General features: G+C 69.0%; 49 protein-coding genes, 4 tRNA genes and 2 riboswitches (2 of these 55 only partly in view). Of the genes, 23 read left to right on the top strand and 30 right to left on the bottom strand.

Annotated elements, in window-relative coordinates; translation table 11 throughout:
* Window positions 1–879, top strand: the 3' portion of a protein-coding gene (locus tag B1818_RS13845) for a YhjD/YihY/BrkB family envelope integrity protein (RefSeq protein ID WP_078113078.1). 63 nt of this gene lie to the left of the window's left edge; only the last 879 of its 942 coding nucleotides appear in the window; its start codon lies beyond the left edge, outside the window; it ends in the stop codon at window positions 877–879.
* Here B1818_RS13845 and B1818_RS13840 read toward each other — a convergent pair.
* The 6 genes from B1818_RS13840 to B1818_RS13815 all read right to left on the bottom strand — a co-directional run bounded on the left by B1818_RS13840 (window position 876) and on the right by B1818_RS13815 (window position 4,237).
* Window positions 876–1,706 carry a DUF2786 domain-containing protein gene (locus B1818_RS13840; RefSeq protein WP_078113052.1) on the bottom strand — a complete coding sequence of 277 codons (831 nt, stop codon included), beginning with the start codon at window positions 1,704–1,706 and terminating at the stop codon, window positions 876–878. The genes B1818_RS13845 and B1818_RS13840 overlap by 4 nt on opposite strands.
* A 10-nt stretch (window positions 1,707–1,716) precedes the next feature.
* Complete coding sequence (locus tag B1818_RS13835; RefSeq protein ID WP_078113051.1) at window positions 1,717–2,418, bottom strand: YoaK family protein; 702 nt, start codon at window positions 2,416–2,418, stop codon at window positions 1,717–1,719.
* Between the two features lie 50 nt (window positions 2,419–2,468).
* Window positions 2,469–2,927 carry a VOC family protein gene (locus B1818_RS13830; protein WP_078113050.1) on the bottom strand — a complete coding sequence of 153 codons (459 nt, stop codon included), beginning with the start codon at window positions 2,925–2,927 and terminating at the stop codon, window positions 2,469–2,471.
* Window positions 2,924–3,400 (bottom strand): helix-turn-helix domain-containing protein, encoded by a 477-nt coding sequence (locus tag B1818_RS13825; protein WP_078113049.1) that lies wholly within the window; start codon window positions 3,398–3,400, stop codon window positions 2,924–2,926. The genes B1818_RS13830 and B1818_RS13825 overlap by 4 nt, the downstream gene beginning before the upstream one ends.
* Before the next feature lie 21 nt (window positions 3,401–3,421).
* Window positions 3,422–3,694: an excalibur calcium-binding domain-containing protein gene (locus B1818_RS13820; RefSeq protein WP_078113048.1), complete on the bottom strand. Its 273-nt coding sequence runs from the start codon at window positions 3,692–3,694 to the stop codon at window positions 3,422–3,424.
* Between the two features lie 150 nt (window positions 3,695–3,844).
* Window positions 3,845–4,237: a hypothetical protein gene (locus B1818_RS13815; RefSeq protein WP_068971791.1), complete on the bottom strand. Its 393-nt coding sequence runs from the start codon at window positions 4,235–4,237 to the stop codon at window positions 3,845–3,847.
* 126 nt (window positions 4,238–4,363) lie between these two features.
* On the opposite strand from B1818_RS13815, the gene B1818_RS13810 reads away from it, so the two are divergent.
* Window positions 4,364–5,248: an alpha/beta hydrolase gene (locus tag B1818_RS13810; RefSeq protein WP_078113047.1), complete on the top strand. Its 885-nt coding sequence runs from the start codon at window positions 4,364–4,366 to the stop codon at window positions 5,246–5,248.
* Window positions 5,249–5,250: 2 nt separating this feature from the next.
* On the opposite strand, the gene B1818_RS13805 is transcribed toward B1818_RS13810, so the two are convergent.
* Entirely contained in the window at window positions 5,251–6,204 is a 954-nt protein-coding gene (locus B1818_RS13805) for an L-lactate dehydrogenase (RefSeq protein WP_078113046.1), read from the bottom strand.
* A gap of 150 nt (window positions 6,205–6,354) precedes the next feature.
* A riboswitch (cobalamin riboswitch) is annotated at window positions 6,355–6,533 on the top strand.
* A 46-nt stretch (window positions 6,534–6,579) separates the two neighbouring features.
* Between B1818_RS13805 and B1818_RS13800 the strand changes: the two genes are divergently transcribed.
* From B1818_RS13800 to B1818_RS13785, 4 genes are all read left to right on the top strand, one after another.
* A complete protein-coding gene (locus B1818_RS13800) occupies window positions 6,580–7,659 on the top strand; it encodes an iron ABC transporter permease (RefSeq protein WP_065629253.1) in 1,080 nt (359 codons plus the stop codon).
* Window positions 7,660–7,682: 23 nt separating this feature from the next.
* On the top strand, window positions 7,683–8,489 hold the full coding sequence (locus B1818_RS13795; RefSeq protein ID WP_078113076.1) for an ABC transporter ATP-binding protein: 807 nt from the start codon (window positions 7,683–7,685) through the stop codon (window positions 8,487–8,489).
* Between the two features lie 53 nt (window positions 8,490–8,542).
* Window positions 8,543–9,580, top strand: a complete 1,038-nt coding sequence (locus tag B1818_RS13790) for an ABC transporter substrate-binding protein (protein WP_254859671.1) — start codon at window positions 8,543–8,545, stop codon at window positions 9,578–9,580.
* A gap of 204 nt (window positions 9,581–9,784) precedes the next feature.
* Window positions 9,785–11,428, top strand: coding sequence for an HNH endonuclease signature motif containing protein (locus B1818_RS13785; RefSeq protein WP_078113075.1), 1,644 nt, complete (start codon window positions 9,785–9,787; stop codon window positions 11,426–11,428).
* A gap of 70 nt (window positions 11,429–11,498) precedes the next feature.
* Here the strand turns inward: B1818_RS13785 and rplA are convergent, their stop codons facing one another.
* The 11 genes from rplA to B1818_RS13730 all read right to left on the bottom strand — a co-directional run bounded on the left by rplA (window position 11,499) and on the right by B1818_RS13730 (window position 18,259).
* Window positions 11,499–12,215: a 50S ribosomal protein L1 gene (gene rplA, locus B1818_RS13780; protein WP_065629251.1), complete on the bottom strand. Its 717-nt coding sequence runs from the start codon at window positions 12,213–12,215 to the stop codon at window positions 11,499–11,501.
* A gap of 82 nt (window positions 12,216–12,297) precedes the next feature.
* A complete protein-coding gene (gene rplK / locus B1818_RS13775; protein ID WP_004021736.1) occupies window positions 12,298–12,732 on the bottom strand; it encodes a 50S ribosomal protein L11 in 435 nt (144 codons plus the stop codon).
* Between the two features lie 74 nt (window positions 12,733–12,806).
* Window positions 12,807–13,685 carry a transcription termination/antitermination protein NusG gene (gene nusG, locus B1818_RS13770; RefSeq protein WP_078113044.1) on the bottom strand — a complete coding sequence of 293 codons (879 nt, stop codon included), beginning with the start codon at window positions 13,683–13,685 and terminating at the stop codon, window positions 12,807–12,809.
* Between the two features lie 70 nt (window positions 13,686–13,755).
* Window positions 13,756–14,229 (bottom strand): preprotein translocase subunit SecE, encoded by a 474-nt coding sequence (secE, locus tag B1818_RS13765; RefSeq protein ID WP_058253327.1) that lies wholly within the window; start codon window positions 14,227–14,229, stop codon window positions 13,756–13,758.
* Window positions 14,230–14,268: 39 nt separating this feature from the next.
* Window positions 14,269–14,341: transfer RNA gene (locus tag B1818_RS13760), tRNA-Trp, on the bottom strand.
* A gap of 222 nt (window positions 14,342–14,563) precedes the next feature.
* Window positions 14,564–16,216, bottom strand: coding sequence for an ATP-binding cassette domain-containing protein (locus B1818_RS13755; RefSeq protein WP_078113043.1), 1,653 nt, complete (start codon window positions 16,214–16,216; stop codon window positions 14,564–14,566).
* A gap of 223 nt (window positions 16,217–16,439) precedes the next feature.
* Window positions 16,440–17,537: a fused (3R)-hydroxyacyl-ACP dehydratase subunits HadA/HadB gene (locus B1818_RS13750; protein ID WP_065629247.1), complete on the bottom strand. Its 1,098-nt coding sequence runs from the start codon at window positions 17,535–17,537 to the stop codon at window positions 16,440–16,442.
* A gap of 94 nt (window positions 17,538–17,631) precedes the next feature.
* Window positions 17,632–17,799 carry a 50S ribosomal protein L33 gene (gene rpmG, locus B1818_RS13745; RefSeq protein WP_045823858.1) on the bottom strand — a complete coding sequence of 56 codons (168 nt, stop codon included), beginning with the start codon at window positions 17,797–17,799 and terminating at the stop codon, window positions 17,632–17,634.
* A gap of 93 nt (window positions 17,800–17,892) precedes the next feature.
* A tRNA-Met gene (locus tag B1818_RS13740) sits at window positions 17,893–17,966 on the bottom strand.
* Window positions 17,967–17,987: 21 nt separating this feature from the next.
* Window positions 17,988–18,060, bottom strand: a tRNA-Thr gene (locus B1818_RS13735).
* Window positions 18,061–18,178: 118 nt separating this feature from the next.
* Window positions 18,179–18,259: transfer RNA gene (locus B1818_RS13730), tRNA-Tyr, on the bottom strand.
* 155 nt (window positions 18,260–18,414) lie between these two features.
* Window positions 18,415–18,509: riboswitch (TPP riboswitch) on the top strand.
* Between B1818_RS13730 and B1818_RS13725 the strand changes: the two genes are divergently transcribed.
* From B1818_RS13725 to htpX, 6 genes are all read left to right on the top strand, one after another.
* The gene (locus B1818_RS13725; RefSeq protein WP_078113042.1) at window positions 18,497–19,222 is read left to right on the top strand and encodes a TenA family protein; all 726 of its coding nucleotides are present in this window, start codon (window positions 18,497–18,499) and stop codon (window positions 19,220–19,222) included. It overlaps the preceding riboswitch by 13 nt.
* Window positions 19,219–20,244 carry an ABC transporter substrate-binding protein gene (locus tag B1818_RS13720; RefSeq protein ID WP_058253355.1) on the top strand — a complete coding sequence of 342 codons (1,026 nt, stop codon included), beginning with the start codon at window positions 19,219–19,221 and terminating at the stop codon, window positions 20,242–20,244. The genes B1818_RS13725 and B1818_RS13720 overlap by 4 nt, the downstream gene beginning before the upstream one ends.
* Window positions 20,219–21,013: an ABC transporter permease gene (locus B1818_RS13715; RefSeq protein WP_078113040.1), complete on the top strand. Its 795-nt coding sequence runs from the start codon at window positions 20,219–20,221 to the stop codon at window positions 21,011–21,013. Before B1818_RS13720 ends, B1818_RS13715 begins: the two co-directional genes overlap by 26 nt.
* Window positions 21,006–21,833: an ABC transporter ATP-binding protein gene (locus tag B1818_RS13710; protein WP_078113039.1), complete on the top strand. Its 828-nt coding sequence runs from the start codon at window positions 21,006–21,008 to the stop codon at window positions 21,831–21,833. The genes B1818_RS13715 and B1818_RS13710 overlap by 8 nt, the downstream gene beginning before the upstream one ends.
* 51 nt (window positions 21,834–21,884) lie before the next feature.
* The gene (locus tag B1818_RS13705) at window positions 21,885–22,376 is read left to right on the top strand and encodes a YajQ family cyclic di-GMP-binding protein (RefSeq protein ID WP_058253332.1); all 492 of its coding nucleotides are present in this window, start codon (window positions 21,885–21,887) and stop codon (window positions 22,374–22,376) included.
* A gap of 166 nt (window positions 22,377–22,542) precedes the next feature.
* Window positions 22,543–23,400 carry a zinc metalloprotease HtpX gene (gene htpX / locus B1818_RS13700; protein WP_078113074.1) on the top strand — a complete coding sequence of 286 codons (858 nt, stop codon included), beginning with the start codon at window positions 22,543–22,545 and terminating at the stop codon, window positions 23,398–23,400.
* Window positions 23,401–23,433: 33 nt separating this feature from the next.
* Here htpX and B1818_RS13695 read toward each other — a convergent pair whose 3' ends face one another.
* The gene (locus B1818_RS13695; protein WP_068970024.1) at window positions 23,434–24,450 is read right to left on the bottom strand and encodes a polyprenyl synthetase family protein; all 1,017 of its coding nucleotides are present in this window, start codon (window positions 24,448–24,450) and stop codon (window positions 23,434–23,436) included.
* A gap of 117 nt (window positions 24,451–24,567) precedes the next feature.
* On the opposite strand from B1818_RS13695, the gene B1818_RS13690 reads away from it, so the two are divergent.
* A complete protein-coding gene (locus B1818_RS13690) occupies window positions 24,568–25,827 on the top strand; it encodes a geranylgeranyl reductase family protein (protein ID WP_078113038.1) in 1,260 nt (419 codons plus the stop codon).
* Between the two features lie 124 nt (window positions 25,828–25,951).
* Window positions 25,952–26,908 (top strand): oxygenase MpaB family protein, encoded by a 957-nt coding sequence (locus tag B1818_RS13685; protein WP_078113037.1) that lies wholly within the window; start codon window positions 25,952–25,954, stop codon window positions 26,906–26,908.
* On the opposite strand, the gene B1818_RS13680 is transcribed toward B1818_RS13685, so the two are convergent.
* Window positions 26,905–27,642, bottom strand: coding sequence for a demethylmenaquinone methyltransferase (locus tag B1818_RS13680; RefSeq protein ID WP_068970034.1), 738 nt, complete (start codon window positions 27,640–27,642; stop codon window positions 26,905–26,907). The genes B1818_RS13685 and B1818_RS13680 overlap by 4 nt on opposite strands.
* Window positions 27,643–27,717: 75 nt before the next feature.
* Window positions 27,718–28,872 carry a glycosyltransferase family 1 protein gene (locus B1818_RS13675; protein ID WP_068970035.1) on the bottom strand — a complete coding sequence of 385 codons (1,155 nt, stop codon included), beginning with the start codon at window positions 28,870–28,872 and terminating at the stop codon, window positions 27,718–27,720.
* Window positions 28,873–28,979: 107 nt separating this feature from the next.
* Here B1818_RS13675 and B1818_RS13670 point away from each other — a divergent pair, with 107 nt between their 5' ends.
* The gene (locus B1818_RS13670; RefSeq protein WP_078113036.1) at window positions 28,980–29,600 is read left to right on the top strand and encodes a Type 1 glutamine amidotransferase-like domain-containing protein; all 621 of its coding nucleotides are present in this window, start codon (window positions 28,980–28,982) and stop codon (window positions 29,598–29,600) included.
* On the opposite strand, the gene B1818_RS13665 is transcribed toward B1818_RS13670, so the two are convergent.
* Together B1818_RS13665 and menD are read right to left on the bottom strand one after the other, a co-directional pair.
* On the bottom strand, window positions 29,581–30,123 hold the full coding sequence (locus B1818_RS13665) for a hypothetical protein (protein WP_068970036.1): 543 nt from the start codon (window positions 30,121–30,123) through the stop codon (window positions 29,581–29,583). The two genes, B1818_RS13670 and B1818_RS13665, sit on opposite strands and share 20 nt — an antisense overlap.
* Window positions 30,124–30,200: 77 nt before the next feature.
* Complete coding sequence (menD, locus tag B1818_RS13660) at window positions 30,201–31,904, bottom strand: 2-succinyl-5-enolpyruvyl-6-hydroxy-3-cyclohexene-1-carboxylic-acid synthase (protein ID WP_058253338.1); 1,704 nt, start codon at window positions 31,902–31,904, stop codon at window positions 30,201–30,203.
* A 64-nt stretch (window positions 31,905–31,968) separates the two neighbouring features.
* On the opposite strand from menD, the gene B1818_RS13655 reads away from it, so the two are divergent.
* The 4 genes from B1818_RS13655 to B1818_RS13640 all read left to right on the top strand — a co-directional run bounded on the left by B1818_RS13655 (window position 31,969) and on the right by B1818_RS13640 (window position 35,764).
* Window positions 31,969–32,586 carry a class I SAM-dependent methyltransferase gene (locus tag B1818_RS13655; RefSeq protein WP_058253339.1) on the top strand — a complete coding sequence of 206 codons (618 nt, stop codon included), beginning with the start codon at window positions 31,969–31,971 and terminating at the stop codon, window positions 32,584–32,586.
* Window positions 32,587–32,631: 45 nt separating this feature from the next.
* The gene (locus tag B1818_RS13650; protein ID WP_068970029.1) at window positions 32,632–33,717 is read left to right on the top strand and encodes an AbrB family transcriptional regulator; all 1,086 of its coding nucleotides are present in this window, start codon (window positions 32,632–32,634) and stop codon (window positions 33,715–33,717) included.
* Between the two features lie 57 nt (window positions 33,718–33,774).
* Entirely contained in the window at window positions 33,775–35,067 is a 1,293-nt protein-coding gene (locus tag B1818_RS13645) for a trans-acting enoyl reductase family protein (protein ID WP_078113073.1), read from the top strand.
* A 250-nt stretch (window positions 35,068–35,317) separates the two neighbouring features.
* A complete protein-coding gene (locus tag B1818_RS13640; protein WP_058253341.1) occupies window positions 35,318–35,764 on the top strand; it encodes an Hsp20/alpha crystallin family protein in 447 nt (148 codons plus the stop codon).
* A 355-nt stretch (window positions 35,765–36,119) separates the two neighbouring features.
* Here the strand turns inward: B1818_RS13640 and B1818_RS13635 are convergent, their stop codons facing one another.
* On the bottom strand, window positions 36,120–37,325 hold the full coding sequence (locus B1818_RS13635; protein WP_078113035.1) for an EAL domain-containing protein: 1,206 nt from the start codon (window positions 37,323–37,325) through the stop codon (window positions 36,120–36,122).
* Between the two features lie 457 nt (window positions 37,326–37,782).
* Here B1818_RS13635 and B1818_RS13630 point away from each other — a divergent pair, with 457 nt between their 5' ends.
* On the top strand, window positions 37,783–38,988 hold the full coding sequence (locus tag B1818_RS13630; RefSeq protein WP_254859669.1) for a diguanylate cyclase: 1,206 nt from the start codon (window positions 37,783–37,785) through the stop codon (window positions 38,986–38,988).
* Here the strand turns inward: B1818_RS13630 and B1818_RS13625 are convergent.
* On the bottom strand, window positions 38,934–39,650 hold the full coding sequence (locus B1818_RS13625; RefSeq protein ID WP_078113033.1) for a hypothetical protein: 717 nt from the start codon (window positions 39,648–39,650) through the stop codon (window positions 38,934–38,936). The genes B1818_RS13630 and B1818_RS13625 overlap by 55 nt on opposite strands.
* A gap of 212 nt (window positions 39,651–39,862) precedes the next feature.
* On the opposite strand from B1818_RS13625, the gene B1818_RS13620 reads away from it, so the two are divergent.
* On the top strand, window positions 39,863–42,010 hold the full coding sequence (locus B1818_RS13620; protein WP_078113032.1) for an Rv1355c family protein: 2,148 nt from the start codon (window positions 39,863–39,865) through the stop codon (window positions 42,008–42,010).
* Here B1818_RS13620 and B1818_RS13615 read toward each other — a convergent pair.
* On the bottom strand, window positions 42,001–42,651 hold the full coding sequence (locus B1818_RS13615; protein ID WP_058253345.1) for a PaaI family thioesterase: 651 nt from the start codon (window positions 42,649–42,651) through the stop codon (window positions 42,001–42,003). The two genes, B1818_RS13620 and B1818_RS13615, sit on opposite strands and share 10 nt — an antisense overlap.
* 34 nt (window positions 42,652–42,685) lie before the next feature.
* Window positions 42,686–42,913 (bottom strand): hypothetical protein, encoded by a 228-nt coding sequence (locus tag B1818_RS13610; RefSeq protein WP_231742590.1) that lies wholly within the window; start codon window positions 42,911–42,913, stop codon window positions 42,686–42,688.
* Window positions 42,914–43,090: 177 nt separating this feature from the next.
* Between B1818_RS13610 and B1818_RS13605 the strand changes: the two genes are divergently transcribed.
* Together B1818_RS13605 and B1818_RS13600 are read left to right on the top strand one after the other, a co-directional pair.
* On the top strand, window positions 43,091–44,065 hold the full coding sequence (locus tag B1818_RS13605; RefSeq protein WP_058253346.1) for a 1,4-dihydroxy-2-naphthoyl-CoA synthase: 975 nt from the start codon (window positions 43,091–43,093) through the stop codon (window positions 44,063–44,065).
* Window positions 44,066–45,003: 938 nt separating this feature from the next.
* Window positions 45,004–46,263, top strand: a complete 1,260-nt coding sequence (locus tag B1818_RS13600; protein WP_078113031.1) for an HNH endonuclease signature motif containing protein — start codon at window positions 45,004–45,006, stop codon at window positions 46,261–46,263.
* A gap of 476 nt (window positions 46,264–46,739) precedes the next feature.
* On the opposite strand, the gene B1818_RS13595 is transcribed toward B1818_RS13600, so the two are convergent.
* The 3 genes in view from B1818_RS13595 to B1818_RS13585 are tightly spaced (each overlapping or abutting the next) and all read right to left on the bottom strand, a layout consistent with a single transcriptional unit that may run on beyond the window.
* Window positions 46,740–48,500, bottom strand: coding sequence for a DUF4012 domain-containing protein (locus B1818_RS13595; protein WP_058252676.1), 1,761 nt, complete (start codon window positions 48,498–48,500; stop codon window positions 46,740–46,742).
* A complete protein-coding gene (locus B1818_RS13590; RefSeq protein WP_231742510.1) occupies window positions 48,497–49,120 on the bottom strand; it encodes a low molecular weight phosphotyrosine protein phosphatase in 624 nt (207 codons plus the stop codon). Before B1818_RS13590 ends, B1818_RS13595 begins: the two co-directional genes overlap by 4 nt.
* Window positions 49,114–57,671: the 3' portion of a non-ribosomal peptide synthetase gene (locus B1818_RS13585; protein ID WP_078113030.1), read on the bottom strand. Its footprint extends 6,409 nt past the window's final position; the window shows 8,558 of its 14,967 coding nt (coding positions 6,410–14,967); its start codon lies off the right edge, out of view; it ends in the stop codon at window positions 49,114–49,116. The genes B1818_RS13590 and B1818_RS13585 overlap by 7 nt, the downstream gene beginning before the upstream one ends.

Here is a 57,671-nt window from a genome sequence, read left to right as displayed (position 1 = left end):
ATGCTCCGCATCGTCATCGACATGGCTCGGGGCAATCTCACGGACCGGTCGATGACCCTGGCCGCGCAGGCCTTCACTTCGATCCTCCCGGTCGTGATCCTGGTGCTCACCCTGCCGGGCGCCAGCGTCGTCGACGACGCACTGACCCAGCTCGGTATCCCCGTCAGCAGTCTCGACACGCCCACGATCGACGACCCGACCTCGGCGACGACCTTCGGCATCGTCGGTGCGCTGATGACCATCGCCGGCGCCACCTCCCTGTCCCGTGCTCTCGGCCGAATGTATGTGTCGATCTGGGACGTCGCCAAACTGCCGTGGAGCAGCTTCTGGCGATGGGTCGTCGTCGTCTTCCTCATCCCCGCCGCGGTCACCGTGCAGGGTCTGTCCACCGGAGTGGAGGCCACCTCGCTGTTCGGCATGCACATCGGTGATCGGGGCGTCCTGGGAATCGGGCTCATCGTCGCCGTGACCCTGTTGATCTGGTCGGTCACCTTCACCGCGATCCCGCGGCTCCTGGTGTCGTCGCAGGTACCGATGAAGCTGCTCGTCCTCAACGGCCTCGGTACCGGCATCCTCATCACCGCCCTGCTCGCCGGCAGCCGCGTCGCACTGCCGACGCTCGCGGCGGGCACCATCCGCAGTTACGGCACCCTCGGTGTCGTCTTCGTCGCGATCAGCTGGCTGTTCGTGTTCGCACTCATCCTCGTCGTCACCGCCATCGTCGTGCACGCCGTGGCAACGGACGAGGGTCGTCTGGGCCGGTGGGTGCGGCGGTGGGCCGGCACACCGACACCGTTCGTCCCGCACCCGTCTGCATCCTGGTACGACCGGCCTCCCGGGAGTCCGGTGGACGCCCCGCCCACGCGCGTGGAGCCCTAACCCTCCAAAGCGCCACGCGCACCGTCGAACTCGCGGTCGGCACCGATCTTCGCGCGACGTCCCGCGCGGTCGCCGGCGCGGCGTGCGGCCTCCGAGTAGCCGGCCGAGGCGCTCGACGGACGCCACGTCCCGCGGGCGCTCGACTCGGTCCGGTAGAAGTCGGTGACCTCGATCTCCTTGTTGCGCAACGCGACCGCCGTCGAGCGCGTGGTCTCCCCGGAGTCGCGTTCGGCGGCCAGGGCCTCCGCACGCGCCGCGTCGCGGGCCTCGGCGAGACGCTTGCCGATGCGTTCGGCGAACGCCGACTGGAAGTTGAGCCGCGCCGTGATCGGCGACAACGGCTTCTCCTCGATCACCCGCCGGGCACGCCACCCGTTCCCGCGGGTGACGACCCGCGCGAACGTCTCGCCCTTGTAGGCACCCGACCGCAGGTAGGCGTCGCTGGCCGCGACCATCTGCACGATCAGCGACGTGTAGAGGGCCTCGCAGGCGTCGATGTCGGCTTCGTACCCGTAGGCGAGTACGAAGGTCGAGTTGCTCGCCACGTCGACGGTCACGTCGTTGGCGGCGGTGATGGCAACGAAGAGCTGCACATAGGTCCGCAGTCCGCGTTTGCCGGGCTCGCCGATCGCGATCTGTCGACTGATCGGGGTGACCTTCTTGCGCGCCGCGGGGTCGTGGGCCCGCGCCACCGCCAGATCGATCGACGACGCCGTCGCGAGCCGCTGGGCGGCCTGCATGAAGGTCTCGGCCTCGTGCTCGTTGTCGGTGTTCTCCGCTTGACGGAGAAGGGCGGAGATCCGGGTGAGCAGCTTGTCGTCGCGCATATGTTTCAGACTATCCAGCGGCCCGTTCGGTTCCATCTGAGCGCGAATTGCCCCGAGACAACGTCTCGGCAACCCGCAGGAGGAGGGTGCAGGCGGCGATCGCGACCCCGGCCCACAACCCGGCGACACCCCAGTGACGTTCTGCGAAACCGCCGCACACCGCGCCCAGGACGAACACCGGCCACATCCAGAACACCGCCAGCCACGCCCACGGTCGATCGGTACCCAGCGAGGCGACCAGCTCGTGCGCGGACTTCACCAGCGTGCCGGTGACGTACGTCAAGCCGCCCGGCACCGCCGACGTGTGCGACAGCGCCGAGTTGATCGCGCCGGTCGCCGTCGCCACCACGATCATCCCGGCCGTCGGCGACGCGGTCAGCGCGACAACGGTGCCGGCGAGAAGCGTCACCGTCACGGCCACGAGAACCCAGACCGGCGAGTGCTGTCCGCCCCAGCGACCGAGTGCCGCGCCGCCCACGGCCCCGCCGAAGAAGGCCGCGACGAGTCCGGCGACGATCGCGATCGTCGACCACCCGCCCGCGGCGGTCGACGCTCCCAGGATCGTCGAATTGCCGGACATGAACGCGACGAAGCTGCCCTTGAGCACGACGAACGCGATGGCGTCGACCAGCCCGGCCAGGAACAGCAACGCCGCCGCGATCGCGATGTCCGGGTGGTTGCTGCTCAGGTACTTGTCGAGTCGGACCGCCATGGGCACGAATCTAACGCCTGCGTGCCGGTCGGGATGGTCGGCGGACCAGGTCAATCGTCCGGTGCCCAGCAGGCGATGTCCTCGGCTCGGATCGGCCGGGCGGAGACGGCCCGCTGGGTCATTCGCAACGCATTGCCGAACGGGTCCCGGAACGCACAATCGGTGCCGTAGGGCTGGTCTTCGGGGTCCTGGGTGAACTCGACGCCGCGTGCGACGAGCGCCGCGTGGGTGCCGCGGCAATCGTCGGTCGACAGGATCGTCACCGGCATCGCCCCCTGCGTCACGAGGTCGCGGATCTTCGCGGCGGTCTCGTCGGAAAGCGCGGGCGGCCCGGGCTTCTCGAGCAGGATGAGCCGGTCGGGTTGACCGGGCGGCGCGATCGTCAACCACCGCATGAAACCCATGTCGACGTCGGTGTCGACCGTGAAACCGAGTGTGCCGACGTAGAAGTCGAGTGTGACGTCCTGATCGAGGACGTAGACGGAATGGATACCGATGCCGTTGATCATGCGCCCGACGATACGACCGGCGGCCCGGCCGGCGCTTCTCCGAAATCGCTCACTTCGGCCGCTCGCGGGACCCCGGTGGCAGCATCGCTCGGCCTGGTCCACTGGCGCACGAAGCAACCGGGAACGGGAATCGGAGCGACACGCTGCCGGTAGGCCGTGGGACTGGAGCCGACGATTCGGCTGAACGTCCGGCCGAACGTGCCAGGACTGTCGTAGCCGACCAGCAACGCGACGTCGAGCACCAGGACGTCGGTGGTCCGAAGGAGGGCACAGGCCCGCTCGATGCGCCGACGCTGCAGGTAGCGGTGCGGCGTCTCCCCGAACACGGCCCGGAACCGGCGGATGAAGTGCGACGGCGACATCAGCGAGATGCGGGCGAGCGTTGCGATGTCGAGGTCGTCGGCGTAGGAGCGGTCGATGGCGTCGCGCGCACGGAGCAACCGGCGGTTCTCGTCCTCGACCTGGGTGAACACGTCACCCAGTGTGACGCACGCTCAGTGCTTCTCGCAGGCGATGCCGTCCCCGTCGCGGTCGCTCTCGGAGTTCGCCTCGTACAGTTCGTCGTCGACGGTGAACGTCGTGACCGGCGTACCCGACGTCGAGTCGACGGCGCCGGTCTTCCCGACACCGTGCGGGTAGTCGCCGCGCAGTTCGGTGCAATTGGCGTAGTCGGTTGCCGCCGCGGCGGGTGCCGCCACCATCAGCGGAGCGATCGTCATCGACGCCGCGACCAGGAATCCGAGAACCATCTTTCGCGAGCAACGCATCGTGCTTGGCCTTCTTCGTAGTGTCCCCCGACACCTCAACGTGACGAAGTGACACTACGGGTTCCGGCCGGCGAAAAGCGCATGCGACGCGAAGATTGGTCCGGCCGACGGACACGCCATCGGCCGGACCTGGGATCGGAAGGCGCGGGGTCAGCGGCGGGGTTGCTCCTTGAGCAGGACGTTGCCGGTCGGGATGCCGCCGAGGATGTACGTCGTACCGGTGTAACCGTTCTTGGTACGCCGATACTCGACCCGTTGGTACCACTGCACGGGCGGGTCCGCGGTCAACGCGACGACGCCACCACTCTTCGTGTGCTGGATCTGCTGACGCGACAGATTCCACGGTCCGAGTCCGTAGTAGTCGGTGTACAACCCGTTGCCGATGACCCGGACGTTCGACTCCGGGGTCGGGATGACCCCGTAGATGAGCTGCTGATGTTTGTAGTTGCCCGGCTTGATCTTGGCGTCGGAATCACCCGCGCCCACGGCCAATCCGAATACTGCTGTTCCGGCGATCAACGCCCCCGCTATCAATCTCTTCACGACGGCAGACGCTAGCAGCGTCGACGTCGGGTTCCATCTCGCTTTCCACAGCCTGCCACGAGCCTGCCATTCGACAACGCGTATTGGTACAGTCCGGCCAGGCAACCACCGACAGCGGGGGAAACGATGATCAGGAACGACGTCGAGTTCGATTCGTCCGGGACGACATGCCGGGCCTGGTGGTACCTGCCCGAGGGAACCACTCCGGCGCCGGTCATCGTGATGGCGCACGGGCTCGGTGCGGTCCGGCGGATGCGCCTGGACGCGTTCGCCGAGCGCTTCACCGCCGCGGGATACTCGTGCCTGGTGTTCGACTACCGCCACTTCGGCGACAGCGACGGCGAACCGCGACAGCTGCTGTCCATTCGCCGCCAACTCGACGACTGGGCCGCGGCAATCGCCTTCGCCCGAACACTGAGCGGTGTCGACACCTCACGAATAGTACTGTGGGGCACCTCCTTCGGCGGCGGACACGCCCTCGTCGCGGGCGAACGCGACGGCCGGGTGGCCGCGGTGATCTCCCAGTGCCCCTTCACCAGTGGAATAGCCTCCACCGCTGCCCTGGGAGTGGCGTCCGGGGCAAAGGTGACCGTGCGCGCGCTCGCGGATCTGGCGGGTTCGGCACTGGGCCGTCCGCCGGTCACCGTCGGCCTCGCCGGTGCGTCCGGCTCGGCCGCCCTGATGACGGCACCCGACGCGGTGTCGGGATACCTGCCGCTGGTGCCCGACGACCTGGAGTTCATCAACGAGGTCGCCGCGCGGGTCGGTCTCGCCATCCCGCTGCACACGCCTGGTCGGGCATTGCGAAAGCTCACCTGTCCCACGCTCGTGTGCATCTGCGACGAGGACACCGTGGCGCCGGCCGGACCGACTGCCCGGTACACCCGCCGCGCCCCGGCAGCGCGAGTGATTCGTTATCCGGCAGGACATTTCGACATCTACGTCGGCGACGACTTCGAGCGGGTGGTCGCCGATCAGCTCGAGTTCTTGCGCGGGACCGTCCCCGTGTGACGTCAGAACCCGAACCGCGCCTGCATCCCGCGCAGCGTTTCCGCCGATGCCAGCAGACCCGCCCGCTCGGAGTCCGACAGCGGGACATCGAGGCGGGTCTGGGCACCACCGCGGTCGACGACGGTCGGCAACGAGAGGCACACGCCGTCGAGCCCCTCGATGCCGTCCGCCCTCGTCGACACCGGCAGCACCCGGTGTTCGTTGTTCAGGATCGCCTCGACGATGCGCGTCGAGGCCAGACCGATCGCGTAGTTCGTCGCCCCCTTGCCCTCGATGATGGTGTACGCGGCGTGCACGACCTCGTGGTGAATACGTTCGCGCGCAACGGCGTCCATCGCCGGACGGCCGGGCAGCGGCGTCCACGAGGTGAGCGGCACGCCCCCGATCGACGCCGAACTCCACAGCGGGATCTCACTGTCGCCGTGTTCGCCGACGATGTAGGAGTGCACGCTCTGCACCGCGACCCCGCAGTGCTGCGCGATCAGGAACCGCAGCCGGGAAGAGTCCAGCACCGTGCCCGACCCGAAGACCTGGTGCGGTGACAGCCCGCTGATCTCCTGGGCGGCGTAGGTGACGATGTCGACGGGGTTGGTGACCATCACATAGATCGCGTTCGGGGCCACCGCCAAGACCCCGGGGAGGATGGCGCGTGTCAGACCGATTGTGGCCTCGGCCAATTCGAGGCGCGACTGCCCGGGCTTCTGCTTCGCGCCGGCGGTGAACACGACGACGTCGGCGTCCGCGCACACCGACACGTCGTCGGATCCGATGATGTCCGCGCGGGGCACGAACTCGAGGCCATGCGACATGTCGAGCACCTCGGCGGTCACCTTGGCAGCGTTGATGTCGAGGAGGGCGATGGTCCGTGCGACACCTCGGATGAGGGACGAGTAGGCGATCGCGGTGCCCACCGCACCCGCCCCGATGATGGCCAGCTTCGTGTCTCGTACGTCCATCGCTTCACCGTTTCCGCGTCGGGTTCATCGATCGTCGGCACCCAGCGTAGGTGCTCGCGTGTCGGCTGTCCGGGCACCGTTGTCGCGCATCGTTGCGCCCAGAACCACGAACTGCGACATCTGACTCAGGTGTAGCGAATCGTTGTTGGTATGTTCAGCCCCGAGAACGGTCACACCCGCACACGTGGGTGTCAGGGAACCCGGTGTGAATCCGGGACTGGCGCGCAACGGTATGGGAGACGGATTCGGCGCGGACACCGGGGCGACCCGGGAAGGCGCCGGCGCCACGATCCCGAGTCCGATTACCGGCCGTTCTCGCTCGAGTCCATCGTGTATCTCGCGCACAGATACCCAGACCGATAGGCAGTACCACCCGTGTCCCGTCGTACCGACGGCACGACCGAGAGCGCGACCGCCCCGTCGGTCCGGCGACTCCCGTCGACGCCGCTAGCCGCAGTACTGTTCGTCCTCACCCTCCTCAGCATCGCCCTGGCCACCGCTTTCGGCGCGGAGACCATCCCCGTCGGCGACGTGTGGCACACCGTCGTCGGCCGGATGACCGGGGCCGAGCTCGACTCCGCGCACGCCGTCATCATCTGGGATCTCCGGTTGCCCCGGTCCGTGCTGGCCGCGCTGGTCGGAGCCGGGCTGGCGCTGGCCGGCGCACTCATGCAGGCCCTGGTCCGCAACCCGCTGGCCGAGCCGTATCTGCTGGGTGTGTCCGCCGGCGCGGCGGTCGGGGCCACCGCGGTGATGACCCTCGGCGTGCTCGCGGGACTGGGCGTCTGGGCGCTGTCCGGCGGGGCGCTACTCGGCGCGCTGGCCGCCACCGTCACGGTGTACCTGGTGGCCCGCGCCCAGGGCGGGCTGACCGCGCTGCGACTCATCCTGTCCGGGGTGGTGTTGTCCTCGGCGTTCATGGCGTTGTCGTCGCTGCTGGTGTTCACCGCCGCCGACCCGCACGCCGCCGACAACGTGATGTTCTGGATGCTCGGCAGCGTCGCGGGCGCCACCTGGGCGAAAGTGCAGATCGCCGGGGCGGTCGTGCTGGTCACCGTCGTGGCCATGCTCGCCATCCACTCGTGGCTCGATGCCTACGCAGCCGGCACCGACACCGCGACGTCGCTGGGCGTGCCGGTACGCGCGATGCGCAACGCGCTGTTCGGTGTCCAGGGTCTCCTGGTCGGCGTGCTCGTCGCGGTGGCGGGCGGCATCGGCTTCGTCGGTCTGATCGTCCCGCACGCGGCGCGACTCCTGGTGGGCGCCACCCACCGCGCGATGTTGCCGGTGGCGGTCTGCGGCGGTGCGCTCTTCCTGGTGTGGGTCGACGTGATCTCGCGGGTGGCGGCCGCACCGCGCGAGATGCCGCTGGGCATCGTGACCGGACTGATCGGGGCACCGATCTTCCTGTTCCTCATGGGACGACGCCAGTACGTGTTCGGGGGTGGCTCGTGACCGACCCCGCCCGCGCATCGTCGATGTCGTTGCGCGCGAACGCGCTTGCGTGCCGTCGAGGTGGCCGGGTCGTACTGCGGGATGTCGATCTCGCGGTCCCCGCCGGCACCCGACTGGCCATCGTCGGGCCCAACGGTTCCGGCAAGACCACCCTGCTGCGCACGCTGTGCGGTCTCGAACGCCCGGCCGCCGGCACCGTCGAGGTGAACGGAGACGACCTCCACCGCATCCCCTCGCGACGCCGCGCCATGTCGATGGCGGTGGTCGGCCAGGAGGAACAGCCCTCCGCGGAGCTGACGGTCGCCGAGGCGGTCGGCCTCGGCCGGACCCCGTACCGGTCGGCCTGGTCCACCGGGAGTTCCGACGACAAGACGGTGGTCGATCGCGCGTTGATCCAGGTCGGGCTCGACGGCTGGGGCACCCGCTCGTGCACCCAGCTGTCCGGCGGCGAACGGCACCGCGTCGTCCTCGCCCGCGCGCTCGCTCAGCAGACCCCGATCCTGGTGCTCGACGAACCCACCAATCACCTGGACGCCGCCTGGCGACTACGACTGATGGAGATCCTCGACGAACTCGACGCCACCGTGGTCGCGGCGATGCACGACCTCGACCTGGTGTTGCGTCACTTCGACTCCGTCGCAGTGGTTTCCGACGGTGGTGTCATCGTGCACGGACCACCCGTCGAGGTGCTGACGCCGGCTCTGCTGGCCGACGTCTTCGAGGTGTCCGGCACCGTCGTCGACCATCCATCGACGGGCCTGCCCCATCTGCTCCTGAACACTCCCACCACCACACCCGCCCCCAGCGCTCTGACGAAAGACATCCCGTGAGAGGACATCCTTTGACCATACGTACGTCCCGAGTCCACCCGACCGTCGCCATCGTGGCGGCGACACTGATCCTGGGAACTGCCACCGCCTGCGGTGCCGACAGCACCGCAGCGTCGGAAAGCACTGTCACCGTAACCAATTGCGGAGCCGACGTCGCCTTCCCGCAACCCCTCGACCGGTTGTTCGTCAACGACGGCGGCATGATTGCGATCGCACTCGCCGCCGGTGCCCGTGACAACATGGTGGCGGTCAGCGCGCTCGCCCGGGACAAGGACATCCTGCGGCTCGAGTACGGACCCCAGGTCGACACCCTGAACGAGGTCGCGACCGAACGTCCCACCCTCGAGAACATCGTCGCGGCGAAACCCCAAGTGCTGTATGCCGGATACAACTACGGCATGAGCGAATCGCGCGGGATCACACCCGAGATCCTCGCCGGACACGGCATCGACGTGTACCAGTTGTCCGAGGCGTGCCGGCAGACCGAGGGCGAGGCGCAGCGCGGCACCATGGACCCGTGGGTCGCGCTCGACACCGATCTGCGCAACATCGGCACCCTCACCGGCAATCCCGAGCAGGGCGCCGCCGCGGCCGACGAGGTGGCCGACCGCCTCGAGAAGCTGCGCGCCGCACCACAACCCGCCGCGAAACCGACGGTCTTCGTCTTCGACAGCGTCTCGGACACCATCTTCTCCTCCGGATCCTTCGGCGGCCCGCAGGGCATCATCGACGCCGCGGGCGCGCGCAACGCGACCGAGGACATCGAGGACACCTGGACCGCCGTGAGCTGGGAACGCCTCACCACCGCGGACCCCGACGTCATCGTGTTCGTCGACTATCCCGGCCAGTCGGTCGACGAGAAGATCGCCGCCCTGCGTTCCAATCCGGCGAGCCGGAACCTGAAGGCCGTGCGCGAGAACCGCTTCGTGAACCTGCCGTACGCGATGTGGGTGTCGAGCCCACTCAACATCGACGCCGCCGAGATCATGCGCGGCGTTCTCGAGAACCACGGCCTCGCACCGGAATCCGGTATCACCCCGTCCCTGGATGTCGCGCAATTGGACCTCGGGGGCAACAACTGGCTGGAGTGAGTCGCGGGACGCCCCGTTGAACACGTGGGGCCGCGGCGATCGTCATGCCGCCGCCCCACGGAGAAGTCGGTGGACCCCTACCACGAGGCACCGACAAGTTACCGGCTCCGAATAGCGTTGCACAACATCAGTTTTGGCTTGCAATGCGCTCGCACCGGTGTACACTCGAACGTACATTCGCGGCAACGGTTCTCGGGGGTGACCATGTCTGACGAACAAGCGTCGCGGCGACCGCGTGCCCTCGAGTTGGTGGCCGACCTGCACCGCACCCTCGACAAGTTGCAGACCGTGGACCTGTCACCGTGTACCGATGCCGAACTCGCTGAAGTGGCCGCGGAGACCGAACGCGCCATCGCACGTCTGACCGTCGCCGGTGACCGGCAGATCGATCAGGCCGTCGCTCGCGACCTGCCACGCAAGGCCGGCTGCCGCACCCTCATGCAGTACATGACGCACCAGCTACGAGTGTCGAACCCGATGCGGCGCCGTAAGCAGATGGACGCCACCGCCCACCGGACCAGCCTCGGTGGCGAGGTCCTCCCACCCGAGTACCCCTGCCTTGCGGAAGCTTTCGCACAGGGCGCAGTCGGCACCGCGCACGTGCAGGCCACAGTGGATGTCCTCGACCGCATCCCGGGCACCATCGACCACGACATCAAGGTCGCCGCCGAACGACAGATGGCCGAGATCGCCGAAGCCCACACCCCCGCCGAGATCACCCAACTCGGTGCCCGCCTGCTCGCCCACCTCGACCCCGACGGCACCCTGGCCGACGATTCGGAACGCAAGAGGCGCCGCGGCCTGTGGATCGGTCGGCAACGCGCTGACGGGACCGCAAAGATCTCGGGCACGCTGACTCCCGAACTCCACGCCCGGTTGTCGATGATGTTCGCGGTCTGGGGCAAACCTGGACTGAACAACTCCGACGACCCGCAGTCGCCACGCGGGCCGGCCGGCACCGCCGACCCCGACGCCCTGACCGCCGCAGCCGACCGCGACGGTCGCACTTTCGCCCAAACGAATCACGACGCGCTCGACGCCGCCCTGGCCGCAGGCTTCGCCGACGGAACACTGGGAACCTCGCACCGCGGCCTGCCCGTGCAACTGATCGTCAAAGCCGACCTCGGGGACCTGATCCGAGAAGCCGGACTCGCCACCACCGCCACCGGCACCCTGCTGCCCATCCGGGACTTGATCGCGATGGCCGGTGACGTCCAACCTTGGTTGGCGATCTTCAAAGACGCCACCGCTGTGCCGCTGCACTTCGGGCGGGGCAAACGCCTGGCGACCCGCGAACAGCGCCTCGTCTCCTTCGCCCGCCCCGACGGGGAAGTATGCTCGGCACCCGGCTGCGACCAGCCCGCCACCCAGGTCGAACTCCACCACGCACAACGGGACTGGGCCAAGGGCGGTCTCACCGACATCGATGATCTCGCCCCTGCCTGCCCCCGTCATAACCGGATGGTCGGCGACCAACCCGGCCAATACACGACCCGCATCGAACGGTCCGGACCCGACGAAGGCCGCTGCCTGTGGCGGTTGAACGTCGAACCCGGCGCCCCGCCCAACCCCGAACGCCTCAACCGCCGACCCGACATACCCCGGCGGTTCGCAGAACATCTGAACACCGTGCGCGACGAGATCCACGGACCTGCCACCAGGTCCGGCGATGACTCGCGCCCACACCAGTCGCGGCCCGATGCCGTCGGCTACGGCGACCGCGGCCGGCGCCTCGAACTCGCCTACCGAGAACTCGTCCATCCGCGAACACCGCCGGAGCACCTCACCACCCCACCGCTGACCCCGGTCGAAGCCGCACTCGCACGCATACTCACCGACCACGCGTGATTGCACACAACACGAGGGGCCCGGCATCGGAATGCCGGGCCCCTCGTGGGTGTCAGTGCGCCTGATCAGATCAGGCCTGCGGTGCCTCCGCGAAGTTGCGGGTGACCGCCGGGTCGACCGGGATGCCCGGGCCCGTCGTCGTGGAGACGGTGACCTTCTTGATGTAGCGGCCCTTGGCGGCCGACGGCTTGGCGCGCATGATCTCGTCGTAGGCAGCGCCGTAGTTCTCGGCCAGCTTGGCCGGGTCGAACGAGGCCTTGCCGATGACGAAGTGCAGGTTCGCAGCCTTGTCGACGCGGAAGTTGATCTTGCCGCCCTTGATGTCGTTGACGGCCTTGGTGACATCTGTGGTCACGGTGCCCGTCTTCGGGTTCGGCATCAGGCCGCGGGGTCCGAGGACACGCGCGATACGGCCGACCTTGGCCATCTGATCCGGGGTGGCGATCGCGGCGTCGAAGTCCAGCCAACCGCCCTGGATGCGCTCGATCAGATCCTCGGCGCCGACCTCGTCGGCACCGGCGGCGGTGGCCTCGGCGGCCTTGTCGCCGGCGGCGAACACGATCACGCGGGCAGTCTTACCGGTGCCGTGCGGCAGATTGACGGTGCCTCGAACCATCTGGTCTGCCTTACGGGGGTCGACGCCCAGCCGGATCGCGACCTCGACGGTCGCGTCGGTGTTCTTCGACGACGTGTCCTTGGCCAGCTCCACAGCCTCCAGCGGGCTGTACAGCTTGGTCTTGTCGACCTTCTCGGCCGCGGCCGCGTAGGCCTTGCTCTTCTTGCTCATTGCTCTGTTCCTTCTCCGCCGTCAGTCGGCGGGGTGTGTGGTGCGGGCCGAGCCGGCCCTCCCACGGTGATGATGAGGTCTGTCAGCCTTCGACGGTGATGCCCATGGACCGAGCAGTACCGGCGATGATCTTCGCGGCCTGGTCGATGTCATTGGCGTTCAGGTCTTCGGCCTTGGTCTTGGCGATCTCACGGACCTGGTCCATGCTCACCTTGCCGACCTTGTTGGTGTGGGGCTCGCCGGAGCCCTTCTGCAGGCCGGCGGCCTTCAGCAGGAGCTTCGCAGCCGGCGGGGTCTTCAACTTGAAGTCGAAGGAGCGATCTTCGTACACGAAGATCTCGACCGGGATGACGTTGCCGCGCTGCGACTCGGTCGCCGCGTTGTACGCCTTGCAGAACTCCATGATGTTCACGCCGTGCTGACCAAGCGCCGGACCCACGGGCGGGGCCGGGTTGGCCTGGCCTGCCGAGATCTGGAGCTTGATGATCCCGGCGAGCTTCTTCTTCTTGGGAGGCATCTTCTGTTCCTTGCTTGTTTCCTTGCGAATTCACGCCCGCTGGAGACGTGAAAGTTCTGGGTTGTGGTCCGGCCCTAGATCTTCTCGACCTGGTTGAACCCGAGCTCGACCGGCGTCTCGCGACCGAAGATCGACACGAGGACCTTGACCTTGCGCTGCTCGGCGTTGACCTCGCTGATCGACGCGGGCAGCGTGGCGAACGGGCCGTCCATGACGGTGACCGACTCGCCGACCTCGAAGTCGACCTCGATGACGTTCGACGCGGCAGCAGCTGCGGCCTCCACGCCCTCGGCAGCGGCACCGCGCGACGCGGCGGGCTTCTTGGCCTCGGTCCGCGGCATCAGGAACTGCAGCACCTCGTTGAGCGAGAGCGGCGACGGCTTGCTGGTCATCCCGACGAAGCCGGTGACACCCGGCGTGTTGCGCACGGCGCCCCACGACTCGTCGTTGAGCTCCATGCGGACGAGGATGTAGCCCGGCAGCACCTTGCGGTTGACCTTCTTGGGCTGGCCGTTCTTGATCTCGGTGACCTCTTCGGTCGGCACCTCGACCTGGAAGATGTAGTCGCCGACGTCGAGATTCTGCACGCGGGTCTCGAGGTTGGCCTTGACCTTGTTCTCGTAACCGGCGTAGCTGTGGATCACGTACCAGTCGCCGGGCGCGCGGCGGAGCTGCTTGCGCAGTTCCTCGACCGGATCGACCTCCGCCTCTTCAACCAGGGCCTCTTCGACAGGGGCCTCGTCAGCGGCGGCCTCGTCAACCGGGACCTCGTCGGCATCCTCGGAGACGGTGTCCTCGGCGGGGGCCTCGTCACCCTCGACGACCGCGTCGTCGGCGACCGCGTCACCCTCGGTGTCCACCGCGTCGGTCACGGCCGCGTCGACAGCGTCGACGTCGGCAGCAGCCACGTCGACGGAATCGGTCGAGGCGAGTTCGTTCTCCGGGGTGCTCACTGCAGCCCACGCTCCTTATGGTTCATCTGGCGGTCGTGTTCCTCGTCGCCGGCCGAGCCCACCGCGTGGGTCAGCCGAACAACCAGAGCACGCCCTTGGCGAAGGCGAGGTCGAGGCCGGCAATGAACGCGGTCATCACGATGACGAACACGAGCACGACGATCGTGTAGGTGATCATCTCGCGCCGCGTAGGCCAGATGACCTTCTTCAGCTCGGCGACGACCTGCGTCAGGAAGACCCAGATCCGTACGAACGGATTCCGGCTCTCCTCGGCAGACGCCTTCTTCTTGGTCTTGCGTTCCTTGACGGCGACGGACCCCGTGTCGGAGTCGGTGTCACCGTCGGTTGCACCCGCCGCCGAGCGACGTCCGCGAGCCGAGCGCTTACCGGACGGACGCAGCTCCTTCGCGGTTCCGGTCGACGTCTCGTCGTCCGTACCCGCGTCGGTGGCCTCGTCGCGACCGTCGAGCTCAGCCGCGGCCGAATCGGCCGCAGAACCCTCTGCGGCGTCTTTGGCGCGGGCGGCCCGGTCTCGCTTGCTCAACTTCGCGGTCCTCTCGTCAGCGTGTGCCCTTCACCAGGGCAGGGGCGACAGGACTTGAACCTGCAACCTGCGGTTTTGGAGACCGCTGCTCTGCCAATTGAGCTACGCCCCTTTGCGACGCCCGCCACCGGAGTGGTCGGCGTTGCCGTCCTTCTCGATCCGGCCTCGCGGCCCGTCGACGTTTCGTCGCCGACAAAACCAACGCGCCACCCTATGGGTAGCGCGCAAGTCTGAATCAATCAGACACTTCAGTGTAGATCACCGGGGCGGTGGACCCAAAACGGGCTCGCCTCCGCTCCCCCGACGACCGTACACCCGCCGCGACGGCTCACCGTCACGGTTCGCGTCCATCGGTGAGTTCGATGCGTGGCCACCCGTCGAGATCGTCTCGCATCTGCCGATCATGAGTGGCCACCACGACCGCGCACGCCGCGTCGGCGAGTCCGGCCGTCAGCTCGTCGACGAGGCCGGCCGAGAGGTGATTCGTCGGCTCGTCCAGGAGCAGGACGTCCGGCCGGGCGACCAGGCAGGACGCCAGGTGGAGCCGTCGCTGCTGCCCCTGCGACAACCGCGAGACCGGGGTGCGGGCGGCGTCCGCGTCGAGCAGACCGAGGCCGCGCAGCGACGGGGCGTCGGCGCCGCGCACTTCGAGCCGACGCCGCTGCTCGTCGTAGATCTCGTGCGCGGTCCGGTCGGGGTCCCACCGCGGGACCTCCTGCGTGAGGAAACCGAGGTGCGCACCGGCACGGACGTCGAGCCGGCCCTCGTCGGGCGGGAGCAGTCCGGCGAGCACCGCGAGCAGGGTCGACTTGCCGGTTCCGTTGCGTCCGACGAGAAGCAGGCGCGATCCGCCGACGATCGACACCGACACCGGCGTCTCGAGGCGGCCTGCGACGGTGAGGTCCCATCCGTCCACGAGCGGCGCCCCGGCGCGGGTGTCCGAACCCGGCAGGCAGAACTGGCCCGGCGGCACCGGCACGGTGATCCGATGTCTCTCCAGCTCGTCGACGCGACGGTTGAACAGTTGCACGGCTCCGCCGGCCCGGGTCGCCCGCTGATGCTTGCCGGTGCCCTTGTCCGGGGTCCAGTGGCTCTGCAGGCGCCCGCGGGCCGCGTCCGCCGCACGGATGAGTTCGGCGTGCGCAGCCTGCTGAGCGGCGTGATCTCGCTCCCAGCGCTCACGTTCGCGGCATCTGCCGACGACCCATCCGTCGTAACCGCCCCGGTATGTTCGCGGGCGTCCGTCCCGCGTCGGATCGAGGTCGATGAACTCGGTCGCGACGTCGCGCAGGAAGGCGCGGTCGTGACTGACGACCGCGACTCCGCCGGGGTGCGACCGCAGCCTGCGGGACAGAAAGGCCATCGACTCGGCGTCGAGGTGGTTGGTCGGCTCGTCCAACAGCAGCAGGTCGGTGCCGCCGCCCAGCACCACCGCCAGCCGCACGCGGTACCGCTGCCCCACCGACAGAGTCGACAAGGGGCGGTCCCGGTCGGTGCATGCCGCCATGCCGGCGAGCGCGATGTCGATGCGACGTTCGGCGTCCCACGCATCGAGCCGGGTGACCGACTCGAGGGCGGCGGCATAACCGTCGTCGGCACCCGGCGCTCCCTCGGCCAGCGCATCGGTAGCGGCGTCGAGTTCGGCCAGTGCTGCGAGCGAGTCCCCGACAGCGTCGGAGATCAGTTCCCCGACCGTGCGCGCGTCGCCCGTCGGCAGGTCCTGCTCGACCATCGCGACCGTGCCGGCGCGGGTGACGGTCCCGCCGTCCGGGATCACGGCGCCGGCCAGGACGTGGAGCAAGGTGGTCTTGCCGCGACCGTTCTCGCCGACCACCGCAAGCCTCGACCCCGCGGAGACGGTCACATCGACGTCGCGGAGGACCGTGCGCGGGCCTCGTACGACGCTCACGGCCTCGGCACGGACGTGGGCGGCCGAACCCGCCGGGAGTCGACCTTCGGATATGTGGGTACTGCGTTCAGCAGACATGGTGTGTTCTCAGCTCTTCGGTAGCCGATGAGACTGGGCTTCTCATCGGGTCGGGAGCCGGACAGCACGACACAGCCGTCCGGCGTCTGGACCGGGACGGCGTACGAGAACTACAGGTGGGAGCTCACAGGGAACTCGTCGCCGTCAGCGACGAGTCCAGAGCTTCAACGAGGCGATGCCGGAGTACATGGGTGGCGACCCTAGCAGCGACGATCACTCTCGATCAATTGAATTGGATGACGGCCTGCGCGCGTCCGAAGATGCGGCGATCGCCCTGCTTGGCGGTGATCGCGATGGTCCCGCGACGAGTTGCGGGATCGAGCGACTTCACCTTGCCGGTGAAGTCGACGGCCGCGCTGTCGTCGGCCGGGACGTACACCGGGCTGGTGAAGCGCACGTTGTACTCGCAGAAGGCCGCCGGGTCGCCGATGAACTCGGAGACGAAGCTCGCGCCGAGCCCCATCGTCTGCATGCCGTGCGCGACGACGTCGTCCATGCCGGCCGCGTTCACGACGTGGTCGGAGAAGTGGATCGGGTTGGGGTCGCCGGCCACGCCCGCATAGTTCGCGAGATTGCCGCGCGTCAGCAGGTACCGCTTGGGCGTGAGTTCCTGACCCACCGTGAGCGTGTCGAAGTCGACGGCACCGAAGGCGCCCGGCGACTGCGTCGGGTCGGGGAGGTCGTAGCGACCCGCCTTCGGCTCGACGGTGTGCCCGGATTCGCCGATGGCGTCGACCTTGATCATCACGTGGTCGAGTGACGCCTCGAGTTCGGGGTCGACGTCCATGCCGGGACGCGCGGCCAGAGAGGTCCACGTGGTCATGACCGGCTCGTCGTGCTGGTTCCAGATGACGTTCTTGGTGACCATCAGGTCGATCATCTCGGGACTGCTCACGTGCCGGAACGACTCGAGCGAGACGTCGCAGATCAGGCGGTCCCCGACCTTCATCGGCTGGTGGTAGACCAGCCGCTGGTCGGTCTGCATGATCTGCCACATGTCGTAGCCGGTGACGACGTCTTCGAAGAGCTTGCGCTGGGCGATGATCCCGAGCACCGACACGTAGGTGGGCGCGGCGATCAGGCGGTCGTGGCCGAAGGCCCGGGCGCCCTCCTCGCTCCAGTGGGTCGGGTGCGCATCCTGCACGGCCATCGCGTGCTTACGGATCTCCTCGCGGCCGATCTCGTAATAGTCGTCGACCGTGTAGTGGAAGCCGACGAGGCTCTGCGTGTGGGCGGCGATCTCGTCGGGGGTCGGCTTCGCGCCACCGTTCGACGCCTCGTCCGGACGATCCTGGATCTCGGCTCCGCTTACCTGTGACATTGAGCTCTACTCCTTCGGCCGACACAGCAAGACGGGCTGCCTCATCGAGAGGCAGCCCGCTGCTGGTGGTACTTCGAAACGGCCGACGACGGCGTCAGCGCGATTCCTTGTGCCCCTGATGCTTGCCGCAGTTCGGGCAGAACTTCTTGATCTCGAGGCGATCGGGATCGTTGCGGCGGTTCTTCTTCGTGATGTAGTTACGGTGCTTGCACACCTCGCAGGCCAAGGTGATCTTGGGGCGAACATCTGTTGAGGAGGCCACTTGATTGCCTTCTTTCGGGTGGTACGTGGTCGGGTTCGGAAGTTCCCTCAGGGCTTGCGACCCTTGCGCTCGGTTCCGGTCGGACCCGATGTGTAGCGGTGGAGGGACTCGATCCCTCGACCTCACGATTATGAGTCGTGCGCTCTAACCAGCTGAGCTACACCGCCCCGCGGACTTCTCGTCCAGCGAGCCCCCTGACGGAATCGAACCGTCGACCTTTTCCTTACCATGGAAACGCTCTGCCGACTGAGCTAAGGGGGCGTGCCCCGGGCGATTGTGCCCGAGAGCCTTAACGAGGTTACACACTCGCGTCTGCGCTAGACAAATCGCTGGTCGGAGACCGACTGTCGAGCAGTTTTCGCGAGAATGGACCACGCCGTGGCAGGTATAGGATTCGAACCTATGTAGCTTGCGCGACGGATTTACAATCCGCTCCCTTTGGCCGCTCGGGCAACCTGCCGTGCCGCTCTTCCGGCCACCGTGACGGCCGTACGAACAACGCCGTGAAGAATACAACGAACACCGCATCAACGCGCAAACCGGCTGGTCAACAGGCCGGGACATGGTCGTGGCACAGGCGTCCCACTGCGACCCCCACTCCTGCTACTGTGGCTGCGTTCTGACACGGGGTGCTCCGCGACGCGGGGCTGAGATGAGACCCGAGAACCTGTCCAGGTAATGCTGACGAAGGGATGTCATGTCTGTGCATGCGCACGTGCCGGTCTCCGGCCGTTTCTCCGACCACCTCTGGGAGGAGACGAAGGGGTTGCGGACGGCGATCGACGACCTCGAGTTCCTGCGGCGGCTCGGCGACGGGACGCTGCCACTCGAGGTGTTCCGCACCTACATGGAGCAGGACTCGCTGTACCTGGCCGGGTACGCGAAGGCCCTCGCCATCCTGGCGTCGAAGTCCCCCGACCCGCAGACCGCGGGGTTCTGGGCGAACTCGTCGGCCACCGCGGCCACCGTCGAGTCGGCGCTCCACGGCGACCTGCTCAACGGCGACCTGCTCAACGGCGGCCAACTGCCGCCGCGTGAGGGCGAACCCGAGCCGTCGCCGGCGTGCCTGGGGTACGTGTCCTACCTGACGGCCGTCGCCGCGACCGAGTCGTATGCGGTCGGCGCGGCCGCGGCCCTGCCCTGCTTCTGGATCTACGCGGAAGTCGGCCGGGCCCTGGCCGCGAGTGCCGCCCAGGTGCTCGCCGCCGACCCGAACCACCCCTACGCGCAGTGGGTGACCACCTACGACGCCCCGGAATTCCAGGAATCCGCCTCGCGGGCAAGGGAACTCGTGGACGAGGCCGCGGCGCACGCCGGCGAGCGGGAGCGGGCCGCGATGGCCACGGCGTTCACCGTCGCCACCCGGTTCGAGCTTCTGTTCTGGGACACCGCGCTGAACCCGCAACCGTGGCCCGCCGCATGAGCGCCCGCGCGCGCCGCCTCCTCACCGTGCTCGCCGCCGCGGTCGTCGCGTCGTCGGCGATCACCGCGTGCGGTTCGGGCGCCGGTTCGGACGGCAGCATCCGATTCGCGCTCGACTGGTCCCCGAACACCAACCACACGGGCTTGTTCGTGGCGCAGCAGCGCGGCTGGTTCGAGGAGGCCGGACTCGACGTCGAGATCCTGCCGTACAACAACACCGCCGTGGACACCATCGTGGACGCGGGCAACGCCGAGTTCGGGATCAGCACCCACAACTCGTCGACCTTCTCGCGGGCATCGGGCGCGCACACCATCTCCGTGTTCGCGCCGCTGCAGAAGTGGGCCACCGGCATCGGTGTCCGCGCCGATCGCCGCGACATCACGAGCCCGAAGGACCTCGACGGGAAGACATACGCCGGTTTCGGCGACCCGGGCGAGGAGAAGACCCTCGAGCAGGTGATCCGAAACGACGGCGGCACCGGCGAGTTCACCTCGGTGACCCTCGGAACCTCGGCATACGAGGCGGTCTACTCCGGTCAGGCCGACTTCACCGTCTCCTATCTCGCGTGGGAGGGCATCGAGGCCGAGCATCGCGGAACCCCGATGAGGTACTTCCACTACACCGACTTCGGATTCCCGGAGGCATACGCGATCGTCGTCGACGCCAACGAGGACTGGCTGGCGGACAACCCGGACCGCGCGGCGGCCTTCGTGACGGCGCTGCAGCGCGGTTACCAGGCAGCGGCCGACGACCCGGACGCGGCGGCCCGCGACCTCCTCGCCGCCAACCCCGGTGCGTTCAACGACGAGCAGTTGGTGTTCGAGAGCCAGCGCATGCTCGCCGGTCAGTACATGAAGGACGCCGACGGCCGGGTCGGGCGACAGACGCTCGAACAGTGGGCCGGGAACTCCGGGTTCCTGTACCGCAGTGGTCTGCTGACCGGCCCGGACGGGGCGCCGCTCACGACCGAGCCGGACTGGTCGACGTACTTCACCAATGACTACCTCGACACCCCTCGGTAGCACCGGCCTGCGTCGCATCGCGCCCGCGCTCGTCGCGGTGGTCGTCCTGGTGGCGGTCTGGCAGGTCTACGTCGACGTCAGCGGGATCCGGCCGCAGGTGCTGCCGTCGCCGTCGCGCGTCGTCGCGCAGGGTTGGTCGCACCGCGCGGAGATCGGGGTGCACGCCGCGGCGACGCTGCAGGTGACCCTGATCGGGTTCACGGTCTCAATGGTCCTGGCCTGGCTGCTGGCCATCGTCGTCGACTTCTCGCCGGCGCTGCGACGGGCGTTCGTGCCGTTGTTCGTCGCCTCCCAGACCCTGCCGATCATCGCGATCGCACCGCTGATGATCATCTGGTTCGGCTTCGGCCTGCTCCCGAAGGTGCTGGTCATCGCCCTGGTCACGTTCTTTCCGGTGGCGATCGGCCTGATCGAGGGATTCGCCGCCACCGACCGCGAGGCCGGCGCGCTGATGCGCAGCATGGGGGCCACCCGCCGCCAGGTCTTCCGCTACGTGCGGCTCCCGTCCGCGCTACCGAGGTTCTTCACCGCGTTGCGGATCGGCATCACCTATGCGGTGGTGGGCGCCGTGTTCGCCGAGTACGTCGGCGCCACCCAGGGGCTCGGCATCTACATGAGCCTGCAGAAGAACTCGTTCCGCACGGACCTGGTGCTCGCGGCCGTGCTGGTGACCGCGCTCCTGAGCGTCACGCTGTACCTGCTCACCTTCGCCGTCGAGCGGATCGTCGCGCCCTGGGCCCGCGCCGAGGACCGGAACCACCATGACTGACCACCGGCTGGTCCCGGACCACCGACTTGTCGTCGACCGGCTCACCAAGTCCTTTCCCCGACCCGGACGCGGACAACCTCGCCGGGAGGTCCTCGACGGGGTGTCGTTCACCGCCGAGCCCGGCGAGTTCGTCTCCGTCATCGGGCCCAGCGGATGCGGCAAGAGCACCGTCTTCGGCCTGCTGGCCGGACTCGACGTCCCCGATTCCGGCAGCGCGTCCGTCGGCTCCGAACCCGCCGTCGCCGGACACTGCGCGTACATGCCACAGAAGGACCTGCTGTTCCCGTGGCGCACCGTGCTGGACAACACCATCCTCGGCCTCCAGGTGCAGGGCGTGCCGACGAAGGAGGCCCGACGCCGGGCCGCGGACCTCTTCCCCGCCTTCGGACTCGCCGGATTCGAAGACGCCCGCCCGTTCCAGCTGTCCGGCGGGATGCGACAGCGCGCCGCACTCCTGCGCACCGTCGTCTCGAATCGCGACCTGGTGCTGCTCGATGAGCCGTTCGGCGCCCTCGACTCACTCACCCGGACCGAGATGCAGACGTGGTTGCAGTCGGTGTGGCAGCGCTATCGGTGGACGGTGCTGATGATCACCCACGACGTCCGCGAGGCCGTCCACCTCTCGGACCGCGTGATCGTGCTGTCCGCCCGCCCGGCCACCGTGGTCCACGAGGTGCGTGTCGACCTCCCGCGCCCGCGCGATCCGGCGGGGCTCACCGCTCCCGAGTTCGTCGCCCTCGAGCGAGAACTGCTCGAGGTGCTCCACGACGAGTCACGTCGTGCCCTCGCCGAGCAGGCACAGCGTCGGACGTCCCGGTAGACCCCCGCGGCCGCCCACTTGCGCTGATCGCCATGACATACCCTGTCGGACATGGCTGATTCATCGTTCGACGTGGTGAGCAAGGTCGACCGGCAAGAGGTCGACAACGCCCTGAACCAGGCTGCCAAGGAGTTGTCGCAGCGGTACGACTTCCGCGGCACCAACACCGGCATCGAGTGGTCCGGCGAGGAGAACATCGTGATCACCTCGGACGCCGAGGAGCGCGCACAGGCGGGCCTCGAGGTGTTCAAGGAGAAGCTGATCCGACGCGACATCTCGCTGAAGGCCTTCGACGCCGGCGAGGTCGTCGGCTCGGGCAAGACCTTCAAGATCACCGGCTCGCTGGTGCAGGGCATCGACTCCGAGCACGCCAAGAAGATCTCCAAGAAGATCCGCGACGAGGGGCCGAAGGGCGTCAAGGCGCAGATCCAGGGCGACGAGCTGCGCGTGTCGAGCAAGAAGCGCGACGACCTGCAGGCCGTCATCTCACTGCTCAAGGGCGAGGACTTCGGTATCGCCCTGCAGTTCGTCAACTACCGCTGACCCGCCCGGTCGGTGGGTCGGCGGCACCGAACCCCGACCGTCGGAAACCCAGACGGGCGCTGCGTCGTTTGACCGGATGAGGCGCCTGCACTCCGCGGCCGGCACCGGGTTCGCCCGGGCCGCCCGCGGAGCCCGAGACCCGCGGCGCCGGACAGACGAGGACCCGATGCATTTCAACGGATTGAAGACGGCGGCTCTGCTGGGTCTGATGTCGGCGATCATCGTCGGCATCGGCGCACTGTTCCAGAGCCCGCTGATCCTGTGGGGATCGGTGATCGTCGCCGTCGGCATGAACGCCTACGTCTACTTCAACAGCGCCAAGATGTCGCTGAAGGCGATGCACGCGCAACCGGTCACCGAACTGCAGGCACCGGTCATGTACCGGATCGTGCGTGAGCTGGCGACCACGGCACACCAGCCGATGCCCGCCCTCTACATCTCCCCCACCGAGTCGCCCAACGCGTTTGCGACCGGCCGCAACCCGAAGAACGCCGCGGTGTGTTGCACCACCGGCATCCTGCACCTGCTCGACGAGCGCGAGCTGCGCGCCGTGCTGGGCCACGAGCTGTCCCACGTGTACAACCGCGACATCCTCATCAGCTCGATCGCCGGCGCGATGGCGGCGGTGATCAGCGGCCTGGCCAACTTCGCGATGTTCATGGGCGCGTTCGGCGGGCGGGACAACGCGCCGAACCCGCTGGCGATGCTGCTCATCGCGCTGCTGGGACCGATCGCGGCCACCCTGGTGAAGCTGGCCGTCTCCCGCTCACGCGAGTTCCAGGCCGACCAGTCCGGGGCCGAACTCACCGGGGATCCGCTCGCACTCGCATCAGCGCTGGCGAAGATCTCCGGCGGGGTGCAGGCCGCGCCGCTGCCGCCGCAGCCCGACATCGCGGCCCAGTCGCACATGATGATCGAGAGCCCGTTCCGCACGACCGACCGAATGGCCAAGATGTTCGCCACCCACCCGCCGACCGCGGAACGCATCCGCCGCCTGCAGGAGATGGCCCGCGACGGTCGCTGAGCCGGCTGAGCAGAGATCCTGCCGGTCGACCCCTCAGCCCACGCGTTCGATCGTGTAGTCCACGAGCGACGCCAGGGCACGGTGGGCCGGCGACTCGGGGAGTTCGGCCAGCATCGCGTGCGCCTCGTCGGCGAACTCCTGCAACTTCGCCCGGGCGGCGGTCATACCCGCCGACGAACCGAGCAGTTCGATCGCCTCGGCGACCTCGGCGTCGTCGGTGAGCGGCCGGGCGGCGCCGTCGGCGGCCACCAGGAGTTCGCGCAACCGGGCCGACGTCGCGTCGTCGCCCGTGAGCGCGTACAGGACCGGCAGCGTGTGGACGCCTTCGCGAAGGTCGGTACCCGGGGTCTTGCCCGACTCCACCGACACCGAGCTGATGTCGATGATGTCGTCGGACACCTGGAAGGCGACTCCCACGATGTCGCCGATGCGGGAGAGCCGCTCGATGTCGTCGGGCTCGGCCCCGGAGGCCATCGCGCCGAAGCGGGCGGCGGCGGCGATCAGCGAGCCGGTCTTCTCCCAGACGACCTGCAGGTAGTGCTCGATGGGGTCGGCGCCGGGTTTGACCCCGACCGTCTCCCGCATCTGGCCGGTGACGAGTTCGGCGAACGTCTCGGCGATGATGCGCACCGCCTCGGGGCCCAGCGTCGAGACGAGTCGCGAGGCGCGCGCGAACAGGAAGTCACCGGACAGGATGGCCACGCTGTTCGTCCAGCGCGCGTTGGCACTCGCCGCACCGCGGCGCATCGCGGCCTCGTCCATCACGTCGTCGTGATAGAGCGTGGCGAGGTGGATCATCTCCACCACCGTCGCCGAGGTGATGACATCGTCGGAATCCGGGCGCGGACCGAACCGGGCCGCCAGGATCGCGAACATGGGCCGGAACCGTTTGCCACCGGCCTTCGCGAGGTGGGTCGCCGCCTCGGTCATGACCTCGTCACCCGACGAGAGTTCGGCGAGCAACAGATCCTCGACCCGCTGCAGCGATGAGCGCACCGTATCGGCGAACTCATCCGACACCAGGTCAACCCCGGCGAATGTGGACTTCACGGAAACGCGGCCCCATCTCGTCTGATCCGGCAACTACTCGACGGCGGACACGCGACTGCCGCGTAGACCCCACCTGCTGCGAGCCTAGCCCGTCGGGGGTCCGGACATACTGGTCGGGTGAGCACGGACACGACGCCTCCTTTCCCCGATTCCGCCGATGTCCTCGTCGTCGGTGCCGGACCGGGTGGATCGGCGGCGGCCGCCCATGCCGTCGCCGCCGGCCGGGACGTGGTCCTCGCCGACGCCGCGGTGTTCCCGCGCGACAAGACGTGTGGCGACGGCCTCACGCCGCGGGCCGTCGCCGAACTCGACGCGCTGGGGCTCGGCGCACTCCTCGACGATCGTCCGCGCATCGACGGACTCCTGCTCAACGGCTGGGGCGCACGCCAGCAGGTCCGGTGGCCCTCCGGCCGGTTCCCCGCCTACGGCAGCGCGGTGGCACGCACCGAGTTCGACGACGCCATCCGTACGCATGCGGTGTCGGTGGGAGCGCGAATGATCGAGGGCGCCAAGGCCATCGGCGTCGAGATGGACGGTGACCGGGTGGGCGCGGTGACCTTCGCGACGCCGGCGGGCACACACACGATGCGGGTCACCGACCTCGTCGTCGCCGACGGCGTCCGTTCGGGAATCGGCAAATCGCTGGGGCGGCAATGGCATCGGGACACCGCCTACGGAGTCGCCGCCCGGGCGTACGCACCGTCGGCACGCGCCGACTCGCACTGGATGGGGTCGCACCTCGAACTCCGGGGACCCGACGACGCACTGCTGCCCGGGTACGGCTGGGTCTTCCCCCTCGGGTCGGCCGGGGGCGGACAGGTCAACGTCGGCGTGGGCGCGCTCGCGACGTCGAAACGCCCGGCGCACATGGCACTTCGACCGATCCTCGAGCACTACGCCGCGATGGTGCGCGACGAGTGGGCTCTCGACGGCCCACCCGTCCGGATCACGTCCGCCCTGCTGCCCATGGGTGGTGCGGTGTCCGGTGTCGCGGGGCGCAACTGGATGCTGATCGGCGACGCCGCCGCGTGCGTCAATCCGCTCAACGGCGAGGGCATCGACTACGCCCTGGAGACCGCCCGGCTCGCCGTCGAACTCCTCGGCACGGACGACTACACCGACCGGTGGCGCGATGTGCTGGTGGAGCACTACGGGCTCGCGTTCTCTGCCGCCCGCCGTCTCGCCGGCCTGCTCACCATGCCCAAGACCGTCCCCACCCTGGGCCGGCCCGGCATCCGGTCGCCGCAACTGATGTCCATGGTGGTGCGGGTCATGGGCAACCTGATCACCGCCGAGGATGCCGACCTCGTGGCCCGGGCCTGGCGCACCGCCGGGCGGATCTCCCGGCAGGTCGACCCGCGCCCGCCCTTCTCGTGAGAGGGGCCGCCGGGCCGCCAACCCGGTGGCGCTTTGAGACGATCGGGCTGTAGTGTTCCAACACGTGTGGCCGCGGCCACAGCTGTGACAGAATCAGGCCACCCGTCGACCCAGGAGATGGAAGATGTCCGCCGCATCCACTCTCGCCACCCGAGCCAAGCACGCCGTCCAGAACCGCCTGGCACAGCGCTACCACCTGCGCGGCGAGATCGACCGCATGGATGCCGTCGGTGACCCGACCGCGATTGCCCGCGCCCTGGGCACGCAGGAATTCCCGTGGGGCATCACACAGGCGTTGAGCTTCGCCCTGTTCCGCACCTACGCGGTGCCGTCGATCGGCGACCTCCTGTACAAGACCAGCCAGTTCACCGAGTCGACGCAGAAGCGCTACGACGACACGGTCCTGCTGCTCGACGCCCCGATCGAGCACGGGGTCGACAGCCCGGCCGGACGGGCCGGCATCCGGCGCATCAACCAGATGCACGGCATGTACGACATCCCCAACAGCGACTTCCTCTACGTGCTGGCCACTTTCGTCGTCTGCCCGGTCGAGTGGGTCAACTCCTATGAGTGGCGCTCACTGACCAACCACGAGATCCTCGGCCTCACCAACTACTACCGCCGGCTCGGCCAGTTGATGGGCATCAAGGACATCCCCGAGACCTACGACGACTTCAAGACGTTCTACGACGAGTACGAGACCGCCCACTTCGCCTTCAGTCCCGACTCCCTGGCCGTCGCCGACGCCACCCTCGACCTGCTCGGCACGTTCATGCCGTACAAGCTGCTGCCGCGGGCGGTGGTGCGTCGGATGTCGTTCGCGCTCATGGACGATCGGCTCCTCGGCGCGTTCGGATATCCGAAACCGACCGCGGTCGAACGGGTCCTGGTGCGCGGCGGGCTCAAGGCTCGCGGTCTCGCGATCCGCCTCTTCGCGTCACCCCGCACCGAACCGCTCTTCGGTCGCCAGACGAAGCAGGTTCGCAGCTACCCCGGCGGTTTCCGCATCGACGACCTCGGCACCTTCGCGCCCGGGTGCCCGGTGTCGCACGACGAGACCCCGCGGGCCGCGAACCACTAGGCCCGCGCCGAGTGGATCGCGGCGATCCCACCGGTCATGTTCTCCCACCGCACCCCGGTGAACCCGGCGTCGCGGATGAGGTCGCCCAGCGCGAACTGGTCCGGCCACGCCCGGATCGACTCGGCGAGATAGACATACGCGGCCGGGCTGCTCGAGACCTTCGTCGCGACCGCGGGCAGCGCCTTCATCAGGTACTCCATGTACACCGTGCGGAACGGCTTCAGCGTCGGCGTGGAGAACTCGCAGATCACCAGTCGTCCGCCGGGCTTGAGTACCCGGCGGAGCTCGGCGAGCGCCGTCGGGACGTCGTTGACGTTGCGCAGGCCGAAGGAGATGGTGGCGGCGTCGAACGAATCGTCGGCGAACGGGAGCGACAGAGCGTCGGCGGCGACCTTCGGCACGTCCCGATGCGCACCGGCCTTGAGCATGCCGAGCGAGAAGTCCGCGGCGATGCAGTGCGCCCCCGAGGAGGCGAGTTCGACGGTCGACACCGCGGTGCCGGCCGCGAGGTCGAGGACGACATCGCCCGGGCGCAGGTCGAGTGCCCTACGGGTCTTCTTGCGCCAGCCGCGATCCCGGCCGAACGACAGGACCGTGTTGGTGAGGTCGTAGCGGCGTGCGACGCCGTCGAACATGGCCGCGACCTCGGCCGGGTCCTTCTCCAGGCTCGCCCGGCCCACACTCGTCCGGCCCAGACCCGCTCGTTCCGGTGGTGTCGCGCCCGTCGATGACATGCCGATCACGCTACCGGTCGTTCAGGCCAGGACCGCCGTGAGGTGCGTCGCCTCGCCGGGCGGTCGGCCGCCACCTCAGGCGGGCCGCCCCACCTCGGTGACGACTCCGCGGCCCGTCACGCGCGCGTAGTGACCGACGAGCTCCGCGCACACCGACGGCCAGGTGCGCGCACGCACGGCCTGTACCGCGGCTCGGCCGAACGCCGCCCGGACCGACTCGTCGTGCAGGGATTCGACGATCGCGGGCAGCTCCGCGGCGAAGCGTCCGACCTCCAGCAGATATCCGGTCCGGAACGCCGACACCAGGTCGCGCGGGCCGCCGGCGTCGGGACCGATCACGGGCAGGCCACTGGCCATCGCCTCCTGGATGGCCTGACAAAACGTCTCGTGTTCGCCCGCGTGCACGAACACGTCGAAGCTCGCGTACGCGCGGGCCAGCGCCTCCCCGCGCAGTTCACCGGTGAACACCGCATCCGGCATGGCGCGCTGGAGCCGGTCCCGCTCGGGGCCGTCCCCGACGATCACGAGCTGCACGCGCGGGTTGCCCGACAGTCCGGCCAGTCGCTCGACGTGCTTCTCCGGCGCGAGCCGGCCCACGAACCCGACCACCAGGGCGTCGCGGGCGGCACCCAGCCAGTCCGCGCGCAGCGACGGGTCGCGCTTGTCCGGCGAGAAGAGTCCGACGTCGACGCCGCGACCCCAGCGCGCGAGTCGCGGTATGCCGTGGGCGGCGAGGACCTCCAGCGTCGCGGTCGACGGCGCGAGGGTGAGGTCGCACATCTCGTGCAGCCGGCGTGTGTAGCGCCAGGCCAGCTTCTCCACCGCACCCAGCCGATAGGCTGCCGCAAACCCGGCGACGTCGGTCTGGAACACGGCGACCACGGGCACGCCGAGCGCCCGGGCGGCGACGGCGCCCGCGGCACCCACCACGAACGGTGACGCCAGGTGGACGACATCCGGTTCGAAGTCGCGCAGGGTGCGGTACAGCAGCGGCGACGGCACTCCCACCGGGAGCGAGGTCACCCGCGGCACCTGCACCGCGGGCAGCAGGTGCACCGGGGTCCGGCGGCCGACCATCCGCGGCCCGCCCGGCACGCCGCGCGGGGTGTCGGGTGCGATGACGACCACGGTGTGGCCGGTGGACTCGAGATGGTCGACAACCCGGAGGACGGAATTGACCACCCCGTTCATCTGGGGCAGGAAGCTCTCGGCGACGATCGCGACGCGCATGATCGCGATCGTCCCCCGCAGAATTGACCGGACCACACGGCGCACGTGTCGGCCCACCCAATTCAGGATGAACGGTGCGTTGCCCTCCGACCGGGCACAGTGGAGGGGTGGCCGACACCCACCTCCTGCTGCTGAGTCGCTGGCTCACCCCGGTCCCGCAGTTCCTCGCCCCGTTGACCGAGCCGGGCTGCCGCATCGGCTACGTCCCCACCGCGTCGTCGATCTATCCCGATCACGCGTGGCTCGACCTCGAGCGGGACACCCTTCGGCAGCAGGGTTTCGAGGTGACCGACCTCGATCCAGAACTGACCGGGTCAGCCGTCTTCGCCCAGGAGCTCGCCGGGGTCGACGCGGTGTTCGTCGCCGGCGGCAACACCTTCCATCTACTCGGGGCGCTGCGCCTGGCGGGTGCCGACCGCACCCTCGTCGACGCGGTCCGCGCCGGCCTCCCCTACATCGGGGTCAGCGCGGGCGCCGCGGTCGTCGGCCCCGACATCGCTCCCCTGTCGCTGCTCGACGATCCCGCCGAGGCCGCACCCCTGACCTCGACCGCGGGCCTCGGACTGATCGACACCACGGTGATCCCGCACGCGGAGGGCACCGTCGGGGGTCGCGGACCGATCGCGGCGACGAGGCAGCGGTTCGGCGCCGAGCACCGGCTGCACTTCCTGACCGACGCCGAGGCGATCGTCGTCGCCGGCGGAGACCTCAGGGTGATCCCGGGCTGACCGTCTCGTCCTGGTCGGCCGCGGCCGGGTCCCGGTCTGCCGCGTCGCTGCCGGAGTCCTCGGCGTCGGAGTCCTCGGCGACAGCGTCGTCGGCGGTGCCGCGGCGGGCCCAGCGACGACTGGACTCCGCGACCCCGACCATCAGCAGGCCGATGACGAGCCACGCTCCGACCATCACCGACAGGGCGGGGATGATGGACAGCACCGCGGTGCGGCCGGTCGGGCGGGCGAGATCCGGGTTGTAGACCGCGTAGTCGACGCTGATGCGCTGTCCCTCGCTCAGCTCGGTCGGATACAGCAGTCCGAAGCGGGGGCTGTGGAACGAGCCGTCGGGTGTCTGGAAATTCACCGCGGCGTGCAGGCTGTCCACGGACACGACCTCGGCCATCACGGTCGCCTTGCTGGCCTCGATCGTCGCGTCGTTCTTGAAACAACCGGCGATGAGCGTCATCGCCATGAAGGTGATCGTCACGCCGACGACGAGCAGACCGAGCTGCACGCGTCGCTGGATCACCGGATTCATGCCGTTCAGACTAGCGGGCACCGATCCGCCGGTGCCCGGCCCGACCGGTCGCGCACCGCCGGGACGCACCGGCCGCACTACCGAAGGCGCGCCGCAATCGCCGCGTGGACGGATCGCAGCCGTTCGCGGTCGGTGGCGACCTCGACGACCTCGATCCCGCCGGGAGCAGGCTCCTCCGCGAGCACCGCGCCGAGCTCACCGACCCCCACCCGACGATGCGGGATGTGGAAACCCGCGCACATCGACGCGATGTCGGTCCGATGCGGGGTCCCGAAGACCCGCTCGTAGGCCCCGGCGTACAGCCCGGTGTTGTAGCGCGGGTCGCCCTGTTCGAGCAGACCGAAGATCCCGCCGCCGTCGTCGTTGGCGACCACGATCCGCAGCGACGTCGGGCGCGGCTCGCCCGGGCCGATGACCAGACCGGTCGCGTCGTGCACGAAGGTCAGGTCGCCCATCAGGGCGATCGTCCGCGCGCCGGCCTGATCCCGGTCACGTGCCATCGCGGCACCGATCGCCGTCGAATTGGTTCCGTCGATACCCGCGACCCCGCGGTTCGAGAGGACCCGCACCCCGTCGGCGATCCGGCCGGCCAGGGCGATGTCCCGGATGGGGTTGCTGGCGCCGACGACGAGTTGGTCGCCGGCGGCCATGGCGTCGCTGACCGCCCGTGCGACGTGGAGCCCGGTGGCCGGGCCCGGCTCGTCGAGTTCGGCGGTGACGGCGAAGGCCGCCCGCTCCTGTACCGCCGCGCACTCCTTGAGCCAGTCCTCGCGCGGCTCGCCGACGACCTCGATCCGGGTGCCGGTCGCGTAGACGTTGCCGGAGACGTCGGGCCAGCGCGGACCGGTGGTCAGCGCGTAGACGCGGACCTCGGGGTCGGCGAGCAGGCGGGACACCCCGCGGTGCAGCGTCGGCCGACCGCAGATGATCGCCTGCTGGGGCCGGACGGAGTTCAGGCCCAGCGGATGCAGCGGCGTCGCCGGCCGCGGTGCCGTCGGTTCGGCGACGGTGGGGATCCCGGCAAGGCCCGGATGGACACCCGACCCGTGCCCCGACACGACCACGGTGTCCAGGGACAGGTCGATGGGCACCGGGACGTCGAGTCTGCCGACGGGCGCCTGCGTCCAGGGCAGTCCGCCGGGCCGGCCGGAGAACGAGCCGAGGTCGGTCGACGGGTCGGGGCCGGCCAGTTCGTCCGGGTCGGGGACCAGCGGTTCGCGCAGCGGGATGTCGAACTGCACCGGGCCGGCGTTGCCGGTACGCGCGCCCCGGGCGGCGGCGAGCACGCGACCGACCGCCGAGCGCCACTGGCTGTTGGTGTCGAGATCCTGTTCGGCGAGGCCGAGGCTGATCGCCGCACGCACCTGGGTCCCGAAGATGCCGAACTGTTCGACGGTCTGGTTGGCGCCGGAGCCGAGCAGTTCGTACGGCCGGTTGGCGCTGACGACGACCAGGGGCACCCGCGCATAGTTGGCCTCGAAGACCGCCGGTCCCATGTTCGCCACGGCGGTGCCGCTGGTCATCACGATCGGGACGGGCTGTCCCGACGACACCGCGAGCCCCAGAGCCAGATAACCGGCCGACCTCTCGTCGATCCGCACGTGCAGACGCAATCGCCCGGCGGCGTCGGCGGCGTGGAGGGCGAAGGCGAGCGGCGCGTTGCGCGACCCCGGACACAGCACGGCCTCGCGGACACCGCCGCGGATCATCTCGTCGACGATGACCCGGGCCTGCAGTGTGGACGGGTTGGGCCCGGGGGCGTTCTGGGCCGGTCGGTTCATCCCACAAGCCTAGTGCTCTCCCGAGTCCCCACATCGCGGCGGGGAGCGGCGTTACCCTCGTCACGTGGGCTTTTACGACGATCGAGTCCTGCCGCACCTCATCGAGCGCACCTGCGGCATGGCGGCGTTGACCCCGCTGCGGGCGCGGGCCTGCGCGTCGTTGTCCGGCCGGATGATCGAGATCGGCTTCGGCTCGGGCCTCAACGTCGGCGTCTACCCGGCCGGGCTCACCGAGGTCGCCGCCGTCGAACCGTCGACCGTCGGATGGTCGATGGCCGCCGACCGCGTCGCCACCTCCCCCGTGCCCATCGAACGCGCCGGACTCGACGGCCAACGACTGCCGTTCGACGACGACTCGTTCGACGCCGCGCTCACCACCTTCACCCTGTGCACCATCCCCGACCACCAAGCGGCGCTCGCCGAACTCCGCCGCGTGCTGCGTCCGGACGGACAACTCGGATTCCTCGAACACGGTTCCGCCCCCGACGCCCGCGTCCGACGGTGGCAGCGCCGACTCGAACCGATCCAGAAACGCGTCGCAGGCGGCTGCCATCTCACCCGCGACGTACGCGCCGAGCTCACTGCCGCCGGCTTCGCACTCGGGCCGGTCGATGCGTTCTATCAGCCCGGCGTACCGAAGCCGTTCGGCGCGCTGACCGTCGGGACCGCCCGGCCGGTCTGAGGTCCCGCTCGCTCCGCTCCCGGCGGCGGGCCTACTGTGGAGCCAGTGCGTCGCTGGACAGTGCTGATTCTCCTCACCGCGGTCGCGACGCTCGTTCTGGAGCTCCTCGAGGTCGACGCCGCCGCCCTGTTCGCGGGGCTCGTGGTCGCGGGTGCTCTCGCGATCGCCGGCCGCGCGCCCGGCCGGACGAACACCGACGCCGACGAATCCGACGACCCGATCGTCCCGCGATGGGCGTTCGTGGCGTCGCAGGGTGTCCTCGGCGTCTTCATCGGCACAATGGCCGAGCCCGAGACCGTCGGCGGACTCGGGTCGTCGTGGTTCCCGGTGCTCGTCATCGGCCTGGGGACACTGGTCATCTCGATCGCCTGCGGCGCCCTGCTCGGGCTGCACCGAGACGTCGACTCCCTGACCGGCTCGCTCGCGCTCGTCGCGGGCGGCGCGTCCGGGCTGGTGGCGCTGACCCGCGAGTTCGGCGGCGACGAACGGATGGTTGCGGTCATCCAGTACCTGCGCGTCGCGCTGGTCACCGTCACCATCCCGGTGGTCGCCTCGCTCGTGTTCGGTGCCGAAAACGGAGCCGTCGCACCGGGATCCGACGCCTGGTCGGCGGAAACGCTGCAGAATCAGGGCTGGGGACTGCTACTGCTGGCGGTGTGCCTGGGCGTCGGGATCCCGCTCGGCCGGTTGCTGCGCATGCCCGCAGCCGGTTTGCTGGGTCCGCTGGCGCTGGCCACCGCGGCCGAACTGACCGGGATCGCCGGTTCCGCCGAGGTGTCCCCCGCACTGCTCGCGGTCGCCTACGCGGTGATCGGCTGGCAGGCGGGCCTCGGATTCACGATGCCGCGGTTGCGTGCGATCGGCCGTGTCCTGCCGCTGGCGCTGGTGTTGATCCTCGTCATCGGCGCCGGCTGCGCCCTGCTGGGGGTCGTGCTGTCCGCGTGGACCGGCGAGTCGATGTTCGACTGCTATCTCGCGACCACTCCGGGCGGGATCTACGCCGTCCTCGCCGCCGCCACCGGGGCGGGCGGGAACGTCGCGTTCGTCGTGGCCGCCCAGATCCTGCGCGTCCTGCTCATGCTGTTCGTGGCGCCCTTCGCCGCGCGCCTCGCCGCTCGGCGGGCGTCGTGACCGTCTCGCCCGACTCGACGGTTACGTGTGACCCCGGTCCCACGTAAGGTCGGGAAGATGAGCGGGGAATCGAACACCGACACGACATCATCCACCTCCCACGGCCGCGAATTCGACGTCGTGGTCTACGGCGCCAGCGGCTTCGTCGGCGAACTCACGGCACGGTATCTGGCCGACCACGCGCCGATCGGTACGAAGATCGCGCTGGCGGGCCGCAACGAGTCGAAGCTGACCGACGCCCGCAAGCGGCTGCCGTTGCGCGCACACGACTGGCCGCTGATCATCGCCGACGCGGAATCACCCGCGGCGCTCGACGCGATGGTCGCGCGCACCCAGGTCGTCTGCACCACCGTCGGCCCCTACCTCAAGTACGGCGAGGCCCTCATCGTGGCGGCGGCCACCGCCGGAACCGACTACGTCGACCTCACCGGCGAGGTGCCGTTCGTGCGGTACGCGATCGACAAGGTCCACGACGTCGCCGCCGCCTCCGGGGCACGCATCGTGCCCTCCTGCGGCTTCGACTCCGTGCCCTCCGACATCACCACCTACGCGCTGCACCGCAAGGTCTCCGACGACGCCGCCGGCGAGATGACCGACACGACCCTCGTCGTCGCGTCGTTCCGCGGCGGGATCTCCGGCGGAACGATCGACTCGATGCGGGTCATCGCCGAGGAGGCCCGCAACGCCCAGTCCCGGCGGCTCATGCTCAACCCGCAGGCCCTCTCGGGCGGCCCCGGCGAGGTCCCGCGGGTCAGCTTGTCCGAGGAACCGAGCGACCTGTCCATCATCAACGCCAAGAAGGTCGATCCGTCGCTGCGCGGCACCCTCGCGCCCTTCTTCATGGCCGCCCACAACACCCGGATCGTGCGGCGCTCGAATGCGTTGCTGGACAACGCTTACGGCAAGGACTTCCACTACGCTGAGACGATGAGCGTCGGCGGCGTCCCCGCGGTGTCGACCCTGATCGCCGGCGCCGTCGCGGTCGGTACCGGCGCGTTCATGGGAGCGATGAGTTTCGGCCCCACGCGACGTGTCCTCGACCGCGTGTTGCCGAAGCCCGGTGACGGACCCAGCGAAAAGGCCCGCGAGAACGGTTATTTCGTGGTCGACACGTTCACGCGGACCACCACCGGACGACGCTACAAGGCCCGGATGCGCGCCCAGGGCGATCCCGGTTACAAGGCCACCGCAGTGATGCTCGCCGAGAGCGCGCTGGCACTGGCCCTCGACCGCGACCACCTGCCCAAGCGGGCCGGAGTGCTGACGACTGCCGTGGCGATGGGCGACGCTCTCATCGACCGTCTCCGCAACGCCGGGTTCAGCATCGACGCCACCGAGCTCACCGACTGACCTGACCCAACCCCGCCCGATCGCGTCGTTCGACCCTCCGGCAGCCACGCCGGCGCAGACCGGACCCACTCCGGCACAGTCGAACTCGCGGTTGGGCGGCGTCGTCTTCGGGCCCCGGAAAAATCTGGCACTCTCACCTCCAGAGTGCTAGACGAGTGCCGGATCCGGTGCTATCTTCGTTGGCAGTACAGCGATGAACTGCTCGTCCAACGGGTGGCGAGCAGCCTTGAGAATCAGGAGGTGAACTGCTGTGCTTCGTTTCGATCCCTTTTCCGACATGGATGCCTGGACCCGAGGCATGATGACCGGTTCAGCGGCCGGAACTGCCCGCACTCCCCGCTTCATGCCCCTGGACCTGTACAAGGTCGAGGACCACTACCTGCTCATCGCCGATCTGCCCGGCGCCGATCCCGGTTCCATCGACGTCAGCGTCGACAACGGGGTCCTCACCCTCTCCGCCCAGCGGAGCACGCCGTCCGACGAGGGCGTGCAGTGGCTGACGAGCGAACGATTCTCCGGAACCTACCGCCGCCAACTGACTCTCGGCGACGCCATCGACAGCGCGGCCATCTCTGCGCGCTACGACAACGGCGTTCTCACCGTGACCATCCCGGTCGCCGAGAAGGCCAAGCCGCGGCGGATCGAGGTGGAGTCGGCCGGCCGACCACAGGCGATCGAGACCAGTACGGTCACATGAATTGATCGTCTGGAGCCGCAACACATTTGAGGAAACAGCCGCATGTCGAAGGGGGGTGCCATCGACGACGAATCATTCCGCTCCCTAGTCCGAACAAACCGCAGAACCGTTGGTCTGTCGGGTAAAGCGGTGCCGTCTCTCTCTGCTCCCTGAGGTGCGAGGAGCGATAGCGACAGCCTTTCGCTCCCTGAGGTGCGAGGAGCGATAGCGACGAGCCTCGAAGGGCCTGGCAAGAAATGTTCACCACGCCCTTCGAGGCTCGCTTCGCTCGCACCTCAGGGAGCAGGATCGGCCACGCTTCGCACCCCAGGGAGCAATACGCTGCGCCACAACGAAATCGGGCACCTAGCCTTCGCTACCGGTCAGACCCGAACAGTTCGACGAGCGGCGCCGGGCGGCCGAACAGGAAGCCCTGGGCGTAGTCGAACCCGAACTCCTCGAGCATCGGGAGCAACGCCTCGGATTCGATTCCCTCGGCGACCATCTTCACCCCGGTGGCGGCGGCCATCTCACCGATCGCGCGGACGACGGCGCGGTCGGGCGAGCTGTCGGCCAGTTGCGCGATGAGCGTCCGATCGACCTTCAGGACGTCGACCGGGAGATCGCGGACGTAGCGCAGGGCCGAGAACCCGGCCCCGAGGTCGTCGATGCAGATCGTGCAGCCGAGGTCGTGGAGCGCGTCGATCGCCCGCGACGCGGAGGTGTCGACCCGGATCGCCTGGTCCTCCCGCACCTCGACCCAGACCCTCGACGGCTCGACACCATGACCGTCGATCAGGCCGTGGACGTACGAGACGAGCCCGTCGTCCCACAACTGCTGCCCGGACAGGTTGAGGGAGACGAACGTGCTCGGCCCGACGTTCCGGGTGATCTCCCCCGACAGGTCCCGGATGGCCTCGCCGATGGCATGCCGTCCGATGGGGGCGAGCAGCGAAATTCCCTCGGCCACAGACAGGAACGCGTCCGGAGCCAGCACGCCGGACTCGGTGTGCCACCGGAGCAGCGACTCGTACCCGACGACCCGCCGGTCGGGTACCGCGACGATCGGCTGATAGAAGACCGAGAAGTCGCGCTCGACCGATCTGGTGAGCCAACCCGCGAGGTCGACCTCGGCCCGGATGTGGCGCAGCATCGTCGGCGATGCGAATGCGACGGCGGTGCGGCTGCTCAGCGCGATGCACAGGGCGGCATCGGCGTGGCGGACCAGATCGTCCTCGGACTCGGCGGCGAGGTGCACATCGCCGACGGCGACGCCCATGCACACGTCGAGGAACCAGTTGCGTTCCCCGTCGCTCACGGTGTGCGCACCGAGTTTGGTACGGGCCGCCTCGATCAGTGCGTTGCGTCCGCTCTCGTCGTCACCGGCGCCGGTCCACGGGAGGTGGATGAGCCAGTCGAAGTCCGACCGCCGCTGGAAACGCGCCCGCGGACTGATGGGCATCAGCACCTGTTCGATGAAGCGCTCGGCGGCCGCGGCCGACGTCTCGTAGCCATACGCGACGACGGCTCGGTGGTACGGGTCGACCGACACCGCGATCACCGAGGTGCCGAACGTCAACACGACGTCATTCGCTGGTCCGATCCCCCCAGGGCGACGCCGGGGGCGCCGCAGTTCTCCATCGCGGAGATACTACTCAGCCGGTCCGCTTCCGGGAAGGAGGACGAGGCGCCACCGCTGGCGGACCAGGACCGGCCGTCATGACCGTTCTCACAAATGCCCGCCGCGACGGTTCGACGAAACCGTGTGCAATTTTCGTGGGCCCGGGTCGAGACATCGATTTCTTTTGACAGATGTTCACAAAATCTGAGACCGACGCGGCCGGCGATTCGCCACTATTCTCGGCAGCGCTGCTAACGATTCCGCGAGGTGCGGCAAAGCTGCTGGTAAGGTGCTTTCATTGCCTATGCGTAGGACGCCGGAGACCGATTTTCGCCAAGGGATTCTCGGATGTAAACAAGCATAGTTGGGCGAACAAGCGGTTGACACCACAGCCGCCGACGGAAAGCGGTCGTGAGAGATGTCGTTGATCAGGAGGGTGCTCCGACGCTACGACGCCCGGTCGATGGCGACACTGATCAGCACCGGTGGTGTCATCCCGCTACCGGTCATCAGCGTGCTCGCGCCCGAGACGCTGTATCCGGGCGGCATGCCCATCCTGCTCACCATCTGGTCGTTCATCGCGGTCGTCTTCGCGGTGACGGCCATCCGCGCCCGGCTGACCGATCTCGAGTTCGCGTTCCTGGGCGGGTTGGGGATCGTGGGCATCTGCGGCACCTCGATGATCCTGGCCTCGCCGCGATCATCGACGCTCGTCCTCGCCATCGTCGCGGTCATCCCGGCGATCGGCGCGATCTCGGCGACCACCCGACTCATCCTGACCCATCTGGCGCTGGCGGTCGTCTGTGCGGCGACCGTCCTCGCGGTGATGTCCTCCTCGCTGCCCGCGTATCTGATCAGCTTCGGCGCGATGCTCGGCCTGATCGTGGTGCCGGTCTTCCTCGTCGTCGCGTTGCGCAAGTCGATGGAGGCCGTGCTCGATCAGCAGACCCGCCTGGTGGGGATCGACCCGCTGACCGGCCTGCTGAACCGACGTGGCTTCCTGATCCGCGCATCACAACTCCTCTCGGCCGCGCGGTCGTCCACCGGATGGATCGGCATCCTGCTGCTCGACGTCGACCACTTCAAGAAGATCAACGACCAGTACGGTCACCTCGCCGGTGATGGCGTGCTGCTGGCGGCGTCGGCAGCCATCCGCGAGCACGCCCCCGTGGGTTCGGAGGTGTGCCGCTACGGCGGCGAGGAGTTCCTCATGTTCCACGTCGTCCACGACGCGGACGAACTGTGGCTCAGCGCCGAACGCCTACGGGCCGCCGTCGCCGCCGCAGCTCCGGTCACCATCAGCGTCGGCGGCGTCTGCGCGCCGTTGCGCCTTGCCGGTGATCCGCTGGTCTCCGGCCGTTTCGAGACCGCCTACTCAACCGACGACGTGATCGGCAACCTCCTGGGCCAGGCCGACGCCTGCGTGTATCAGGCCAAGGAGAACGGCCGGGACACCACGGTCATCAGATCCATCGACGCGGTGACCTGGAACGACGGCGCGCCGAGCGCACATGCCGCCGACGCCGAGCGGACGGTGTCTCCGCCGTCGGCGAGTCTGTACGAGGTCTTCTACCGACGCCCGGCCGACTTCGTCGACATCGACAGCCGGACCAGCGGGCGCTGAGTCGTCGCGGCCTGGAGGGCGTCGGCCTCCCGGCGCATCCGGCGCCAGGTCTCCGGGCTGGTGAGGGTGTCGAGTCGGGCGCGATCCCACCACATGAGCCGGGTGCGGTACCGGTCGTCGGGAAACGGGGTCGCGGACACCGACTCGTCGAGGCGTCCGCCGCCGGACTGCCAGCGGCGCAGGACGTGGTCGGCCGCGGTCGCCATCATGGCCTCGACCCCGGACATCTCCATGATGACCAGCCCCAACCGCGACAACTGGCCGGCCACCGACCCCGCAATCGCCGAACGCTCGTCCACCCAGGCCGTCTTGACCTCGACGATGCCGTCGTGCAGACGTTCTTCGATGGCGTTGACGAGCTGCACCTGACCGGCCTGACCCGCCCATTCGACCAGCGCGTGCGACTGCGCAGCCGCCTCCAACCGGGGCTGGACCCGTAGTCCGCCGACAACCTTGCCCTCGGTGTCGAGCACCGCGAAGAACATCGCCGTGCCCTCGCCGCCGGCGACCTCGTCGTACTCGAGTGCGGCCGCGCACCCGTGCCGGTGGTACGACGCGTCCGCGCCGGCGAGGTACTCACGCCACAGTTCGGGCTCCGCCCGCGGGCTCGCCACGACCACCGAGTACTCCGCCCCGGTTTCGGGTGCGATCGATCGCAACATGCCGGTGCGAACCTGATCATTGGTGACTGACATCTTATTCATCGCAGTATTGCCTTCCAGGAATTAGGAAATTTAAGGACGAGATCTCCCCCGACCCCGCGTGTAATGCTGCCACAAGGCCACATTTATGCACTCCTACAAGCGCACTTCTTTTTGCTCGTCCGTCGCTTTGACGGTTGGCGTCGCGCAATCCCGTGCGACACCATGGGCATATGCACACGCCGCCGGATGCCGCCGCCACCCTCTACTCACCTGACGAACTACCCGCCGCGCTGATCGCGGAACCCTCCCTCGATGTGTCCGACCTCACGGCCGGCGCGGCCCGCGCACTCGATGAACTCCTCCCGCCCGCCGAGCCCGCGCTCCGAGAGGAGACACCTCGTTACGCGCACTTTTCCTGGCGTAACGCCCTCGTCAAGATCCCCGGACCGCGTACGTTCCGACGCCTCCGGCTCGACCGCAACCGGCACAAGCTGACCGCGTCACAGCAAGCCGCTGCGGGCGAGCTCCGGATCGGTGTCGTCGGTTTGAGTGTGGGACACGCGATATCACTCACGCTCGCACTCGAGGGTCTCGCCGGCGAATTACGTCTCGCCGATTTCGACGAACTCGAACTCACGAATATGAATCGAATTCCGGCGACCATTATGGATATTCACGACAACAAGGCTGTGGTCGCCGCTCGACGCATTTCAGAGATCGATCCCTATCTCACCACCGTCGTACATGTGGACGGCATAACAATCGAGAACATCGATGAATTCCTCGACGGCCTGGATCTCGTCGTCGAAGAATGTGATTCCTTCGATGTAAAGGTCCTCGTTCGCCAGAAATGTCGCGAGCGAGGAATTCCGGTTCTCATGGAGACGAGTGACGGTGGAACCCTCGATGTCGAGAGATTCGACCTCGAACCGGATCGGCCCCTTTTCCACGGCCTGGCCGGCGACCTGCGCATCGAAGATCTCGTCGGACTCGACCGCGCGTCGCTCACCCCGCTCGCCGTCCGGGTACTCGAGCCGACGAAGGTGACCGCGCCGATGGCGGCGTCAGCCATCGAGCTCGGGCACACGGTCACCGCCTGGCCGCAGCTCGGCGGCGACGTCCTCCTGGGCGGCGCCACCGTGGCCGCGGCCGTCCGCCGCCTCGTGCAAGGCAAGTCCCTGCCGTCCGGTCGCGTCCGATTCGACCGGGACGCCTGGCTTGACGGCCTCGAGGACCCGATCGACACCCATACCTCCATATCCGCAGCACAACCACCGGCCGACGCCGAACCGATCCGTCCGCAGGTGCAGCCCGCCGTCGAGGCGATGACCGATCGCGAACTCGTCGTGTACGCCGCGAGCCGGGCGCCGTCCGCCGGGAACCAGCAGCCCTGGCAGATCATCGCCGATGACGACGCCGTCACCATTGTCCTGGACCGCAGCCGCACCTCGACCCTCGACGTCGAGCACCGGGCATCCGCGGTGGCGGTCGGCGCCGCGCTGTACAACGCGCAGGTCGCGGCGGTCGCGCGCGGGGTGCTCGACGACATCGAGATCGTCGACGCGGCCGACACGCTGGCCGGCCGGGCACGCCTCAAGGGCATCGACACCGGGTCGCGCTCCGCGGACGCGGAGACCGAACTCGACGCATTGCTCGCCCGCGGCACCCGACGTGGAGTCGGGGACGGATCACCGCTGTCGGCCTCCGATCTCGTCCGACTGCACGATGCCGCCACGAGTGATCGGACCCGGTTGGTGGCGCTCGACGACCGCGCGGACATCGACCGATATGCCTCGATCATCGCCCGATCGGATCGCGCCCGGTTCCTGACGCCCGAACTGCACCGGGAGATGTTCGCCGAGCTCACCACCGATCCGGCCGCCGCCGAGGGCATCGACGTCGCCTCGCTCGACCTACCGCCGGCGATGGCGGGGATGCTCGACGTGTTGCGGCGTGCCGATGTCATGGCGTTGCTCGACGAATGGGGTGGCGGTGCCGCACTCGGTGCCGATGCCGGCGCCCGGGCCGCGTCGTCGTCGGCGATCCTGGTCTTGGTGCAGCAGGGCACGACCCCCGCCGATTACCTCCGCGGTGGGATCGTCGCGCAGCAGCTGTGGGTGGCCGCCGAGCGTCTCGGCTTCGCGGTTCACCCCATGACACCGACGTTCCTCTACGCCGGGGACGACGCGACCGCGCGAACACTGTCGAGCAATCACGGCGACGAACTGGCCGCCCTGCGCCGCGAGATGCTCGAGACGTGGCCCCTCGACGCCGGCGAGGCGCCGACCATCGTGCTGCGCCTGTCGCGCACGGATGCGCCGGTGGAGGTGAGCCGTCGTCTGCCCGTGCGCCCGCCGACGAGTGCTGGTCAGGCCTGACCGGGGTTGAGCTTGATGAACAGGGCGTCCATCTCCGCACAGAGGCGGTCGCCGTCGTGCAGGGTGCCCTTGATGAAGACCTTGCGCCCCTCGATCCGGTCCGCCCAGGCGTGGATTCGCAGCGGCGTGTTCAGCGGTGTGATCGACCGGTATTGCACGGTCAGGTACGCGGTCCGGCTGACATGCTGGATCGCGACCGCCGACGCGAAGCCGCCCACGTCGTCGAAGGCGACCGCGACATGACCGCCGTGCGCGGCGTTGTTCCCGCCGAGGTGGAAATCGCGGAACGTCAGTTCGGCGACGACCCCGTTGTCGTTCACCTCGGTGACCACATACGGCGGCAGGGTGATGTTGCCGCGCGACGGGAGGTCGATGCGGGTCCCCGCCGGTGAGTGCCACTCGTCGATCCGGGAATCGGCGAGCCGGTCGTTGAGCGCCTTCAGTGACTCGATGAGTTCGTCGACGAGCTCGTCGTCGGGACAGGCGTAGCGGGCGTTGTCCATCAGCAGGCGGACCTGCTCACTGAACTCGCCGTAGCGGGGTCCGCCGCGGTCGGTGGTGATGGCCGCATGGGCCCGGAAACCACCCTCGTGCGGGTCCTCGTCGACGGTCTCGACGGCGCGATCGTTCGCTTCGCTCACCGGCCAACCGTATAAGAGCCGGCGGTGCCGCGCCCTAGTCGGTGTCGGTGTTCCCCTCCGTGCGTCGACGGTCGGCGAGATCCACACACACCCCGCCCCGGGCCAGCCGGCGCGTGGACTCGGGTATGTAGTCCGGCACGCCACGCGGACCGCGTTCCTTTTCGTCCCGGATCCGGACCGCCCTCCCGACGATCACCGCGACCGCCGCGGACACGACACACCACGCGCCCCCGAGGATCAGAATCCACCCCCATACAGCCATACGGACAGCTAAGCATCCGAAACTGAGATTTCGGTGATGTTCGAGCCGAAGACCGGCCGGCATCCAATGGTTGAATGCAATCCGCGTCGAACCCGTCACGACTTCGTGATCTCTTCCGACCAATCCGCCGCTGCGGGCGTGCGAAGCGCCCGGTCGCCGCGTCGATAGGCTGACCCCATGAGTGCGACGCCCGACACCCAGGGACCCTCCGGCCAACCCTTCGACCCGGCATCGTGGGCGGTGGTGCCCGGCTTCGACGACCTGACCGACATCACCTATCACCGCCACGTCGGCGAGGGCCGCGAGTTTGGGATCGTGCGCGTCGCATTCGACCGTCCCGAGGTCCGCAACGCCTTCCGCCCGCACACGGTCGACGAGCTGTACCGGGTCCTCGACCATGCGCGGCGGTCGCCCGACGTCGGCACGATCCTGCTGACCGGCAACGGCCCGAGCCCCAAGGACGGCGGGTGGGCGTTCTGCAGCGGCGGCGATCAGCGCATCCGCGGGCGTAGCGGTTATCAGTACGCCACGACACACGACGACGACGTCGCGGCGGCCGGCGCCGAGACGGTCGACGCGGCGCGGGTGAAGGCCGAGGGCGGGCGGCTGCACATCCTGGAGGTCCAGCGCCTGATCCGGACGATGCCCAAGGTCGTGATCGCGGTCGTCAACGGCTGGGCGGCCGGCGGCGGGCATTCGCTGCACGTCGTGTGCGACCTGACCCTCGCCTCGGCCGAGCACGCCCGGTTCAAGCAGACCGACGCCGATGTGGGTTCCTTCGACGCCGGGTACGGGAGCGCCTACCTCGCCAAGCAGGTCGGGCAGAAGTTCGCGCGCGAGATCTTCTTCCTCGGGGAGGCCTACGACGCCGAGACCATGCACCGGATGGGCGCGGTCAACCGCGTCGCCCCGCACGCCGAGCTGGAGGCCACCGCCATCGACTGGGCGCGCCGGATCAACAGCAAGTCGCCGACGGCCCAGCGCATGCTGAAGTTCGCGTTCAACCTCACCGACGACGGCCTCATGGGTCAGCAGGTGTTCGCCGGTGAGGCGACCCGCCTGGCGTACATGACCGACGAAGCCGTCGAAGGACGTGACGCGTTCCTCGAGAAACGCGACCCGCGCTGGGACGATTACCCGTACTACTACTGAGCCGCGTACGCTGGCCGGCCACTTCCGAACGCACCTGCCTCGGACCTCGACCCGGGGTAGGTGGACGGCCGGATTCGCGCGTCTGCAGTGATCGACCGCGTGGACCGCTACGTCACCGCCAACCGAACCGTTGAGAGGCCCCAGCCGACGCGGTGATCCGTGGGTGCCATGTCGCGCGCGTAATGCATGCAATGCCCGGTCTCACTTTAGTTTTGAGGTGCGAAGATCGAGACCCGAGGGAGCGGGTGTTGCGGCCTGTCAGAGTATGGCAGAAGCTCCTCGGAATAGAGCGTGCCCGAGTAGTGGGTGTCGGGTTCGATGCGGAACAGCTGGTATGGGCGGGTGAAGGCGCCGGGAAGAATGCCGTCGAGCGAGTCTCTCGATGAGCTCTGTTATGTGGGTGCCCGTCCCGAGTCGACAGCGGCTGCAATCCAACGTCGCCGACGATGTCAATGGCGTGCTTGTTCGCTCGAATCAGATGAACGAGACAGTCCGCCAATTACTTTCAGGCGCAAACCCTTAATGTTGGGCGCCGCTGTGGCGATGGATCAGGGAGGCGGAGCCCTCCAGCGGGGCGGCGCATGCCGAACGGCCCTGCATGCCGGCCATCAACCCATGGCCGATACGCCGATCGCGTCACCCGATGACCGTGGCTCGATACCGCCAGCCAGCGCGCGGTCACCGACGTAGTGCGCCTGCTGTCGCCGACGAATCGTTTGTCCGCGAACGAGTTCACGACTTCGGAATCCGCCGCATCGAGCCCGGGAACCACCGATTTCTACAATCCTGGGACAAGATACGAAACGCGAGTGACTGGAGTCCACCACTGTGGACCGTTTGGGCACGGTCACCGGAGATCATGCACAGTCGACGAAAAATGCTGCACAGCCGCTGATTTCACGGTTATCAGCTTGTGGAATTTCCTCGAAATCGAACGCATGTTCCTGTACCTTGGAGTCATGCCGGAGCTAGCCACTCTCCTCGATCAACTCATCGAGACCACCCCACCCGCCGATGACCCCACGGGCAGAGCAACATTCGACGCCCTCGACACGTGGCGTCTGATCCGCAACCTTGCAGATCATCAGATCGTCGCTCACGCAGCGCAACTCGACGACCTCGGCGTCGCGCAGAAGGCCGGCAGCACCACCAAGAAACTGCTGATCGAGTCCGGCCATGCGCCGGCCGCTGCTCTTCGCACCATGCGGGGTGTCGACGCGCTGCCGACGCTGCCCGTGGTGGCGCATCACGCCGCCGATGGGCGGCTGTCCGGCGAGGTCGTCGATGCCATCGTGCGGGGGATCAACGAGATCGAGAAGCGTTGTCACAAAGCCCTTTCCGATGACGAGCGCTCCCGGTACGAACTCGAACTCATCGCGCAAGCACTCTCCGGCGCAACACCGGCAGAAGTGCTCAAGCATGGCCGAGCCATCGCCAATACTCTGGCGGACACCTCCGACACCGGTGTACCGGCCGCCGACGACCCATCGCTGAACGCGGTCAACGCCCACACCACCGACGACGGCCGCGTCGAAATCCGGGCCGACCTCACCCAGATCGTGGGCGAGAAGTTCCAGGCCATGATCGACGAACGATCGTGTCCACGGTCCGAACCCGACGGCGCTGAAGATCGTCGCACCGCCGAGCAGCGCCGTGCCGACGCTTTCGAGTTGATCCTCGACCAAGCCGCGATCGGCGCTACCCTCGATACCGTTGGTTCCCCGCGCACTCAATTGATGCTGACCATCCCCGCGACCGGAGAACTCGCAACGCTGCCGTGGACCGGATCGGTCAGCCATGCCACCGCGAAACAGGTGTCGTGCGACGGCTCGCTCACGGAGATCATCCTCGATAGTGAGGGCGTACCGCTGCAGATGGGTCACACCCGTCGGTTGTATCCGTCACACTTACGCAAAGCGATCATCGTCCGCGACGCGTGCTGCATCAAATGTGGTGCACCGCCGTCCCATACGCAGGTGCATCACATCAGGCCGTGGGCCGACGGAGGTCCCACCGACCTCGACAACGGCTGTTTGCTGTGTCAGCGCTGCCACACACAGGTCCACCACCACGGCTGGGACATCGTGATGGGTTTCGACCGCCACCCCTGGCTCGTACCGCCCGTGTCGATCGATCCGCAACGCCGACCGCTACCCGCATACAACCGACGCACCATGCGCCTCGACGACGCCGCCTGACCGGCCCTCCGACACACACTTTCGCGCAGCACCTTTTCGCACCCGGCCATCGCCCGGGATCGCATCTGTCCCTTGACAACTCCACAGTGACGCCCCAGTCGGCTCCGTTCCCGGTCAGATCGTCGGCCGGGGACGGGCCCCGTCGGGGACTACGAAGAAACCCGTTGTGCACGGGGCGAGCCCCACTACTGCTCCCTGAGGAGGCCGGAGCTTGCGGAGGCCGTCACGAAGGGGCCTGGCGAGTTGCGTCGCCAACCCTTCGAGGCTCGTCGACCTCGACGCGCTCCTTCGTCGCTCGCTCGGCCCGGCGGCTAACGCTCCTCGCACCTCAGGGAGCAGAAGGGGCCATCGCTTGCACCCCCTAGAACAGCGGTTTTGTGGTTCTTCGGATTAGGGAGCGGGGTGACGCGCCCTCCGCAAGCGCCGGCTTCCTCAGGGAGCAGGGGCTGGCCGCGCCCTCCGCAAGCTCCGGGTGCTCAGTTCTCCGGCCCACACGCCGGGACGTCGACGGTGACGGTCGGGTCGTCGACGAGCGGCTGGATCGGGACCTCGGCGTCCCCGTGTGCCGAGGTCGGCTCGTCGATCTTCAGCACGATGGTGGCGGTCTCGCCCGGTGCGATGCCCACGCGGGTCGAGTAGTACGGCCGACCGTGCAGGGCCTGCTCGACGTAGAAGGCCCCGCCCTCGCCGAGGGTCATCTCCTTGAGGACCGCGCCCTTCGTCGCCAGGAACTCGACGTTGGCGAGGTTGGTTCCCTTCTTCACCGACAGTTCGGTCCCGAGGTTGCCGGCGACGTAGTCGGTGGTGTCCGTGGTGTCGAGGGTGTTGGTGAGCTTCACCGTGATCGTCGACTCCCTGGTGTCACCCTCGCACCCGCCTGAGGTGTAGCTGATCTCGCGCCGCAGGAAATAGTCCAGCTTCGTTCCGGACGCATTGCCGATGGCCACCTGCAGATAGGGCGACGACGTGTCGGAGATCTGGTGACCCAGCTTCGTCGACTCGAGGATCTTCTGATCCTCGGCATCGGTGCTGTACACCATGATCCGCCGCTCGTGCACGCCACGGCCGAGCGCCTCGAGCAGATCCCGCGTGCTTCCGCCGGAGGTGACGAGTTTGTTCACAACGGCCTGGGAGATGGCCTGCAAGTAGTCCTTTCGCGCGGCGTTGTCGTCGGCGAAGCGCTGATACGCCGTCGACAGCGTGATCGGGACGACGTTGTCGGCGGTGATCTTCTCCCGTCCCACCGACACCGGGCCGACGACCTCGAGGACATACTTCAGCGCGATCGGATCCAGCGCGATCGCCCCGTCGAGCTGGCGGCCGGTCTGGGCGCGCCAGTTCGCCAGCCAGATCTGCGCGGCGTCGGGGAAGTGGGCGCTGAGGTTGCCGTTCCGGAAGTCGGTGTAGGGGCGGTAGTAGGAGTAGATCGCGTCGTACTCGGGGCCGAGGTTGATCTGCGGGGTGGCCGGGTCGCGGAACTCCGAATTCGCACCGAGCTCGGGGATGGTCACCCGGCCCCCGGTCGCGTTCAGTACCGCGAAACCACCGACGAGGCCGCCGGTTCCACGAGCCTCGGACGGTGTCTGGAACGCCATGAAGTAGTTGCGCGGACCGTCGGCGCCGAGCATCGACGGGACGAGTTCGGCCGCGATGCTCGTCGCCTGCACCGTCGAGTCGGCAGCCTCGACCTGCTCGGCGAGCTGAGCCCGGGCATCAGCCACGACGCCCAGCCAACTCGGTTCGATCGCCGAGACCTGGGCGGCCACCGCCGCCGACTCCTCCGCGACCGACTTCAGCGCCGGCTGCGCATCCCGCAGCAGTGCCAGGTTCACGGTGTTGCCGGTGCGCAGGCGATTCGGGTCGAGCACGGTGGCGAGGTCGGCAGCCGGCACCAGCACGTCGGCCGACAGCGCCGCAACGGCATCGCTCATCTGCTGCACCGATTTCAGCGGCGATCCGACGACCGGCACCGCCGCAGCCGCCGACCACAGGAAACCGTTCGCACGGTCCTGGGCGTCCTCGGCCCGCACCGACGCCGCCTCGGCCGCCTGACGGGCGCCGGCCTGATCGCCGTCGAGCATCAACGCCCGGGCCCTGCTCGCATCCGCGCGCACCGATTCCAGGTCGTCGCGGACCTGGAATGCCGAGTACGCCAGCCAGATCAGCGCGGCGGCGACGAGCAGCAGCACCACCGCGACGACCTGGACGACGCGGTTACCCGCCAGCCGCCGGATCATCGGCTCTCCCCCGTCGCGTGCCGGCCCGGTCGAGTGGCGGAGGCCTGCTCGGCGGACGATTGGCCCGCTCGCTTCGCTCCCGGCGCCGCCAGCCACGTGACCAACGCCTCGACCTTCGGTTCGACCTCGGCGAAAACCCGGTCGAAGTCCTCGCGCGGGCGGCCCATCGGGTCGACGATGTCGAGCAGGTCCGAGTTCGGATCGAGGCGTCCACGCCCGGCGATGATCTCCGGCAGCGCGCCGAGGTCGCAGAGCGCGGCGAACTCGGTCAGCGTGAAGACCCGCTTCCAGCGTGCCGGGGCCATCTGCTGCGCGGCGGCACGGTGTTCGCGGCTCATGCACAGCACGAGGTCGGCCTCGGTGAGCATCGGCGGACGCAGATACCGGGACTCGAACCCCGATGCGTCGTAACCGTTCTCGACCAGGACGGCGGAGGCGTGCGGATGGATGGGCTGCCCGTTGAGCGCTCCGACCCCGGCGCTCGACGACGTCACGGGGACACCCGCCCGGCCGGCGAGGCCGGTCAGCACGCGTTCGCCGATCGGTGAACGACAGATGTTGCCCGTGCACACGAACAGGATCGACATCTGCGGCGTCGCCGCTTCGGATCCGGTCACCATTCCTCCTCGATTCTGCGGGCCACCCGCGCCAATACGTCCGGCTGCCCCAGCTCTGCGTGCGTCGTGCCGGCGTGCAGCACGTCGACGACGACCCGTCCGTCCGGATCGACCGCACGCCTCCAGGCGTCCGGGTCCGGGTTGTCCTGCGCCGCAACGTAGAGCACCTTACCGGCGGCCACCGGACGCAGGTCGTAGGAGCGCGCCGCCGCGGCCAGGCCCCTCGTCCGGTCCTCGAACCGCCGCAGTGCGTCGGGGTCGTGCTGCTCGGCCAGGGCACGCAGGGGGTGATCGGCGGCTCGCAGCTCCGCGTCGTCCACAGTGGCCAGTTCGGCCGGCGTCCGCGCGTCGAGCAGCACCAGCAGCGCGACCTCTTCGCCGAGTTCGACGAGCCGGCGCGCGATCTCATGGGCGACGATGCCGCCGACGGACCAGCCGACGACCCGGTACGGTCCCTGCGGCTGGGTCGCCCGGATGGCCTCGACGTGCAGTGCCGCGATGCCCTCGATCGTCGTCGGCAGATCCCGTTCGGCGAGTACGAGTTCGGGCAGTTGCAGGCCGAACACCGACGCCGACGGCAGGGACTCGCCCAGCGCCCGGAACGGTTCGACGATCCCGGTCGCGGTGTGCACACACCAGACCTCGGGTCGTCGGCCGGTGCCGGGCGACAGCGGCACGACGCGTCGGCCGCTAACGCCGCCTTCCGGGTCGTCGAGCAGCCGGGCGATCTCGGCCGGGGTGCGATGACCGAAGAGTTCCGCCGCGTCGACGACCCGGCCCGTCCGGCGGGCCAGTTCGTCCCGCAACTGCAGCAGGGCGAGCGAATGCCCACCGGCGGCGAAGAAGTCGTCGTCCATGCCGATGGGTGTCCCGGCACCGTCTGCGCCCGCGTGCGGACCGGCCGCCGCGTCGCCCAGCACGGCCCGGAAGGCGTCGAGAACCGCTGCCTCGGTGGCGGTTCCCGGTTCGCGCACGGACTCCGACCAGGCCGGTTCGGGCAGTCGGCGTACGTCGATCTTGCCCGCGCCGCTGAGCGGCAGGTCGTCGAGTACGACGATCCGGCTCGGCACCATGTGCCGCGGCAGCGACGATCGGCACGCGGCCCGGAGCTCGGTGGCCGGCACCGACGGTGCCACCACATAGGACACGAGCGCTGGTCCGACCGGACCCGGCCGCAGGACGGTCACCGAGCGCTCGGCGCCCGCCCGCACGATCACCGCGTCGATCTCGGCGGGTTCCACTCGCTGACCCCGGATCTTGACCTGACGGTCCGCCCGGCCGACGTAGACCAGCTCGCCGGTGTCGCGATCCCACCGCATCAGGTCCCCGGTGCGGTAGCGGCGCACGCCGTCGGCGCCGGCGACGAACGTCGCAGCGGTGAGCGCCGGATCACCGAGATAGCCACGGGCGACCCCGGTTCCGCCGATGTACAACTCGCCGACGACACCCGGCGGGACGTGGCGCAGCTGGGCGTCGAGCACCTCGGCGCCGATGCCCGGTCGCGGATGCCCCAGCCGGATCGGTTCGCCGCGCCGGAACGCACTGGTGGACACGGTCACCGTCGTCTCGGTGGGGCCGTAGATGTTGAGGACCTGGGCGTGCTCCGACCACATCGCGGCCAGATCGGCCGAGAGTGCCTCGCCGCCGATGTACACCAGGCGCAGCGCACCGATCGCCGCCGGTCGCAGTGTGCGGACGACCGAAGGCGTCGCCGTGAAGACGCTGACCCCGGTGCGGTCGAGGAACCGGGTGAGGTCGTCCCCGCCGGTGATCCCGGCCGGGACCACCACCAGGGTCGCGCCGGCGGCGAGTGGCAACAGCATGTCGTGGAACGTGGCGTCGAATCCCGGACTGATGGCCATCCCGACGCGGTCGTCTGGTTCGACGTCGCCGAGCGAGGCCACGCGGTGTACACCGCGATGGGTGACCCCGACGATGTTCGGGGTCCCGGTGGTACCCGACGTGGTGATGACGTAGGCCAGCGCGTCGCGCGACACCGGCGTGACGGGTTCGGACACAACCGGTTCCGTCGGTTGGGCGGGGATGTCGGCGGGCGTGATCACACTCGCCGACGCGCCGGCGACCACGTGGTCGATCCGGGCCGTCGGGTAGGTGACGTCGACCGGTACGCACACCGCGCCGATCCGGCTGACCGCCCAGATGGCGACGACCGACTCGATCGACCGCGGCACCACGACGGCCACCGCGTCACCGGCACCGAGCCCTCGACGTCGCATCGCGCGGGCGGTCACCGAAACCCACCCGTCGAATTCGCGGTAGGTGAGGGACCGGTGCTCGTCGGCGATGCCGGGACGGTCGCCGTACGCCGCGACAGCCGTCGTGAACAGCTCGGCCAGCAGCGGTTCGGCCCCCGTCGTCGAGGATGCCCGCGCCCGGTCGGCGACGAAGCGTCGTTCGGCGCCGGTCAGCGGCTCGATGGCCGCGAGGCGACGTGACGGCTCCCCCACGACGGCGGCGACCGCGGCGACCACTCGCTCGCCGAGGGCGCGGATCGTGCCCTCGTCGAACAGTTCCCGGCCGTGGTGGACGCGCAACCGCCAGCCGCCGGCGTCGGGCACCGCCTCGACGTGGATGTCGAACTCGCTGCGCGGCGACATCCACGTCGGCGCGCCGGTGTCTGCCGGGTCGGGCCCGGGCATCTCCGGATCGGCCATCGAGAACGCCACCTGTACCAGCGGATGCCGCCCGGGGACGCGCGGCGGATCGATCAGGGCGACCACATCGTCGAAGGCGATCGCGGCATGATCGAGCGCCGCCAGGTCGTCGTCGCGGACCGCCGTGATCAGATCGCCGACGGTCATGCCGGGGCGAATCCGGGTGCGCAACACGACCGTGGAGATGAGCATGCCGACCGTGCCGGCGGTGTCGGAGTCGCGGCGCATCGAGGCGGGCGTGGCCAGCGCGATGTCATCGGCCCCCGACTGCACCGCGAGGGCCAGCACCAGGGCCGCGTGCAGGATGTGGAACTCGCTCGCCGACGCCCGGCGCGCGGCTGCCGGAATCGCCTGGCCGACCCCATCTTCCAGCAGATACTCAGTCGTCGAGGTCCGCAGGTCCCGGACGGCGGGACGGCGCTGCGCGAGATCGAGCTCGCCGCTGTGCCCCTCGAGCGCACGCCGCCAGAAGTCCACCAGCACGGCCCGGGACCGCTCCTCATCGGCAGCCAGCCGGCGGGCGACCACCGCGAAACCCGTGGGCGCCGGGCCCAGGTCGAGACCCGCCAGCAGCGCCGCCAGCTCACGCTGCACGATGCCGGCGGATTCACCGTCCATCGCGATGTGGTGCGCGACCACCACGACCGCCGCCGGGGTCACCTCATCGTCGCCGATGACCAGCCACACCCGAACCGGGGGCTCGCCGGCGAGATCGAAGGCCTCGCCGAGCATTCCGATCCCCGCGGGGGTCGTGAGCTCAGCCGCACCCACCCGCCGCAGGGCCGGGCGCCAGGCGTCGAGGACACGCTGCCGGGGACCGTCTGGCGTCGCGAGATACCGGGTACGGAGCGCGGGATGGCGGTCGACGAGCGCCTCGACCGCGCCGACTACCGCGGACTCGTCGGTACCGGGTGGCACGGGTACCACCGCGGGCACGGCGTAGATCGGCACCGCGCCGAGCACCTGCGCGCCCACCCACATCCGGCGCTGCGTGGGGGCGAGTGGGAGGTCGCCGAGGTCGGCCTCCGACGTGCCGGTCGGCGCACCGCCTCCCGCGTCCGTCCCCTCCGCGGGGAGTTCGGTCACCGCGCGTGCGAGCGCGATCGGGGTGGGGTTCTCGAAGAGCACCCGGGTGGGCACGCGGACGCCCAGACGGCGCCCCAGGGCGGAGGTCACCCTGGTGGCCGACAGTGAGGTCCCGCCCATCGTGAAGAAGTCGTCGGTGTCCCCCACCGATCCCGGTGCGACCTCCAGCACCTCGGCCATCACATCGGTGACCGCGGCGACGAGCGGAGCCGAGGGCGCCGGAGGCGACGACGCCCCGGCACCAGCCGGCGCCACCGCGGTGCCCGATACCCGTTCGGCCGCAATGACGTCGACGTCCGGTCCGTCGACCTCCGGGAACGGCTGATCGGCATCGGTTGCCGCCGCGACGACCGATCTGCGGAAGTCGTCGAGAAGCGCCTGCGCGACCACGGTCGGGACGGCGGCGGAGTGCACCACCGTGATGTGCAATTCGTCGTCGCGTTCGGCGAGCACGACCTCGACGTCGAACTTGGCGTCGACGGTGTCCGTGTACTCCGGGACCAGCGTGGCGACGACGGAATCCGCCTCGGGACCCGGGCCACCCGCCGACGCTCCGCCGAGCACGATCTCGCCGGAGGACTGGGGCACGACGTCCTGGTTGACCAGCAGTATCGAGATCAGCGGGTCCCCGGCCTCCCGGCCGTCGGGACGGACCGTGCGGGCGACGTCCTCGTAGGGGACCTCGCTGTGCGGTTGGGCGGCCAGGGCGGCATCGCGAGCCCGCACGACGGCGTCGCGGATCGGGAGCTCCGGATGCAGTTGCGTCCGCAGGGCGACGGTGTTGACGAACATGCCAACCACCGACTCCCACTCCGGCGCGTGCCGGCCGTGCACCGGTACGCCGATCAGCAGGTCCCACTCACCGGTCCACCGGCCCAGCACCGTCGCGAGCGCGGCGTGTGCGACCTGGAAGACGCTCGCCGACATCGCTTTCGCGGTCTGGTGCAGTGAATCCGTGCCGACGATCGACGCCGACAACCGCCCGGCGGCAGCGTCGCGCGGCCGCCCGCCGGTGTCCGCGATTCCCGGCAACCGGAGCGGGCCGGGGGCATCGGCGAGCGTCGACGTCCAGAAACGCAGTTGCCGTGCGTATCTGCTGCGCGGATCGGACGGGTCGCCGAGGCGGGCGATCTGCCACTGCGTGAAGTCGGCATAGGTGAACGCCTTGTCGGCGGGGACCGAGAGCCGCTGGCCGTCGTAGGCACGGAGCAGGTCCGTGAGCAGCACCCGGATCGACCACCCGTCGATCGCGACGTGATGCAGGACCACCGCCAGATGGGTGTGCGGATCCTCCGCCGAGTCGAGCTCGAAGACCGCGGCCCGGAACCCGGTCTCGGACTCCAGATCGAACGGCCGGCGCAGGAAGTCGTCGATGTCACGACGGAGACCCTCGGGACCCGTCGCGGCGTCGACGAGGCGATGCCGTAGCACCGGACTCCGATGCTCGATCCGGCGCTGCCGTGGACCCGACGGCGAATCCGGGTGGACCGTCCGGAGGACGGCATGAGCCGCGACCACCTCGTCGACCGCCTTCCGCAGGCGGGCGAGGTCGACACGGCCACTCATCCGCAACACGAGCGGAACATGGTAGGCCGTCGAACGCGGATCGAACTGATGGTGAATCCACATGCGGCGCTGCGGATATGCGAGCGGCAGGAACTCCGGCACCGGGAGTCGGGTGGGTGCCGCGCCGGACTCCACTCCGCTTCCGGCGCCGGTATCACCCGGCCCGGCCAGCAGTTCGTCGACACGTCGCGCGACTCCCGCGACCGTGCGTGCTTCGAAGATCTCGCGGACCCCGATGTCCGCACCGGTCGCCGCCGTCAGTCTCGACGTCACCTGCGTGGCCGACAGCGAGGTACCGCCCTCGGTGAAGAAATCGGAATCGGCGTCCAGCGACTGGACGGGACGGTCGAGGACCTCCGCCCACACCGCGGTCACCAGTTCCTCGGTGGCCCCCGACGGCGGCCGTCCGGGGCGGACACCCGAACCCGCTGCCGCACCGGCGAAATCGGGATCGGGCAGCGCCGCCACGTCGATTTTCCCGTTGCGTCCGAACGGCAACGCCGGGACACCGACGATCGCACTCGGGATCATGCTGCGCGGCAACAGGTGCGCGAGCTGACGAGGCAGGTCGGCCACTTCCGCATCGTCTCCGTCGACCACGACCCACGACACGAGGATCTTCTCGCCCGCCGGGGTGGTCCTCGTCGCGGTCACCGAGGTCGCCACGCCGGGCAGCCCCGACAGCGCCGCATCGACCTCACCCGGCTCCAGCCGCACGCCGCGGATCTTCACCTGATCGTCGGTGCGACCGTGGATCACGAACGTGCCGTCGGGACGACGGTGGACGAGGTCACCGGTCCGGTACATCCGCCCGCCGGCGCTGAACGGGTCGGTGCTGAACGGATCGGGGACGAACGCCCCGGCCGTCGTCGCCGGGTCGTCGAGATACCCACGGGCAAGGCAGTTCCCGGAGAGGTACAGTTCGCCGACGGTGTGGTCGGGCACCGGTCGCAGCGCACGGTCGAGCACATACATCCCCACACCCACCAGCGGCGCGCCGATGTGAACCGGCCCGCTCGCTCCGCTCCCGGCGCCGAAGTGAACCGGCCCGCCCGGAGTCGCCGTGTACCGCGCGCTGCTCACGGCCACGGTCGCCTCGGTCGGGCCGTACTCGTTGCTCAGCGTGTGGCCGGCCGTCCACTCCCGGACCAGCCCGGCGCCGAGGGGTTCACCGCCGACCGCCACGTGACGAACACCGGGGAGTTCGTCGGGCCGCAGGGTCGCGAGCACCGACGGGGTGGTCAGCAGGACGCTGACCCGTTCGGCGTCGACGAACTCGGCGAGCTCGTCCGCGGCGATGACATCGGGCGGGCACACGACGATCGTGGCGCCGGCGACCCGCGGGGGCACGAGCCCCATCAGGTGTGCGTCGAATCCGGTTGCATACGTGTGCAACACCGCGTCCGACGAGTCGAGCCGCAATCGGGCCACGGTGTCGCGCGCCCAGTCCGTGAGGCCCCGATGGGTCACCTGGACACCCTTGGGCAGTCCGGTCGTCCCCGAGGTGAAGGTGATGTAGGCGACGTCGTCCACCGACAGCGGCCGCACCCGCTCGGCGGCTTCGAACGGCAGCGAATCCGCCGCATTCGCACCGGAATCGGTATGTCGGGCGAGCAACTCGTCGAGGGCGAGCACCGGGATGCCGCCGGTCACGGACTCCGCGGTCGCCGCGAGGGTGACAACGGCACGCGGTCGGCACCGCTCGATGATCATCTGCCGGCGCCCCGCTGGGTCGGTCGGATCGACGTTCACGAACGCTGCGCCCGCGCGGGCGACCGCGACCGTGGCGAGCACGCCGAAGACCGAGCGCGGCAGCAGGGCGACCACCACGTCCCCCGGACCGATTCCCGCGTCGATGAGCGTGCGAGCCGTGAACGACGCGAGCCGGTCGAGATCGGAATTGGTGAGCGAGACACCCGGCCCGGGCACCGGATGGCGTCGGTCGACGACCGCGATCGCATCCGGATCGTGGCCGAGCCCACCGGTCAGCAGCTCGTCGAGCGTCTCGAACTCGCGAATCCGGTTATCCGGCGCGGCTTCCGGGACCGACGTCGGGTCCGACGGGGCGAGCAGCGCCGCGACCGTCCGGTTCGGTTCGCGCACCCCGCGCCGTATCGTCTCGACGACGAGGTCGCACAACGCGTCCAGTCTCGCGGCACTCGCCACCGCATCCGTGCACGTCATCATCAGATGCAGTGCACCGTCCCGGCGGTACATCGACACGTCCACACCGAACAGCGGCACTCCCCCGAAGGGACTCGCGTCCGACGGGACGTCCGCTGCCGCAGCCGGACTCGCCGCCACCAGCTCGTCCGGGACGGCGCCGAGGGAGACCTCGAACAGCGGGGTGCCCGCCTTGACCCGACCGGGATCGGCGATCTCGGTGATCTCGGTGAGCGGGAGGTCGGCGTGCGCGAACGCGCCGAGGTCGACCGCGGTGACCGAGGCCAGGAGATCGACGAACGGCAGGTCGACGTCGATCGGGGTGTGCAGGGGTACGGCACGGGCGAACAGCCCCGGCACGGAGACCAGGCGCGGGTCGATCCGCCCGGACAGAGCGGTGCCGATCGTGACCACCTCGGCGTCGGACTGCCTTGTCAGCACCGCCGCGAGCGCGGTGTGCACGACGATGAACGGAGTGCTGTGTCTGGCCACCGCCAGATCGTCGAGTGCTCCGGTCTCGGTGCGGTCGAGCGACCGGTGCGCACGGTGCACCACCGCTCGTTCCGGCGCGGACGGATGCGGGGCCGCCGGGTTCAGTTCGGGCAGGCGCAGTGGTTCGACGGCCCGATCGAACGCCGAGACCCAGTGCGCGACGAGCTCGGTCCGCCGGGCGGCCAGCGACCCGGCTCGCCACGCCGAGTACTCCTGGTAGTCGACATCGGCGGGCGCCGGGAGCGTCCCGGACAGGGCGGATCGCAGCTCTGCGGACAGGATGCCGAACGACTCGCCGTCGACCGCGATGTGGTGCGCGACGACGAGAAGCCAGGTCTGCTCGCCCACCGCGCAGATCCGTACCCGCCAGGGCAGTTCGGCGGCCAGGTCGATCGGCGTGTGCAGCGCACGCAGCGCGGCGTCGACCGAGTCGATGTCTGCGACCGAGACCGTCTGCGCCAGTTGCTCTCTCAGTTCACCCGCGACATGGGAGTCGGGTCGGCGACGCTGCACCGGGCCGTCGGGACCCGAGGGGAACACGGTGCACAACGCGTCGTGCCGCGTCACGATCT

Source organism: Gordonia sp. IITR100 (assembly GCF_002009645.1).
GTDB lineage: Bacteria > Actinomycetota > Actinomycetes > Mycobacteriales > Mycobacteriaceae > Gordonia > Gordonia hongkongensis.
Note: the sequence above shows the minus strand (reverse complement) of the source record. Positions and strands in the feature narration are given on the sequence as shown.

Bases quoted from the DNA above. Each gene is read 5' to 3' on its own strand.
- B1818_RS13840 (WP_078113052.1), bottom strand. From the start codon at position 1,706: ATGCGCGACGACAAGCTGCTCACCCGGATCTCCGCCCTTCTCCGTCAA.
- B1818_RS13835 (WP_078113051.1), bottom strand. From the start codon at position 2,418: ATGGCGGTCCGACTCGACAAGTACCTGAGCAGCAACCACCCGGACATC.
- B1818_RS13830 (WP_078113050.1), bottom strand. From the start codon at position 2,927: ATGATCAACGGCATCGGTATCCATTCCGTCTACGTCCTCGATCAGGAC.
- B1818_RS13820 (WP_078113048.1), bottom strand. From the start codon at position 3,694: ATGCGTTGCTCGCGAAAGATGGTTCTCGGATTCCTGGTCGCGGCGTCG.
- B1818_RS13810 (WP_078113047.1), top strand. From the start codon at position 4,364: ATGATCAGGAACGACGTCGAGTTCGATTCGTCCGGGACGACATGCCGG.
- B1818_RS13805 (WP_078113046.1), bottom strand. From the start codon at position 6,204: ATGGACGTACGAGACACGAAGCTGGCCATCATCGGGGCGGGTGCGGTG.
- B1818_RS13795 (WP_078113076.1), top strand. From the start codon at position 7,683: ATGTCGTTGCGCGCGAACGCGCTTGCGTGCCGTCGAGGTGGCCGGGTC.
- B1818_RS13785 (WP_078113075.1), top strand. From the start codon at position 9,785: ATGTCTGACGAACAAGCGTCGCGGCGACCGCGTGCCCTCGAGTTGGTG.
- rplA (WP_065629251.1), bottom strand. From the start codon at position 12,215: ATGAGCAAGAAGAGCAAGGCCTACGCGGCCGCGGCCGAGAAGGTCGAC.
- rplK (WP_004021736.1), bottom strand. From the start codon at position 12,732: ATGCCTCCCAAGAAGAAGAAGCTCGCCGGGATCATCAAGCTCCAGATC.
- B1818_RS13755 (WP_078113043.1), bottom strand. From the start codon at position 16,216: ATGTCTGCTGAACGCAGTACCCACATATCCGAAGGTCGACTCCCGGCG.
- B1818_RS13750 (WP_065629247.1), bottom strand. From the start codon at position 17,537: ATGTCACAGGTAAGCGGAGCCGAGATCCAGGATCGTCCGGACGAGGCG.
- B1818_RS13725 (WP_078113042.1), top strand. From the start codon at position 18,497: ATGTCTGTGCATGCGCACGTGCCGGTCTCCGGCCGTTTCTCCGACCAC.
- B1818_RS13720 (WP_058253355.1), top strand. From the start codon at position 19,219: ATGAGCGCCCGCGCGCGCCGCCTCCTCACCGTGCTCGCCGCCGCGGTC.
- B1818_RS13715 (WP_078113040.1), top strand. From the start codon at position 20,219: ATGACTACCTCGACACCCCTCGGTAGCACCGGCCTGCGTCGCATCGCG.
- B1818_RS13710 (WP_078113039.1), top strand. From the start codon at position 21,006: ATGACTGACCACCGGCTGGTCCCGGACCACCGACTTGTCGTCGACCGG.
- B1818_RS13705 (WP_058253332.1), top strand. From the start codon at position 21,885: ATGGCTGATTCATCGTTCGACGTGGTGAGCAAGGTCGACCGGCAAGAG.
- htpX (WP_078113074.1), top strand. From the start codon at position 22,543: ATGCATTTCAACGGATTGAAGACGGCGGCTCTGCTGGGTCTGATGTCG.
- B1818_RS13685 (WP_078113037.1), top strand. From the start codon at position 25,952: ATGTCCGCCGCATCCACTCTCGCCACCCGAGCCAAGCACGCCGTCCAG.
- B1818_RS13680 (WP_068970034.1), bottom strand. From the start codon at position 27,642: ATGTCATCGACGGGCGCGACACCACCGGAACGAGCGGGTCTGGGCCGG.
- B1818_RS13675 (WP_068970035.1), bottom strand. From the start codon at position 28,872: ATGCGCGTCGCGATCGTCGCCGAGAGCTTCCTGCCCCAGATGAACGGG.
- B1818_RS13665 (WP_068970036.1), bottom strand. From the start codon at position 30,123: ATGAATCCGGTGATCCAGCGACGCGTGCAGCTCGGTCTGCTCGTCGTC.
- menD (WP_058253338.1), bottom strand. From the start codon at position 31,904: ATGAACCGACCGGCCCAGAACGCCCCCGGGCCCAACCCGTCCACACTG.
- B1818_RS13645 (WP_078113073.1), top strand. From the start codon at position 33,775: ATGAGCGGGGAATCGAACACCGACACGACATCATCCACCTCCCACGGC.
- B1818_RS13630 (WP_254859669.1), top strand. From the start codon at position 37,783: ATGTCGTTGATCAGGAGGGTGCTCCGACGCTACGACGCCCGGTCGATG.
- B1818_RS13625 (WP_078113033.1), bottom strand. From the start codon at position 39,650: ATGTTGCGATCGATCGCACCCGAAACCGGGGCGGAGTACTCGGTGGTC.
- B1818_RS13620 (WP_078113032.1), top strand. From the start codon at position 39,863: ATGCACACGCCGCCGGATGCCGCCGCCACCCTCTACTCACCTGACGAA.
- B1818_RS13610 (WP_231742590.1), bottom strand. From the start codon at position 42,913: ATGGCTGTATGGGGGTGGATTCTGATCCTCGGGGGCGCGTGGTGTGTC.
- B1818_RS13605 (WP_058253346.1), top strand. From the start codon at position 43,091: ATGAGTGCGACGCCCGACACCCAGGGACCCTCCGGCCAACCCTTCGAC.
- B1818_RS13600 (WP_078113031.1), top strand. From the start codon at position 45,004: ATGTTCCTGTACCTTGGAGTCATGCCGGAGCTAGCCACTCTCCTCGAT.
- B1818_RS13595 (WP_058252676.1), bottom strand. From the start codon at position 48,500: ATGATCCGGCGGCTGGCGGGTAACCGCGTCGTCCAGGTCGTCGCGGTG.
- B1818_RS13590 (WP_231742510.1), bottom strand. From the start codon at position 49,120: ATGGTGACCGGATCCGAAGCGGCGACGCCGCAGATGTCGATCCTGTTC.